Origin of the sequence: Fusobacterium sp. JB019 (assembly GCA_030673965.1) — a bacterium.
Classification (GTDB): domain Bacteria; phylum Fusobacteriota; class Fusobacteriia; order Fusobacteriales; family Fusobacteriaceae; genus Fusobacterium_B.
This window is the reverse complement of record JAUTCN010000006.1, coordinates 57,672-107,679: the sequence shown is the minus strand read 5'-3', so window position 1 is coordinate 107,679 and position 50,008 is coordinate 57,672. Positions and strand designations below refer to the sequence as shown.

47 protein-coding genes (1 of these 47 running past the window's edge) are annotated in these 50,008 nt (G+C 25.8%); 1 reads left to right on the top strand and 46 read right to left on the bottom strand.

Going from position 1 to position 50,008, the window contains the following annotated elements; all coding sequences use genetic code 11:
* The 44 genes from Q7K47_05600 to Q7K47_05385 form a co-directional block, all read right to left on the bottom strand.
* Positions 1–456: 3-hydroxyacyl-CoA dehydrogenase NAD-binding domain-containing protein (locus Q7K47_05600; protein ID MDP0506694.1), on the bottom strand; the 456-nt coding region annotated here is incomplete at its 3' end.
* 15 nt (positions 457–471) lie between these two features.
* Entirely contained in the window at positions 472–1,575 is a 1,104-nt protein-coding gene (locus Q7K47_05595) for a glycosyltransferase family 4 protein (GenBank protein MDP0506693.1), read from the bottom strand.
* Positions 1,575–2,780, bottom strand: coding sequence for a DegT/DnrJ/EryC1/StrS family aminotransferase (locus Q7K47_05590; GenBank protein ID MDP0506692.1), 1,206 nt, complete (start codon positions 2,778–2,780; stop codon positions 1,575–1,577). Before Q7K47_05590 ends, Q7K47_05595 begins: the two co-directional genes overlap by 1 nt.
* Entirely contained in the window at positions 2,781–3,413 is a 633-nt protein-coding gene (locus Q7K47_05585) for a sugar transferase (GenBank protein MDP0506691.1), read from the bottom strand.
* A gap of 9 nt (positions 3,414–3,422) precedes the next feature.
* Positions 3,423–5,252 carry a nucleoside-diphosphate sugar epimerase/dehydratase gene (locus Q7K47_05580; protein ID MDP0506690.1) on the bottom strand — a complete coding sequence of 610 codons (1,830 nt, stop codon included), beginning with the start codon at positions 5,250–5,252 and terminating at the stop codon, positions 3,423–3,425.
* A gap of 159 nt (positions 5,253–5,411) precedes the next feature.
* Positions 5,412–5,735 (bottom strand): hypothetical protein, encoded by a 324-nt coding sequence (locus Q7K47_05575; GenBank protein MDP0506689.1) that lies wholly within the window; start codon positions 5,733–5,735, stop codon positions 5,412–5,414.
* A gap of 19 nt (positions 5,736–5,754) precedes the next feature.
* On the bottom strand, positions 5,755–6,537 hold the full coding sequence (locus Q7K47_05570) for a hypothetical protein (protein ID MDP0506688.1): 783 nt from the start codon (positions 6,535–6,537) through the stop codon (positions 5,755–5,757).
* Position 6,538: 1 nt separating this feature from the next.
* Positions 6,539–7,618 carry an FtsX-like permease family protein gene (locus tag Q7K47_05565; protein ID MDP0506687.1) on the bottom strand — a complete coding sequence of 360 codons (1,080 nt, stop codon included), beginning with the start codon at positions 7,616–7,618 and terminating at the stop codon, positions 6,539–6,541.
* On the bottom strand, positions 7,619–8,902 hold the full coding sequence (locus Q7K47_05560; protein ID MDP0506686.1) for an efflux RND transporter periplasmic adaptor subunit: 1,284 nt from the start codon (positions 8,900–8,902) through the stop codon (positions 7,619–7,621).
* A gap of 15 nt (positions 8,903–8,917) precedes the next feature.
* Positions 8,918–10,165, bottom strand: a complete 1,248-nt coding sequence (locus tag Q7K47_05555) for a TolC family protein (GenBank protein ID MDP0506685.1) — start codon at positions 10,163–10,165, stop codon at positions 8,918–8,920.
* Positions 10,062–10,877 carry a CpsB/CapC family capsule biosynthesis tyrosine phosphatase gene (locus Q7K47_05550; GenBank protein MDP0506684.1) on the bottom strand — a complete coding sequence of 272 codons (816 nt, stop codon included), beginning with the start codon at positions 10,875–10,877 and terminating at the stop codon, positions 10,062–10,064. Before Q7K47_05550 ends, Q7K47_05555 begins: the two co-directional genes overlap by 104 nt.
* A complete protein-coding gene (locus tag Q7K47_05545) occupies positions 10,874–11,722 on the bottom strand; it encodes a CpsD/CapB family tyrosine-protein kinase (GenBank protein ID MDP0506683.1) in 849 nt (282 codons plus the stop codon). Before Q7K47_05545 ends, Q7K47_05550 begins: the two co-directional genes overlap by 4 nt.
* Positions 11,722–12,498, bottom strand: coding sequence for a Wzz/FepE/Etk N-terminal domain-containing protein (locus Q7K47_05540; protein MDP0506682.1), 777 nt, complete (start codon positions 12,496–12,498; stop codon positions 11,722–11,724). The genes Q7K47_05545 and Q7K47_05540 overlap by 1 nt, the downstream gene beginning before the upstream one ends.
* Positions 12,499–12,600: 102 nt before the next feature.
* Positions 12,601–13,617 carry a polysaccharide pyruvyl transferase family protein gene (locus tag Q7K47_05535; GenBank protein ID MDP0506681.1) on the bottom strand — a complete coding sequence of 339 codons (1,017 nt, stop codon included), beginning with the start codon at positions 13,615–13,617 and terminating at the stop codon, positions 12,601–12,603.
* 190 nt (positions 13,618–13,807) lie between these two features.
* Positions 13,808–14,983 (bottom strand): O-antigen ligase family protein, encoded by a 1,176-nt coding sequence (locus Q7K47_05530; protein ID MDP0506680.1) that lies wholly within the window; start codon positions 14,981–14,983, stop codon positions 13,808–13,810.
* On the bottom strand, positions 14,980–16,068 hold the full coding sequence (locus Q7K47_05525; protein MDP0506679.1) for a glycosyltransferase: 1,089 nt from the start codon (positions 16,066–16,068) through the stop codon (positions 14,980–14,982). The genes Q7K47_05530 and Q7K47_05525 overlap by 4 nt, the downstream gene beginning before the upstream one ends.
* Positions 16,069–16,072: 4 nt before the next feature.
* Positions 16,073–16,705, bottom strand: a complete 633-nt coding sequence (locus Q7K47_05520) for an acyltransferase (GenBank protein ID MDP0506678.1) — start codon at positions 16,703–16,705, stop codon at positions 16,073–16,075.
* Entirely contained in the window at positions 16,695–17,888 is a 1,194-nt protein-coding gene (locus Q7K47_05515) for a glycosyltransferase (GenBank protein ID MDP0506677.1), read from the bottom strand. The genes Q7K47_05520 and Q7K47_05515 overlap by 11 nt, the downstream gene beginning before the upstream one ends.
* An 11-nt stretch (positions 17,889–17,899) precedes the next feature.
* Entirely contained in the window at positions 17,900–18,757 is an 858-nt protein-coding gene (locus Q7K47_05510; protein ID MDP0506676.1) for a glycosyltransferase, read from the bottom strand.
* 12 nt (positions 18,758–18,769) lie between these two features.
* A complete protein-coding gene (locus tag Q7K47_05505; protein MDP0506675.1) occupies positions 18,770–20,449 on the bottom strand; it encodes a phospho-sugar mutase in 1,680 nt (559 codons plus the stop codon).
* 19 nt (positions 20,450–20,468) lie between these two features.
* On the bottom strand, positions 20,469–21,830 hold the full coding sequence (locus Q7K47_05500) for a mannose-1-phosphate guanylyltransferase/mannose-6-phosphate isomerase (GenBank protein MDP0506674.1): 1,362 nt from the start codon (positions 21,828–21,830) through the stop codon (positions 20,469–20,471).
* A gap of 25 nt (positions 21,831–21,855) precedes the next feature.
* On the bottom strand, positions 21,856–22,788 hold the full coding sequence (locus tag Q7K47_05495; GenBank protein MDP0506673.1) for a GDP-L-fucose synthase: 933 nt from the start codon (positions 22,786–22,788) through the stop codon (positions 21,856–21,858).
* Entirely contained in the window at positions 22,775–23,956 is a 1,182-nt protein-coding gene (locus tag Q7K47_05490) for a DegT/DnrJ/EryC1/StrS family aminotransferase (GenBank protein ID MDP0506672.1), read from the bottom strand. Before Q7K47_05490 ends, Q7K47_05495 begins: the two co-directional genes overlap by 14 nt.
* 9 nt (positions 23,957–23,965) lie before the next feature.
* Positions 23,966–25,054 carry a GDP-mannose 4,6-dehydratase gene (gmd, locus tag Q7K47_05485; protein ID MDP0506671.1) on the bottom strand — a complete coding sequence of 363 codons (1,089 nt, stop codon included), beginning with the start codon at positions 25,052–25,054 and terminating at the stop codon, positions 23,966–23,968.
* Positions 25,051–26,091: a glycosyltransferase family 10 gene (locus Q7K47_05480; protein MDP0506670.1), complete on the bottom strand. Its 1,041-nt coding sequence runs from the start codon at positions 26,089–26,091 to the stop codon at positions 25,051–25,053. Before Q7K47_05480 ends, gmd begins: the two co-directional genes overlap by 4 nt.
* A 39-nt stretch (positions 26,092–26,130) precedes the next feature.
* On the bottom strand, positions 26,131–27,183 hold the full coding sequence (locus Q7K47_05475) for a hypothetical protein (GenBank protein MDP0506669.1): 1,053 nt from the start codon (positions 27,181–27,183) through the stop codon (positions 26,131–26,133).
* Positions 27,184–27,198: 15 nt separating this feature from the next.
* Complete coding sequence (locus tag Q7K47_05470) at positions 27,199–28,053, bottom strand: glycosyltransferase (protein ID MDP0506668.1); 855 nt, start codon at positions 28,051–28,053, stop codon at positions 27,199–27,201.
* Positions 28,054–28,066: 13 nt separating this feature from the next.
* Entirely contained in the window at positions 28,067–29,098 is a 1,032-nt protein-coding gene (locus tag Q7K47_05465; protein MDP0506667.1) for a hypothetical protein, read from the bottom strand.
* 18 nt (positions 29,099–29,116) lie between these two features.
* Entirely contained in the window at positions 29,117–30,532 is a 1,416-nt protein-coding gene (locus Q7K47_05460; GenBank protein MDP0506666.1) for an MBOAT family O-acyltransferase, read from the bottom strand.
* A 14-nt stretch (positions 30,533–30,546) separates the two neighbouring features.
* Complete coding sequence (locus Q7K47_05455; protein ID MDP0506665.1) at positions 30,547–31,743, bottom strand: glycosyltransferase; 1,197 nt, start codon at positions 31,741–31,743, stop codon at positions 30,547–30,549.
* Between the two features lies 1 nt (position 31,744).
* Positions 31,745–32,830, bottom strand: coding sequence for a glycosyltransferase family 9 protein (locus tag Q7K47_05450; protein ID MDP0506664.1), 1,086 nt, complete (start codon positions 32,828–32,830; stop codon positions 31,745–31,747).
* Positions 32,811–33,518: a lipopolysaccharide core heptose(II) kinase RfaY gene (locus Q7K47_05445; protein MDP0506663.1), complete on the bottom strand. Its 708-nt coding sequence runs from the start codon at positions 33,516–33,518 to the stop codon at positions 32,811–32,813. Before Q7K47_05445 ends, Q7K47_05450 begins: the two co-directional genes overlap by 20 nt.
* A 20-nt stretch (positions 33,519–33,538) precedes the next feature.
* Positions 33,539–34,489: an NAD-dependent epimerase/dehydratase family protein gene (locus tag Q7K47_05440; GenBank protein ID MDP0506662.1), complete on the bottom strand. Its 951-nt coding sequence runs from the start codon at positions 34,487–34,489 to the stop codon at positions 33,539–33,541.
* 11 nt (positions 34,490–34,500) lie between these two features.
* The gene (locus Q7K47_05435; protein ID MDP0506661.1) at positions 34,501–36,237 is read right to left on the bottom strand and encodes a thiamine pyrophosphate-binding protein; all 1,737 of its coding nucleotides are present in this window, start codon (positions 36,235–36,237) and stop codon (positions 34,501–34,503) included.
* Positions 36,234–37,322, bottom strand: a complete 1,089-nt coding sequence (rfbG, locus tag Q7K47_05430; protein MDP0506660.1) for a CDP-glucose 4,6-dehydratase — start codon at positions 37,320–37,322, stop codon at positions 36,234–36,236. Before rfbG ends, Q7K47_05435 begins: the two co-directional genes overlap by 4 nt.
* Before the next feature lie 2 nt (positions 37,323–37,324).
* A complete protein-coding gene (gene rfbF / locus Q7K47_05425) occupies positions 37,325–38,101 on the bottom strand; it encodes a glucose-1-phosphate cytidylyltransferase (protein ID MDP0506659.1) in 777 nt (258 codons plus the stop codon).
* Between the two features lie 21 nt (positions 38,102–38,122).
* Entirely contained in the window at positions 38,123–39,463 is a 1,341-nt protein-coding gene (rfbH, locus tag Q7K47_05420) for a lipopolysaccharide biosynthesis protein RfbH (protein MDP0506658.1), read from the bottom strand.
* 14 nt (positions 39,464–39,477) lie between these two features.
* Positions 39,478–40,470 (bottom strand): glycosyltransferase, encoded by a 993-nt coding sequence (locus Q7K47_05415; protein MDP0506657.1) that lies wholly within the window; start codon positions 40,468–40,470, stop codon positions 39,478–39,480.
* Between the two features lie 10 nt (positions 40,471–40,480).
* The gene (locus Q7K47_05410) at positions 40,481–42,712 is read right to left on the bottom strand and encodes a putative 2-aminoethylphosphonate ABC transporter permease subunit (protein MDP0506656.1); all 2,232 of its coding nucleotides are present in this window, start codon (positions 42,710–42,712) and stop codon (positions 40,481–40,483) included.
* A 1-nt stretch (position 42,713) separates the two neighbouring features.
* Positions 42,714–43,676, bottom strand: coding sequence for an ATP-binding cassette domain-containing protein (locus Q7K47_05405; GenBank protein MDP0506655.1), 963 nt, complete (start codon positions 43,674–43,676; stop codon positions 42,714–42,716).
* A 2-nt stretch (positions 43,677–43,678) separates the two neighbouring features.
* Entirely contained in the window at positions 43,679–44,698 is a 1,020-nt protein-coding gene (locus tag Q7K47_05400; GenBank protein ID MDP0506654.1) for an extracellular solute-binding protein, read from the bottom strand.
* A gap of 4 nt (positions 44,699–44,702) precedes the next feature.
* Entirely contained in the window at positions 44,703–45,434 is a 732-nt protein-coding gene (locus tag Q7K47_05395) for a phosphocholine cytidylyltransferase family protein (protein MDP0506653.1), read from the bottom strand.
* A 2-nt stretch (positions 45,435–45,436) separates the two neighbouring features.
* Positions 45,437–46,231 carry a glycosyltransferase gene (locus tag Q7K47_05390; GenBank protein MDP0506652.1) on the bottom strand — a complete coding sequence of 265 codons (795 nt, stop codon included), beginning with the start codon at positions 46,229–46,231 and terminating at the stop codon, positions 45,437–45,439.
* A gap of 1 nt (position 46,232) precedes the next feature.
* The gene (locus tag Q7K47_05385; GenBank protein MDP0506651.1) at positions 46,233–46,967 is read right to left on the bottom strand and encodes a lipopolysaccharide kinase InaA family protein; all 735 of its coding nucleotides are present in this window, start codon (positions 46,965–46,967) and stop codon (positions 46,233–46,235) included.
* A 165-nt stretch (positions 46,968–47,132) separates the two neighbouring features.
* Here Q7K47_05385 and Q7K47_05380 point away from each other — a divergent pair, with 165 nt between their 5' ends.
* Complete coding sequence (locus tag Q7K47_05380) at positions 47,133–48,161, top strand: glycosyltransferase family 9 protein (GenBank protein ID MDP0506650.1); 1,029 nt, start codon at positions 47,133–47,135, stop codon at positions 48,159–48,161.
* A gap of 6 nt (positions 48,162–48,167) precedes the next feature.
* On the opposite strand, the gene Q7K47_05375 is transcribed toward Q7K47_05380, so the two are convergent.
* Both Q7K47_05375 and Q7K47_05370 read right to left on the bottom strand, forming a co-directional pair.
* A complete protein-coding gene (locus tag Q7K47_05375; GenBank protein ID MDP0506649.1) occupies positions 48,168–49,073 on the bottom strand; it encodes a DUF535 family protein in 906 nt (301 codons plus the stop codon).
* Positions 49,074–49,212: 139 nt separating this feature from the next.
* A protein-coding gene (locus tag Q7K47_05370; protein MDP0506648.1) for a hypothetical protein crosses the window boundary here: on the bottom strand, positions 49,213–50,008 show its 3' end. The gene runs 22,232 nt beyond the window's last position; the window shows 796 of its 23,028 coding nt (coding positions 22,233–23,028); the start codon falls outside the window, past its right edge — the gene reads right to left on this strand; its stop codon occupies positions 49,213–49,215.

Genomic DNA, 50,008 nt, shown 5'->3' with positions numbered 1-50,008 from the left:
TTCAGGATTTGATGCTACTTCCACTCTTACATCATTAACTAAAAAATCATTTATGAATTGCTCTACCTTATCATTTGTTCCCACTGGAACTGTAGATTTTACAACTACTAAACAATCTTTTTCTATATTTTCTGCAATTTGCCTTGCTACTGTTGCAATATATGAAAGATTAGCTGCCCCATTTGGTAATTCAGGTGTTCCTACTCCTATAAATATTGCATCAGCATTTTTATATGCTGACTTGTAGTCCGTTGTATAATGTAATCTTCCTTCTTTATAATTCTTTTGCATAAGTTCTTCTAGACCTGCTTCATAAATTGGAGAAACTCCACTTTCCATTAATTTAACTTTTTCTTCATCAATATCTACGCAAGTAACCTTATGTCCCATTTCAGCAAAACAAACTCCTGCCACAAGTCCAACATATCCAGTTCCTGCCACTGCTATTTTGTACATAGTGCCCACCTTTATTTATTTATTAATTAAATTTTTATATTTATTTATAATTATTTCTTCATCAAATTCTTTTTCAGCTTTATTTCTACTATTTTTTCCTAACCTAATTTTTTCTTTTTTAGATAATTTTATAAATTTTTCTAATTTTAACGCTAAATCTTCCACATTCTTTATTTTAACTAAAAATCCATTATAATTATTTTCAACAATATCTCTACATCCAACATTATCTGTTGTAATAATTGGTTTCCCCATTGAAGCTGCCTCTATAAGAGTTTTAGGAACCCCTTCTCTATAAAAAGAAGGCAATACTATACAATCCGAATTTCTTATCTCTTCTCTAACATCTTTTGAAACACCTAAATACTTGATATATCTTTTATTATTATCCAAATATTCTTTTTCTATAGCTTCTTCATTATCAACATTTAACGGACCTAAAAGTTGAAATTCAACATCTTTATATCCTTTTATTTTTAAAATTTTTGCAGCTTCTATATATTCCTTAATTCCTTTAGTCCAAATCATTCTAGAAATTAATAAAAAAACTATTTTTTCTAAATTCCTCTGTTTTTTAACAGGTTTAAACTTTTTCAAATTAACTCCTGAACCTGGAATTCTTTCAACTTCTTCTTTTTCTACTAATTTTGAATTTAAAAATAAATTCATATCATCTCGGTTTTGAAAAAAAATTTTAGTTGGATGTTTGAAAGCTAGTTTATATAAAAGCTCTACAATTTTTCTAGTTTTATTAGCTGACATAAAAACATTTCCTAACCCATTAACATTACTTATAGTTTTTATATTTAAAATTTTCGCTACAAAATTACCATAAATATTAGGTTTAATGCTATATAATAATGTATAATCAGGTTTTATTTCCCAATACAATCTAAATATTTCAAAACTTAATCTTAAATCATCAATTATATTTTTGCTACTCGATTTTATATTTAAGTTATGTTTATAAATCTTTAAATTATTTATCTTTTCATTTTCGTTATCAATCCCTGAAAGATGTACTTCATAACCTAATTCTATCATTTTTTTTATTATACCTAGCCTAAAATTGCATAAACTCCAAATATCATTTTCCATTAAAAGTATCTTTCTTTTCATTAAAATATTCCTTTAAAAATTTTTGCTATATATTTAATATCATCTTCTTTTAACATATTATGAAATGGCATGGATATTTCATTTATAGACATTGCATAAGAAATTGGATAATCTTCCATTTTATATCCTAAATTTTTATACGCTGTAAATAATGGCAATGGCTGATAATGAACATTTGTTGCTATTCCTTCTTCTGCTAATCCTATAATAATTTTATTTCTTTCTTCTAATGTTTTATTTACTAATCTCAAAGCATATATATGTTTTGAACTTTTTCTATCTTTTAAATCAAATTCAGGAAGAATTATTCCTTTTATATCTTTAAAATATTTTTTATACCATGAAACTATTTTTTCTTTTTTAACAAGTATTTCACTATCATATCTTTCTAATTGAGCTAATCCTATAGCTGCATTAATATCAGTCATATTACATTTGTAACCTGGAATAGCTATATCGTACTTCCAAGCCCCCGCTTTCATTTTTGATAATGCATCTTTATTTTGACCATGTAATGAAAGTAGCATAAACTGTTTATACATATCCCCATTATCTAAAGCTTTATTTTCTTTCCAAGTTAAAGCTCCGCCTTCTGCTGTAGTTAAATTTTTAACTGCATGAAATGAAAAACTTGAGAAATCTGCAACACTTCCTATTTTTGATCCTTTATAAGTGGCCCCAAAAGAATGTGCTGCGTCAGCTAAAATTAATATTCTTCCTAATTTTTCTTGTAAAGTTCCTTTTTTAGGATTAAATAATCCTTTTTTTTCTTCAACTATTTTGAAAATTTCATCATAATCAGCTGGCATACCACCTATATCAACTGGGATAATAGCTTTTGTTTTTTCTGTTATTGCTTCCTTTATTTTTTCTGAATCAATTAAAAAACTATCTGATTTTATATCTACTAAAACAGGAGTTGCTCCAACATGTAATATTACGCTTGCACTTGCTGTATATGTATAAGCTGAAGTTATTACTTCATCTCCTGGACCTATATCAAACAATCTTAATGTTAATTCCATAGCTGCTGTTGCTGAATTAAAACAAACTGCTTTTTCAGTTTCACAATACTCTGCTATTTTCTTTTCAAATAACTTTGTTTTAGGTCCTGTAGTTATCCATCCTGATTTTAAAGTATCCACAACTTCATCTATTTCTCTTTGTGTTATATCTGGTGGAGAAAATGTTATTGTTCTTTTCATTTAAATCAACTCCTTAAATTTAGTTTCTTCTTTTAAAATATTAATTCCAATTATTTTTAAAATTGTTATAATTATCAATTTAATATCAGATATTACTCCTATTTTTTTTAAATATCTTTTATTTAAATCTATTTTATAGGGCATAATTTTTTCTATATAAAATTTTTCTGGATCATCTACTTTTCCTAAAATTTCACTTTCTTCTGAGAATATTATTGAGGCATAATCTGTTATTCCTGCCCTTACTTTTAATATTTCTTTTTGTTTATCCGAGTACAGTTTGACATATCTAGGCACTTCCGGTCTTGGACCTACAAAACTCATATCACCTTTAAAAACATTCAAAAGCTGTGGTAATTCATCTATTTTAGTAACTCTTAATAGTTTTCCTATTTTTGTTATTCTTTTATCTGCTCCTATAGTTATTTGTTTACTTCCTTCTGTATTCTCTCTCATTGTTCTAAATTTATAAATTTCAAATAATTTTTCATTTTTAGTCACTCTTATTTGTTTAAATAATATTGGTCCCTTTGATGTTAGTTTAATAATTATTCCAACTAATACCATCAGAGGCAAGAAAAATATTATTCCTAAAAAAGAAACTATCACATCAAATAATCTTTTTAATAGCATATTACACTCCTAGTTATATTCAACTTCCTTATATGTTTTTACCATCTCATGCATTACTTCTTTTATCTTATCTTTACTTTCTAGCTCTATTACATCTTTGAATTTATCCAAATAATAAGATATCTCTATGTTATCTTCTGTCATCTTTGTTATAAATATCTTATCATTTTCTGTCTTTATAGCAGCAGCAGTATCATACAATAGTTCTTCGTATAATTTTTCTCCTGGACGAAGACCTATTACTTCTATTCCTACTTTTGCATTTGAAAGCTTTATCATATTTCTTGCTAGATCCATTATCCTTACAGGTTTACCCATATCAAGAATAAATAATTCTCCTCCAATACCTAGTCTTCCAGCTTCTATTACTAGTCTACTAGCTTCTGGTATTGTCATAAAATATCTTGTTATGTCCTTATGAGTTACTGTTAAGTTTTTACCCTCAGCTATTAAAGATTTAAATATTGGAATAACTGATCCATTACTTCCAAGTACATTTCCAAATCTTACAGCCATAAATTTTGTCTTACTTTCCTTATTTTTATTTTCAACTATTAGTTCACAAGCTCTTTTAGTAGCTCCCATTATATTTGTTGGATTAACTGCCTTATCTGTAGATATCATTACAAATTTTTCTACGCCTACCTCATCCACCACATCTACTAAATTCTTAGTTCCAAATATATTATTCTTTACAGCCTCTTCAGGGTTATGTTCCATTAAAGGCACATGCTTATGAGCTGCTGCATGAAATACAATATTTGGTTTATATTTATTAAATACTTCTCTTAGTTTTTTCTTGTCTCTTATACTACAAATCTCACTTTGTAAATCGATTCCTGGATAATGCCTTTGTATTTCAAGCTCAAGTAAATAAAGAGAATTTTCATTAAGATCTATATTAATAAGTTTTTTAGGCTTATATTTTGCAATCTGTCTTGAAAGCTCTGAACCAATACTTCCTCCACCACCAGTTACAATTATTGTTTTTCCTCCTAAGAAATTCTTTAATCCGCTATCATCAAAGGTCTGTTCCTCTCTTCCAAGTAAATCATATATATTAATATTTCTAACTTGATCTGCTAGAGGTTTATTATTTAATATATCTGATACATATGGAAGTATTTTAATCTCTAGATTATCAATATCTTTTATCTTATCATAGATAGAATTAATTTCATCTGTTTTCATTGAAGGGATAGCAAGTATAAAAGTTTCAATATTAAGCTCTTTTATTACTTTCTTAGCCTCATCACCATTTCCAAAAACATCTATTCCATTTATAAGGATTGAATCTTTTTTAGGATCATCATCTAAAAAACCACATATCTTATATGGAAAACGTTTATTTAATCTACTTTCACGAAGTAAAGCAAGTCCTGCTTCTCCAGCTCCATAAATCAATGCTTTTTTCTTGTCTAATTTTTCACTTATCTTTTTTTCTATTTTCTTAGAATATCTTTCTTTTCTCTGTATTCTAAAGAAAAACCTAGCTAAAAGTTGAAAACTCGTTGCAAAGACAAACAATAAAAATACAAATTTTAACTGTGTATTCCTACTGAATAATAAAAAAATCGCAGTAATAGATGCTGAAATTATATTTATTGTTACCAAGGACAATACATCCCTGGTATCTGTATAACTCCAGCTTACTGCGATATCATTTTCTATTGAGGCTATAAAAAACCCTATTACCAAATACATGAAAACTATTGTCTTATTTCCCTCGTGAAGTTTATCATAAAGAATAAAACTTGCAAGTATACCTGCAAGTAAAATAAAAAATATATCTAATAAAACTTTAATTATTGTTCTTCTATTTTTAAGTATTCTTCCCACAATGGTTCCTCCTATTTATAATACTTTTTATTTAATCACTATTCTTTATATATACAACTATTTAAATAAGTTGTCAAGTGTTTTGATGATAAAAATACTTTTCGGGCCAATAGTTACCTTGTTTTAGATTATTATTTGCTTCTTTTTGTTCTATTTAAATTATTTACGACCATAAGCTGCTGTTACTGTTCCATCAATTACGTCCATTGGTGGTATTACTGATGGATGTTCTTCACCAACTACTGGTTTATTTTTATCTGGAATCAAAGCATCTACAAAAGTTTCTGCTACTTTAGAAGAAGAATCACCTGAATCAGTTATTCCCAAAGTTACAGCTTCACTTGATTTCATAAGAGTTATCTCATGAGTTGCTATTTTTTCAACCTTTAATTGATCTCCAACCATCCCTAAAACTCTATATTCATCATTTGCAGCAAAGGAAACACTTGCTAAGACTGCAAATATCATTATTACTTTTTTCATAATTTTCCTCCCTTATAAATTAGAATTCAAAACATAAACATGCTGAAGCTATGAAAGAAACCCTATCTTCTTTTCTTTCCTTAGTTAAATCATAAGCCCCTGCAGTAAATGAAATAGGAAAATGTGGGAATGGTACAAACCCAACTCCTGCACTTACTATATCAGATGAATAATCTGCTATTAAACTGACTTGCGGCATTACATAAACAGTCCCTGAAACAAATGGATATATATGATCCTTTTTATCCCCTGACTCATTTACTTTGGCAAAGTTATTATTTCCAGCTCCCACTGTAAATACCATTGGCAGTGTGTCATTTGGTACTAATTTTGTTACTGCTAAGTACATGCTAGGACTTTTATCATGATCATTATCGCTACCATGCCATAGATTAATTCCATCCATTCCAACAGCAACTCCTATTAACTTATCTCTAAAACTATGACCTGCTGAAATATTAAGAGCTCCTCTGTTAAAAGCTCCCCCTTCAACTGGATCAATACTTCCTATACCAACAGATATAGTTCCCCCTATTTTTTCACCACTATCTCCATAACCTACTCCAAAAGAAAGTCCTCCATCTGTATCATGTTTATCTGTTATTCCGGAAAGTGCTACAAATCCTCCTCCAGCACTTCCTGCAAGCCCAGATGGAACATTCATACTATAACTAGGTATAGAACATTCTTCACTAAAATCATTACATCTACATATTTCAAATTTTTTAGTTTCATCTCCAACAGCTAATGCCATTGTACTTAAAGCTACTAATCCTATCATTACCTTTTGGTATCTTTTCATATCAGTCCCCTTTCAAGATTTTAATTATGCTTTCACTATTTATTTTTCTAGTGGGATACACTCCCATGAATATCCCTATTCCTAGGGACAATAATAGACTAAGTGATATTTGAAACAAATTAAACACAGGATATATACTTATTAATTTTCCAATTACAAAGCTTCCTGTTATTCCTAAAAAAATCCCTACAAAACTACCTACTGAAGATATTATTACTGCTTCTAATATAAAAACCTTTGTGATATTTTTAATTCCCATTCCCATAGCTCTAAGTATTCCTATATGTTTACTTCTTGCCTTTATATTATTTCCTATTAGATTTAATATTCCAAAGGCTCCAAGGGCTAGAGATATAAATGCTATTATCCCTAAGGTTCTATTTACCATTTTTTTTATCTTTACTACTTTTTTATAAACTTCTGGAGTTTCAAGTAATCTTAAATTACTATATCCTCCCTTGCTAAGTTTTAATTTATTAATTAATCCTTGTGCATAATCTTCTGGATTCTCATCCTTGTCAAATGAAATTATCATGGAATCATATTTATATATATTAAATAATTCCTGAAATTTATTTTGGGATACTATTATTCTATAACCTTTTTTCATAAGTTCAAAGGGATTTTTTTCTTCATACAAATCTTTAACTATAAATTTTCTCTCAAAATTATTTATAGTTAATAGTAGCACGTCCCCTATATTCTTATCTTTGTACTGATTTTTATCAATAATTATTTCGTTATTTTTTAAGTTATTTAATCCTAAAGTTTTAAGAGCTTTTTTTGAATATCCAATGAAAATTACATCATCCACCCTCACTCTTGCACGGGGAAACATGGCGTACTCTACAAAGGGATAATTTTCTATCATATTCATATCTCTTCTTGATAGACTATCCCCACCTATTATTATTCTATTTTCACCAAGGGAAGAAAGATTATTATTAATTATCATTTCTCCTCCCCTAGATATGGAAAGAGTTATAATCAAAGCTGTAATTCCTGAAATTACAGCAAACAATGGAAAAATAACCTTTCTTCTATTTCCTAATATCATTTTTAGAGCTAACCAAAATTCCATCTACTTCACAACCTTTACTTTTTCTCCTGATTTTACTTTAAATGGATTTACTATAACTTCTGTTCCAACTGGTAAATCAAGAACTTCATAATTGTTTAAGCTTCTAGCACCAATCTTAACTTCTCTTTTCTTAGCTACTCCATTTTCCACAACAAAAACAAAATATCTTCCACTTTCTTCTAGTACAGAGAAATTATTTACAACTGGTACATCTTCCTTTGCTTTTTTAGAAATTTCAACATCTGCTACAAATCCAGGTTTTAAATTATTTTCACCAGTTATAGCAACCTCCACTGAAACTACCTTATTATTTCCCTTAGCACTTGATCTTGCTGCTGAAGAAACCTTATCCACATAACCAGTGTAAGTATTATCTCCCATAGAATCTCTTGTTATTATTCTAGCCGATTGCCCTTTTTCCAGAGTCTCTGCTTCATATGAAGGAATTTCTAATATTACTCTATTTTCTCCCTTAGCTGCTATTGCCACAAGTCTTTCACCTGGAGAGATTAAGCTTCCCTCTGCCACATCTACATTTATAATTATCCCTGAAACTGGAGCTTTTAAAGGATTTTTTAATTGTTCCTCTCTAATTTCCAAAGTTTCTCTTTGTAATTTTAATTTTGAAAGTTCTGATTTTATCTTACCCTCATCAATATTAAGCTGTCTTCTAAGACTTTCATAGCTTACTGTCATTAAATTATATTTTTGTTTATTTAAATCTAATTTTGTTTTTAGTTCTTCATATTCCATTAATTTTTGATTAGCTTCTATTGAAGAAACTCCGTCTTCAGCTAAAAGTTTTTCATATGTTTTTGCTTGTTTTTCAACTATTGGTAATTTTTTACTTTCATTTTTAATGCTTTCTTCCAAAGATTTTATTTCTAGCTGCTTATTATCAAGTTCTAATTTTAAAGTACCACCATTTAAATCAGCTATTCTAAGTTCAGCGTCTTCTATATCAAGGGCATTTATCTTTAATTGCTTTTCATTTTCAAGTAAGCTCTTATTTGAAAAGACCATTAAATCAGTTCCCTTTTCAACTTCTTCACCTTCTATTGCCATTACATTTTCAACAACTGCTGGCGCCTCTATATAGACTGGAACTAATTTTCCTGGAATAACAGTTCCACTATACATTCCTGCATCTGAAAGAGCTCCCACCCTTACATTTTCAACTTTTACTTCCTTTGTATTTAGAGGATCCACCTTTAAAATTAAACCTCCAGTTACTAAAACAATACCTGCAATTATTATGATCTTCTTTTTAGTTAAATTAAACATCTATGTATACCTGCCTTATTTATATATATTTTCAAATTCCATTGTTGCAATTACCAAGTTTCTAATCATTTCATAATACTGTGCTTGAGAATTTCTATAACTATTTACAGAATTCAAATAATCAAATGTAGTAATTAAACCATTTTCATATCTCATATTATCAATTTTTACATTTTCTTTTAAATAATCAGCTTCCTGCTTTGAAGCTAAGGCTCTTCCATAAAGGGCTTCTACCTTTCTTTCTCTACTATCTCTTTCTAGCTCTATCCCTCTCATATTATCCTCATACTCAAGTTTTGCCTTTTCATATGACCATCTTTTTTGACTTACACTATCCATTGTTCCACCCCAAGCAAATGTATAGCTAAATCCAACTTCAAGAGCGTATCTATCTTCCTTAGCTCTCTTTACTAAATGATCCCCCTCTTTATCCTTATACTGGAAAGTAGGTTTTAAATAGAATTTTGGATATAAATCTGATTTTGCTATATTTAAATCATATTTTGCAACATCCACTTTTAATTGTTCCTTTTCTCCTAAAGTAGTCATAGTTATTTCTTTTCCAAATCTTTGTTTTATGTCCCCTTTATTTTTCATAAATTCACGTAAATTAAATTCTACATTTTCATATTTAGTATCAAGAGGATAATTTAATATCTTACTTAATTCACCCATTGCTAATTTTTCAAGTCTTATATTTTCTAGTTTTAAACTTTTATTTCTTTGTAAATTTGCCTTAACTTTTAATAATTCAGATTTAGGTATTAATTTACCCCCAGCAAATAGTACTTCTAATCTTTTTCTTTGGCTTTCTAAAGCTTCTATTGTAGTGTTTGATATTTCAACTTGTCTTTTATAGTTTAATGCTTCAAAATATTTAGAAACTGCAAGTTCTTCCACAGCATTACCAACTAATACTTGATCTTTTTCAGAAATATTATATTCTGCAGCAGCTTTTTTGTATGAGTTTATATTTTTTCCCCCTACAAAAAGTGGAATATATGCATTAATCTCATTAGCTCCAAAACCTTCATCCTTAACTATATCCCATTCTTCCTCTGCAGATAGTCTTATTGGTGGCAATATCAAATTCTTAAATGCCTTATCCTTTGTTTTTTTTCTAATATTTTTCTCAAAATCTTGTATTTTGATTTGATTATTAGATGTCTTCGCCCTTTGTATTACATCTTCTACTGTTAATCCCATTGAATAACTTTCTAAACATATTGTGAAAAGCCCCATTAAAAGATAATACTTTTTCATTATTCTTCCTCTCCCTTCCAGTTTCTAAATTAATATTTTCATTCATTACTATTTTTCTTGGATTCTCTTTGGTTAGTTCAATATATCTTCTTTCACCAACTATTTTTTTAAGTTCTTCTAAATAATGAGATACATCATAGTTTCTATTTTCAACTCTATGAGCATCTGTTCCTACAACTTGTATATATCCTTCTTCTAATAAAAATTTAATTTTCTTACTCATATTTTTAACTATACTAAGATTCATTTGAAAAATCACTTTTTTTTCATATAACTTCATAAAATCATGAAATTTTATATATGGGTATCTTTCAACATGAGCAAGCACAGGAACATAACCCCTATCTATTAGATTATCTATTATTTTTATATATGCTTGATATATTAGAGGTCTTGAAAATTCTATAAGTATATATTTACTATTATTTATAGTATATACCTTATCTATAGCTTTCATTACCCCTTCTCTTAGATCAACTTCATTTCCCCTATACAGATTAATAGGAAGCTTTCTTTTGAAAACTTCCCTTTGTAATATATTAAATTTTTCTTCATACTTCTCATTCTCAAATTCTAAAACTTTATAGTGAGCTGTGCATACTATTCCTGTATACCCTAAACTTATAGCTTTTTCTATATGTTCTATTGATTCTTCCAAGCTTCTTGCTCCATCATCAACAGAAAACAATATGTGAGAATGAATATCTATCATTTTCTTCTTCCTTTCAAATCACCAGATATTTGATTTTTGTATTCTTTACTAAATCTATGTATGAATTGTTGAATTTTATTCATTTTTTTATATTTTCTCTTTATTATTTTACGTTTATTTTTCTTTTCTACTTCTTTTTCTTCACCACCATAATATTCCTTATAGTAATGGGAATAATTAGTATAATATCCATAATTTCCGTAAGATAAACCTGACTTGTCAACCTTGTTAACAACAAAACCGTAAACGTTTGCATTAGCATGGTCAAGCATATCTTTAGCAAATTGCAACTCTTTTTTTCCTACTTGGTCATATCCAACAACTAACACTACACCATCAACAAATTTTGATAATAATACTGAATCTGAAGCTACTGCTATTGGTGGATTATCAAGTACTATTGTATTATAATGAGGACTTAATGAATCTAATATTTCCTCTATTCTTTCTCCTAAAAATAATTCTGTTACACCTTGTTCAACATGTCTAGATGGTATTATATCTAAGTTAGGTAAGGCATCTCTTATAATTACATCTTCTACAGAAGCTTCCCTCATAAGAACTGATTCCATTCCTCTTTCAAATTTAACTCCAAAGCTCTCATGAGCTCTTGGTCTTCTAATATCACAATCTATAAGCAAGGCTTTTTTTCCTGATGTTGCCACACTTGCTGCGTAGTTAGAAGCTAAAAAAGATTTACCCTCGTTTGGAATAACACTTGTAAATATTATTTTTCTTCCCATTTTCTTTTCATTTAAAAAACTTAAATTTGTTCTTACTGCCCTTAAGGCTTCTACTACTTCTACTTCTTCATTCCCTTTAAAAAAAATCTTTCTTTTACCCATTAGTTTTCACCATCCGTATCTTCTTCATTTTTGTCACTGTTATCCTCAAATTTAGGAATCATTCCAAGCATAGGAGCCCCTAAAATACTTTCTATTTCTGAAGGTTTTCTAAGTTTTTTATGAATACTCTCTACTATAAAAGCAAGTCCCATTCCAAGCATCACACCTAATATAACAAAAGCTGCAAGTATAATTGCTCTTTTTTTAGGTAGTGCGTGAGTTGGTATTTCTGCTGGCTCTACAACCTTTACATTTCTAATATTCATAACTTCTACTACTTTGTTCATGAATTCCTTTGCAAATTCATTTGTTACAGATGCTGCTAACTGTGGGTCCCCATTTTTATAACTTAGCTTTATTATTTCAGTATCTGAAACTGGAGATATTGAAATTGCCCCTGCTAAATTTTCTGGAGTAGTTTCTAGGTCATATTTATTTATCACTCTTCTAAGTATACTCTTACTTTTTGCAACCTCTGAGTAAGTTATAACTAATTTTTGATTAAGAGATATATCACTATTATCTATTCCAACACTTGCCATTCCACTAGATACCATTAAAGTTGTTTCAGCTTGATATACTGAAGGTCTAGTTAGCGCAAAGAAAAAACCAATAATAATTACTGGTATTATCGTTAAAACAATAAGTTTCCATCTTCTTATCATTACAAATATTAAATCAACTAAATCAATCTCATCTTCTTCTGGATTATCATAATAACCTTCATAGGATTGATTATAACCATAATTCCTATTTATTTTTTTCCCTTTTTCCATTTGTTGAGCTCCTTAAAAATATTTTGTATAGCCCAATTTTAACACATCTTCTATGTTTTGAAAATAATTTATTTAATTTTATTTTATAATATTACATATATTTTAAAAAAATATTTTTTCAAAAATGTTATTAATTTCTTCTTTAACTTTATATTTCTTCTTTACTACCTCAATCTTTAATAATCTTTCAATTTCCTTATCTATTAAATCTAAATCATGAAAATCGTCAACATAAGAAATGTAGTTTAAATGAGATAACCATTTTATTGTTCCCATTGTTTTTGATATGGGTGATCCAAAAACAATTACAGGGGTATTAGTGATTACTGCAAATATCATTCCATGAAGTCTATCAGTTATTACAAGTTTATGATTACTTATTTCTTTTAATAAATTTAAACAAATTTCTTCTCTATTTTTAACATTAATTTTTCCTCTACTATCAACAACTGTGTTACTTACTTTAATACCTAATTTCTTAGATTTTAATATTGATTTTATTTTTTTTAAGATTCCAGCTGTAACTATTTTTTCTGGATCATTTCTCATAAGTAATATAGCCCCGTCTCTTTCATCTGACAATTCTTTTATATAAGCATCTTCTAAATAAAAAGCAATATCTGGAGCTAATAATATCTTATTATTAATAAAATTTTCTTTCCCTATTTTAAAACTTTCCTTTTCTCTAGTTATTATAGTTAAATCTTCAGCCTTACCATATATTTTTTTACTAATATTTTCTTCTTTTTTAGATAGAAAATTTATAGTTTGAGGCATGATAATTATCTTATTATTTTTATATTCATCTATCACTTCTCTTCTTGATACTTCTTCATTTAGCCAAATATCTCCTAAATTTCCTCCTCCACAAAGTATTAAAGTGTCCTTTCCAGTGATTATATTTTTTATTATATCTTTATTTCTTTCATATGACTTTCTTGTTATTTCTATTATTATTTTATCCTTGTACTTTTCTTTAAGTAATTTAAGAGTAGCCACAGCAATCAGTTGATCTCCTAGATTACCGTGATCTGGGGACAACATAAATATTATTTTTTTTTCATCTTGATATTTTTTAAGTCTAGATAATCTAATTTTTTCTCTTATATTTTTTAGCATATTTCCCCTCCTTAATTTATATGTACATTTTCTTTAAAGTTACCACCTATATTTACAAAAGTCAAATACATTTTTTATACTTTTATTTTTTTGAAATATAATTATACAAAATTCTAAAAAAACTAACCCTTTAATTTTAAAGAAACAAAAAAAGAGACCAATAATTTTTTTCTTATTAGTCTCTTAACTATTATTTATTAATTCCTTCTCTCTTTAATATTCCTATTAATATTATTGTAAACAATAATTGGTATACTTTTCCAAAATAAAATATAGGTTCTGCCAATCCATATAATAACATATATATTAATACAGCTATAGGAATAATATGTTTTAAATCTCCACTTTTAATATATTTTTTTATTAATTTAATAAATATAGAGCCTATAAAAATCATATAAGATATTAAATTTAAAACCCCTTGAGTTGCAAAAGTTTCAATATATACATTATGAAAACTAGATACTTTTTCAACTTTTGTTTTTCTTAAATTATCCCTATTGTATTCTTTAAATCCAACACCAGTTAATGGCTTTTCTATTCCTTGTCTTAACCCTTCTTTAAATATTGTGTATCTGTTATCTTCTTTTATTTTCTTTATACTAGAAATCTTAGATAATCTTTCCAAACCATTAATATGACTGCTATACTCTACTAATCCAAAAACTAAAGATAAAATTAAAGAAAAATATATTAACCCTTTTTTACCATATTTAATAATTAAAAGTATTCCTATAGTAAGAGGAATCATAAGCATTGCATTTCTTGATTTAGTAAAATAGATTAATACTAAAGTTATCCCTGTATAAAAAGTATAAGCTAGTTTTAAATACCATTTTTTATATATAAATATAGATATTACACCTATGAAAAAATATATTCCTATTTCTCCTGCATATATTGTAGTATATGTTCTCCCAGAAATTCGATATACTGATAGTTGTGAACTGTGTAAATATATATCTTCTAAACCTCTATACAGACTCCCTAAAGAAAAAAAACTTATTAAAGGAAAAATATAATTATTATAATTTTCTTTTATATCTATATTAATACATAAAAGTAAAAATATAACTGAATATAACCCCATCCCAAGATAAGCATTGATCCTATCTGGAATAATTTCATTTGTTAAAAAACTTCTTGTTAATAAAACAAAATATATTATTCCGCTTATATATAACCATTTATTTTCTATAATTTTTTGTCCTTTGTTTTTATAAATAAAAAACAAAGACGATATCATTAAAATAATTGAAAAAATATATTTGGTATCTCCCCCTCTTCTCATTAAGAAAAATAAATATAAAAATCCTATTAAGTTTATAATTTTTTCTTTGTTAATTTTTTTTATAATTAAATTCATTCTAATACTTCCTTTATTTTATCTACTATTTTTTCTTCTCCAAATCTTTTCAAAGATTTTCTTATTAAATTATTATCATATTTTTTTTCTCTTATTAAGTTTAATTTATCTAATAACTCTTTTCCATCTCCAACTTTAAAAAGTTCTCCTATTTCACCCTTTAATAATATTTCACTAGGCCCATATTCACAATCTGATGAAATAACTTTTGTTCCTGTATAAAGAGCTTCTACTAAAACAAGTCCAAATCCTTCTCCTTTACTTGATAATATAAACGCTCTCGCTTTTTTCATATAAATATATGGATTCTCTTTTTCTCCTAAAAATATTACTTTATTTGAAAGCTTTAAATCTTTTACTTTATTTTCTAATAACTTTTTATCTTCCCCATCCCCTATTATATAAAGCTTTTCTTCTCCAAGATAATTTTTAAAAGTTCTTATTAAAGTTGTCACATCTTTTTCTTTTTCATTTAATCTACAAACGGTTAAAAAATATTTGTCATTTAATAATTTTTCATTTCTTTTTTCATTTAACATCTTATCCATTTTTCTAAAATCAATAAGATTATAAATCATAAATACTTTTTTATTTTTAAAAAATTCATTTCTATTTATTTCTTTATACATACCATTAGTTATTACTATAATTTTATTATAATAATTTATTTTTTTTTCAATCTTTTTTTTTATTCTCAAATCTTTGTAATTAGAGTGCAGCCAAATAATCTTATCTATTTTTTTTTCTTTTTTTATATACTTATAAAAATCACCATCTAAAAAATCTATAACTGAATCTATATTTTTTATAAATCTATTAAATCTTCTTTTTTTTAAAAATGAACTTTTTAAATTATTAATAAAATTTTTATTTTCTTTAATTTTTTTATTTTCTTCAAAAGTTAGTAGGTAATGATAATTAACTATTCCTTTAATTTCGTTAAAAAAATAGCTATTACTTTTAACTTTATTTAATAAATATATTTCATATTTTTTAGTTTTGTGCAATGCTTTAATTATATCTACCAATAATTTTTCTGCTCCACCCATTTCTAAAGAATCTATACAAAAACCTATTTTTTTCATTTCGTTACCCCTCTATTACAGACTCTCTGTTCCAATATACACCTTTTCTAATTACTTTAGCTGGACTTCCTATAGCTATTGAATTTTTTTCTATTTTTCCGCTAACTACACTACTTGTCCCTATTACTGATCCTTTACCTATTTTACTACCTTTTAATATCATTGTTCTTGAAGCTATCCAAACATTATCTTCTATCAAAACTTCTTTTCCAATGTTTATTCTTTGATTATTTTCTTTATCATATATTTTATGAGAATCAGTATTTCTAATTTCTATGTCATATGAAAGCATACAATTTTTACCTATTTTTATATCATATGGCTCTAAAGATACTATTTGAGTTGTTGAACACCCTGTACCTTCTCCTATTTGTATCAATCCATTATTATTTTCCATAATAATAGTCAAATTATTCAAATCACATCCATCTTCTATTATTACTTTATTTTCTACTCCTTTTATCCAAATATTACTCTTATTTATTCTTGAGCCTTTTTTTAAAATCAACTCATTTTTTTCCCCTGAAATTTTTATTTTTGAACTTTTAACTAATCCTTCATTTTTAAAATTATTTTTACCTCTTATCTTAACAAAACTTCTTTTTAATAAATATTTCCATTGAATTTTATACTTCATCTTCTAACCTCTTTATCTTTTTTATAAGCCTAGAATATTTGAAATTTTCTTTATATTTATCAGTCTTTATTCCAATATTAGCTAAATTAATTTCTTTATTAATAATTTTTATCATCTTATTTTTCAAGTCAGCTTTAGAAGCAATATCAAATATAGATCCTATTTTTTCATTATTAGTTATATCCTTTACTGCACAAGTGTTTGATGTTAATATATAATTATTAAAAGCCATTGCTTCCACCATAACTATTCCAAAACTTTCCCAACGAGATGGTAAAACAAAAACTTTAGACTTATTGTAATACTCATCTAATTCTTTTTTATTTAAAATAGCCCCAGTAAATACTATATTAGTCTTTTTCTCTGGGTTTTTAACATAGAATTCTTTTATTTTGATTCTAAAATTTTCTTCTATTGGCCCAACTAAATAAAATTTCCAATCTTTTAAATCTATTTCTCCTAGCACTTCCAATAAAAATTCTGTATTTTTTTCAAATGTCCCTAGTCTTCCAACAGTTAAAAATATATTTTCTTTTTCAGTATAAGATTTAACTTTGAAAGTACAATCTATATATAAATCATCATATCCATTAGGCAAGTATATAGATTTTCCCTTAGTCGAAATACCCGCATAAAAATCTTTCATATAGTTATATCCCTCTAGGCTTTCATAACTAATTAAGTCTATATTTTTTAATAATTTTTTTCTTTTTTTATATTCTTTCAATTGCCTCTTTTTTCTAAAAAATTCTCTTAAATTTTGAGGCTTCATTGTTAGTTCCGTAAGTTCTTTTTCATATATTATAGTATTAAAATCAGCTTTGACATATATTTTACCATTTGGATTAAATTTTTTATAGAAAAAAGCATTCCAATAACTACATTTAGTTACATGAAAGAGCATAAGTATATCTATAGTTTTGGCATTTTTACAAATATAAAAATACAAAGGAATTCTTTTAAAAAAAATTACCCAAGGAGCAAAGTTTTTTATATATTTAAACCACCTTTTTATTTTTATTATTTTTACGCCTCTTATTTCATCAGAAAGATCATTTTTTAAATTACAAGTTACAATTTCACTATCCCAATTTAAAATATTTTTAGAATAAATTGGAATCATTCCACTATCTTTTCCTATCCATGAATATTCAAATTCTTCGCATATATGTACAAGTTTCATAACTTTACCTCTTAATTTATTTTCTTTATAAAAATTCTATCGTAATTTAATGAATTATTTAACCCAAACTTACAAAAAAATTGTTTTCTTTTAAAAATTTCTTTTTTTCTTTCATAATAATAATCTTCATTTAAACTCTTTTTTTTACTTCTATCCATTTTATGGTAAAGATGTAATTGAATTAATTCTGTTCTAAACTCTTTTCCTAAAATTTTTGAAACAGTTAATCTATTTCCAAAATCATCATCTTCATAACCCCAACCTTGGTAATTTTCATCATAACCGTTTACCTTAATATAATCTTCTTTGAATATAGAATAACTCATCCCCGCTAATCTTATTCCTCTTTTAGATAAATAAAATTTTTTTAAAATTCTTCTCTTCTTATCTATTTTATATTGGTCTTTCATATCCTGTATGTATCTTTGATTTACTAATTTAATTATATTTTCATAAGCACCTTGTTTTTCTAATTCTTTTAAAATTTCTTCTTTTTCTTCAAAAATTGTATTTTGAGCCCTTCCTAATAAAAATTGACCTTTTTTAGATTCTTTTACCATTTTTTCCACATAATTTTCTGGAAATATTAAATCTTGATCACAAAATATTAATAATTCTCCTTCTGAATTTTTAACAGCATTATTCAATGCTCTTGCTTTTCTAAATCCAATATCCTTCTGATAAATATATTTTATTTTAAATTTAGCCTTTCCTACTAAATCTCCAATATAACCCTCTATTTTTTCACTAGATCCATCATCAGTTATAATTAACTCATCTGGAACAATTGTTTGTCTTAACAAGCATAAAAAGCCTGCTCTTAAATGTTCTAACCTATTATAAACCGGTATTATAACACTAACTTTCATATTTAATTTCCTTTAATAATTTATATTTAAAATTTTATTATTCAACTCTTTTAATTTATTTTCTGCTTCTTCTTTTGTCTTCCCATTAACCCCATAATAATACTTTATCTTTGGTTCTGTTCCTGAAGGTCTTATAGTTATATAAGTATTATCTTCTAATATTATTTGAATTACATTTGACATAGGTAAATCTGAAGGTAGGCTATAATCTTTTATTTTTTTTACTTTTATATTATTTATTTCTTTTGGAGGATTATCTCTTAGATTTTTCATTATATTTTCTATTTCTTCTAATCCTTCTTTTCCTTCTTTTTTTATAGCTGTTAAGCTTTCCATATAATATCCATATTTTTTATATAATTCATCTAGTTTATCTTCTAAACTTAATCCTAAAAAATTATAATAAGCTGCCATTTCTCCTATTAACATAGCTGATATTATACCATCTTTATCTCTAGCATGAGTTCCTATTAAATAACCATAAGATTCTTCAAATCCAAACAGAAATTCTCCTTCTATTTTCCCTTCTTCAAATTCTCTTATTTTTTCTCCAATATATTTAAATCCTGTAAGAGTTCTTATGACACCTACATTTTTATCCTTTGCAACTATATCTAACATTGGAGTTGAAACTATTGTTGAAATAACTTTTGCATTTTTTGGTATATCTTTTTTATTTTCTAAAATATAGTTCATAAGTAATAGTCCCACTTGATTTCCATTTGGATATATCCATTCCCCTGACTCTGATTTAATTGCTATCCCAACCCTATCTGCATCAGGATCATTTGCCATTACTATATTAGCTTTCTTGTCTTCTGCTAACTCTATCCCAAGTTTAAATACTTTTGAATCTTCTGGATTAGCGTAAGCACAAGTTGTAAACTCTCCATCTGGCATTTCTTGAGAAGGTACTGTGTAAATATTTTCAAAACCACATTCTAATAATATTCTTTGTACCCCTACTCTTCCAGTTCCGTGAAGTGGAGTATAAACTATCTTATAATTTTCTTTTCCTGGTATATCTTTATTTATAACTTGTTTTTTTATTTCTTCAATATATTTATCATCTATTTTTTCATCTATATAATTTAACAAACTTTTATCAAGAATTTCTTTCTTAGATATTTTTTTTACATTTGATAAATCATTTATTTTATTTACTTCTTCTACTATTCCACTAGCTTGTGGATCAACTATTTGTCCTCCATCTTCCCAATAAATTTTATAACCATTATATTCAACTGGATTATGAGAAGCTGTAATAACTATTCCAGCCATACATCCTAGCTCTCTTACTGCAAAGGATAGTTCTGGAGTTGATCTAAGAGACTTAAATAAAAAAGATTTAATTCCGTTTGCTCCTAATACTAGCGCAGTTTCAAGGGCGTATTCTTTACTTCCTATTCTACAATCATAGGCTATTGCTACTCCCTTTTTTTTCGCAGAATTTTCATCAACTTTTAACATGTAATTAGCTAATCCTTGAGTTGCTCTTCCTATCATATATTTATTTATACGATTAGTTCCTACTCCCCGAACTCCTCTCATACCACCTGTTCCAAATTCTAGATTTTTATAGAATCTATCCTCTATTTCTTTTTCATCTGTAAGTTCTAATAGTTCTTGCTTATCCTTTTCATCTATCCAAGCAGAATTTATCCAATTTTCAAATCTCTCATCTATTTTCATATTGCCCCCAAAGAATTTATTAATTTCTTTTGAAATCATCTTCTAATCTTACTATATCATCTTCCCCTGTATATTCACCAACTTGAGCTTCTATAATTACAACAGGTATTTTCCCTTCATTAGCTAATCTATGAACTTCTCCCATTTTTATATATGTACTTTCATTTGGTCTAATTAATTTTATTTCATTTCCAACTGTAACTGTTGCAGTTCCTGATACTACTATCCAATGCTCATTTCTATGAAAATGCTTTTGTAAACTTAATCTCTTTCCTGGCTTAACTTCTATTCTTTTTACTTTATATCCTGGAGTATCTACTAGTACTTCATAAGTTCCCCATGGTCTATGAGCTTTTAAATGAATATCTGGTAGAGTTGAATCTTCTTTTTTAAGCTTCATTACTCTTTCTTTTATCTTTTGACTAGATCCTTTTTTACTAATTAATAGAGCGTCTTTAGTATCCACAACTATCAAATCTTTAACATCTATTAATTCAGTATGCTTTCCTACTAATACAAAATTATTATCCTCATCATTTTCTAATTTTTCAGATAGAGAATCAAAACTTCCAACATCTGACCATTTAATATTTGAAGGGATAACTTTTACTATTTTAGATTTTTCCATAACTGCGTAATCTATACTATCTGATGGAATATTCTCCATATCTTCTTTTTTTATTCTTATTTGTGATTTTTCTATTTTACCTTTATTATCATAGGCTAATTTACTCATTTCATATATATCAGGTGAATATTTTTTTAATTCTTCTAAAAAAACTCCTGCCTTAAAACAAAACATTCCACTATTCCAATAATAATTTCCTGATTCTAAATATTTTTTAGCTGTATCATAGTCTGGTTTTTCATGAAAAGCTTGAACATTTAAATATTCTAAATTTTCTCTATTTTTAACTCCTTCTATATACCCAAAACCTGTTTCTGGAAATTCTGGAGTTATACCAAAGGTAACTAAATTATTCTCTCCTGCTAGCTTTTCTGCTAATCTTACAACTTTCCCGTATTCTTTTTCATCTTCTATTAAATGATCTGAAGGAGTTATTAATACTATCTCATTTGGATCTAAATCAAAACAAGCAAGAGCTATTGCTGGAGCTGTATTTCTTCCAACTGGTTCTAGTAAAAATCTAGAATTTTTCAAATCATAAGATTTATCTTCTTCTAATTGATCAATAGCAAGAAAATATTGCTCTATATTTGATATTATAAAACTGCCATCACATAATTTATTATTTCTTTCCATTGTTAATTGAAATAGAGATTTATCATCAAATAACTTTACAAATTGTTTTGGCATTAAAGTTCTACTAACTGGCCATAATCTTGTCCCATTTCCTCCACATAAAATAATATTTTTCATACTTTTCCTTTCTTCAATCTGTATTTTATTTATTTTTATTATCCAAATACCACTTATATGTTTTTTCTATTCCTTCTTTTAGTTCTGTCTTATATTTCCAGCCTGCGCCTTCTAATCTTGATACATCAACTAATTTTCTTGGAGTTCCATCTGGTTTTGATAAATCATGTACTATTTCTCCTGTAAAGCCAACAACTTCTTTTATTGTTTGAGCAAGTTCATTTATTTCAATATCTTTTCCAGTTCCTATATTTATAAAAGCATCTTCAGAATAATTTTCCATTAAAAAAACTAAAGCTTCTGATAAATCATCAATATACATAAGTTCTCTTTTTATAGTTCCAGTTCCCCAGATTGTTACTTTCTCATCATTATTTAGTTTAGCTTCATGGAATCTTCTTATCATACCTGGAACCACATGAGATGTTTCTAAATCAAAATTATCATTTGGACCATATATATTAGTAGGCATTACTGAAATATAATCACACCCATACTCTTTTCTATAATATTCACATAACTTTAATCCTGAAATTTTAGCAAGAGCATAAGCCTCATTTGTTGGTTCTAATTCACCTGTTAAAAGAGATTCTTCTTTTATTGGCTGTTTTGCAAATTTAGGATATATACAAGAGCTGCCTAAAAACATTAACTTTTTAACTTGGTATTTATAACATGCTGATATTACATTATTTTGTATTTCTAAATTATTTAATAAAAATTCAACAGGATATTTTTTGTTAGCTTGAATTCCTCCAACTTTAGCTGCTCCTAAAAATACATATTCAGGTTTTTCTTTTTCAAAAAAATTAAATACTAATTTTTTATCTTGTAAGTCTAATTCTGAATGTGTCTTATAAATTAAATTTGTATAGCCCTTTTTTTTCAACTCCTCTAAAATACCATTTCCTACTAAACCTCTATGTCCAGCAATATATATTTTACTATCTTTCTTCATTTTTATCTACAAACTCCTTTATAGCATCTATTAAATAATCTACACATTCTTTATTTTCTTTAGAATGATTTCCTACAAAAAAACCATTTTCATGAATTTCATTTGCATTATTTAATTCTTCAAAAATCTCATAGTCTAAATACTCTATAGCTTTGTTTCTTGTGAAATTTCCCGCAACTATTGGTCTAACTTCTATTCCTTTTTCTCTAAATATTTTAACAATTTCATTTCTTTTTCCTTTTAAATTTCCTTCTAAAATCATAGCAAAACCAAACCAAGAACTGTTTCCAATTTCTTTTTGAATTCTAATTCCATCAAACTGATCTATTTTTTCTTTAAAGTATCTAGCATTATTTTGTCTTTGATTTATTATCTCATCTAATTTTTTTAATTGCTCTCTTCCTATAGCTGCTTCCATTTCTAAAGGTCTTAAATTATAACCTGGCATTATAAAATTAAAACTTTCATAAAATTCATCCTCTTTTTTAGAATAAATTTTACTGCCTTCAGGTATATTTCTTGTCCAACCATGAGCTCTTATAGCAAGTAAATAATGATACATCTCTTCATCATCAGTTACTGTTACTCCACCTTCCATTGTACATAAATGATGTGAATAAAAAGTGGAATAAGTTCCCATAAGACCAATTGTTCCTAATTTTTTATCTTTATAGTCTGCCCCCATAGCTTCACAATTATCTTCTAATAATATTATGTCTTTTTCCTTACAAATTTTTATAATTTCAGAATAATCATTAGAATTTCCTAATAGATTCACTGCAAAAATAACCTTTGTCTTATCTGTTATTGCTCTTTTTAGGGATTCTATACTTATATTTAATGTATTCTTATCTATATCTACAAATTTTAATTTTAAATTATGTTGAGATAAAGGAAAATATGTTGTACTCCAAGAAACAGCAGGAACTATCACTTCATCTCCTGCTTTAATTTTTTTTGAATAAACTAAAGCTGCTATTGCTAATAAATTTGCTGAAGAACCTGAATTTGACATAACTGAGTATTTAGAACCAAATTTTTTAGAAAATTCTTTTTCATATTCTTCAACTTCTTTTCCCATTGTATATCTATTTGACTTTATTACTCTATTTATAGCTTCTAATTCTTTTATATTCCATGTATCGTCTGATAATAAATATTTATTCATAATTCCCCCTTAATTTTTAATTGCTTTAGCTTTTATAATATGATCTTTTTCTACAAAATCCATATCATGATTTACCATTATTTTTACTAGCTCTTCAAATGAAGTTCTTCTTGGATTCCATCCTAAAACTGTTCTTGCCTTTGTTGGATCTCCTAATAACGTTTCAACTTCAGAAGGTCTAAAATATTTAGGATCTACTTCAATTAATACTTTTCCTGTTTTCTTATCTATTCCCTTTTCATTTATTCCTTCACCAACAAATTCTATTTCTATTCCAGCTTCTTTAAAAGCTAGGTTACAAAAATCTCTCACTGAATATTGTTCTCCTGTTGCTATTACAAAATCTTCTGGTTTATCTTGTTGAAGCATTAGCCACATACATTCAACATAATCTTTTGCATATCCCCAGTCTCTTAAAGCATTAAGATTTCCTAAATATAGTTTTTTCTGATAACCTTTAGCTATTCTAGCAACTGCAAGAGTTATTTTTCTAGTAACAAAAGTTTCTCCTCTTCTTTCTGATTCATGATTAAATAATATACCATTTACAGCAAACATATTATATGCATCTCTATAGTTTTTGATTATCCAGTATCCATATTGTTTAGCTACTGCATATGGTGATGTTGGATAAAATGGAGTTGTTTCCTTTTGTGGTACTTCTTGAACTCTTCCAAATAGTTCTGAAGTTGACGCTTGATATATTTTACATGTTTTTTCCATTCCTAAGAATCTGACTGCTTCTAATATTCTAAGTACACCAACAGCATCTGAATCTGCAGTAAATTCTGGAACTTCAAAAGATACTTGAACATGAGATTGAGCTGCTAAATTATATATTTCATTAGGTTTTATTTCTTTTATTAATCTTGTAAGTGACATAGAATCTGTCATATCACCATAATGTAGTTTTACTCTTCTTTCTTTATGCATATCTTCTATTAAATCTTCTATATATAAATGCTCTATTCTTCCTGTATTAAAAGTTGAAGCTCTTCTTATTATGCCGTGTACTTCATACCCTTTATCTAAAAGAAATTCAGCTAAATATGAACCATCTTGCCCTGTTATCCCTGTTATTAATGCTATTTTTTTCATTTAATCAATCCTTTCAAATATACTTTCCATAAATTTATTGTTTTTTTTCTATTTTCACTCGATTTAAAATGATTTTCTATCTTTTTTAAAACTATTAAAAGATTTCCAATTCTTTTGTTTTTAGAAAAAATTTTTTCTAATTCGTTAATAAAATAATCTTCTTTAAAATATTTTGCTTTATCTGATTTTAACCATTTTTGAATATTCTTCCTATATTCTTCCCACTCTTCTTTTTTCATGTTTTTTAAATAATTATATAATTCTTCTTGAGTTTTAAAATCGAAATAATTTATATAACAATTTTTAGGAATATAATTCTCATTTCCTCCTGAATACACTGGAACTATCCCTGTAACAAAACAATCAAATATTTTTTCAGTTATATATCCTCTCCCATTCATATTCTCTAATGATAATGCAAATTTAAATTTTCTATAAATTGAACTTTTTTTATCAACTATTCCTTTATAATTTTTATATTTTTCATTTTCCCATCCGATACCGTATAATTCAAAATCTTTTGGTTTATTTTCATAATATTTTATTGTCTTAATTCTTTCTGAATATAATTCTTTTGAATTTTTAGAATGTTTATTACCAGAAATATTTACTAATAATTTAAGCTCATTAAAATCTAAATGTTTGATATTTAAATCTTTGAAATTATACATGTAATTCATTTTAAAAATCCTGTCGTTATCTATTATATCTTCATTCCAAACCATTATATAATCATAATATCTTAAATATTTTCTTATTTTTTCCCTAGAGTGATTCCTATCTACTATTTCTGGTTCAAAAGCTAAATAAATATTTATCGAATTTCTGTATTTATATATTTCATCTATTACAAACCCCCAATGAATAACAAAATCTGGTTTTTCATTAGAATTTTCTTCTAATATAATATAATTTTTTTCTAATTTTTTAAAAACATGATAAAAAGGATTATCTACTTCTGAATTTGTTGAAGATTCCTTTTGCAAAACTGTTTTTAAAGAAATCCCTTCATTAGGAATTATTTTTATTTTTTTCATGTTTAATTATCTCCTCTTTTATTTAAATATAAACATCTATTAAAATATTTCAATATTTTGATTTAAGTCAATTTTAGGGAAATCATAACAATACTCCTTTAATTCTTTTTCTATTACATCTATCTCTTTTTTATAATTTGAATATCTGTTAAATAATTGAGTATTATTTATTGAAATTTTAACATCTAAATATTTATTTTTCATTTTATGATTTTTTTCTTTAAAATTTAGAAATTCTTTTATCTCAGATGTAGTTTCTTCATATTTATAAATTAAATCCTCAAACCTAATCTTTTTTACATCTTTGTTTTCTTCTATTTCTTTCCTTCTATTATTTTTATAAAACTCAATAAATTTTAATGGATTTAATGGAACAAAACTATCTTTCCATATTTCAGCATTTAAAATATAAATATCTCTTGGATCTCTATCTACAACAATTATTTTAGAATTTTCAAAATAATCATTTTTATTCTCTATTGCTGCTACAGGAAAAAAATGATCAAATAAAATATTTTCTTCTTTATTTTTTTTATATAAATAACCAAATAAGTCATTTATATATTTTTTTTGAGCTATTTTATAGACATTATTATCTTTAGGAAAGTATATCTTATCTTTCCCATATTTAAAATCATCTATCTTTGTTTTTCTTTTAAAAAATAAATATTTTAGTATATTCTTTTTTATTTTTGGTAAAGTTTTCATGTCCCATTTTTTATATTCTATTCTTTTATCTACTAGATTATACTGGCTATATCCTTCTTGATAACCATCCGTTATTTCTTCAATAAATTTTCTTGTTCTTTTTAAAAAATACCCGTCCCATAATTTATTGGAGTCTAAAGGTTCTCCATATAATCCAAATCTTGATAAACATTTTGATAATCTTAAAAATCTAGATATAGATATTCCTAATAAATATGTTGAGTAGTTATTATTAAATTTATAATTTAATTCATCTAAACCTCCATTATTAACTAAAACATGAACTTCAGAATCTATGTAATTTACATCTTCAAATTCTTTAATATAATCAATTAAAGCACTTGATCCTGTACCATGATAACCTGTTACACTTATAATCCTCATTTTTCCTCCTATATATTATAATATATTTATTTTAACTTTATCTTTATCTAGCATATTGTCATACCCATATTTGCAATAATAATCCTTATTTTTAAAAATCTCTTCTTTTCTTTTGTAATAATAATCTTCATTTAGACTATGCTTCTTTGTTGGATCAAAGTAATGGTATAAATGAAGTTGAATATAATCCGTTATTAATTCTTTTCCTTTAATCCCTTTTACTCCTAGTCTATTACCAAAATCATCATCTTCATATCCCCATCCTTGATAACGTTCATCATAACCATTTACTTTTATATAATTTTCTTTAGTAAGAGCGTAAGACATTCCTACTAATCTTATTCCTCTTTTATTCAATTTAATTTTATTCATTATTCTTCTTAATTTATCTTTTTTTAAAGTTTCTTTAACACTTTCTAAATATTCTCTTGGCATTAAATCTTCTATTTCTTTATATGAATACTCTTTTTCTAAAATTTTTAAAGTTCTTATTTTTTCTTCTTCAGACATAGAACATGGTCTTCCCATAATAAAATTCTTATCAGTCATACTATTTTTTATTTTTTCTAAATAATCTTCTGAAAAAATAAGATCTTGATCACAAAATACAAGAATATCTCCTTCAGAATTTCTAACCCCATTATTTAAAGCTCTTGTTTTTCTAAATCCTTTATCTTCTTGATAAATATGCTTTATTTTAAATTTAGCTTTAGGTATTAAATCATTTATATACTCTTCTACCTTTTCACTTGAACCATCATCTGTTATTATTAGTTCATAAGGATTTATTTTCTGATTTAAAAGACAAATAAATAGAGCTCTTAAATGTTCTAATCTATTATATACAGGTACTATTACACTAATCTTCATAATTATCTCCAATCTATAAACCTAATTTTTTATATTTTTCTTTACTTTTTTCTAAATTTTCTTTAAATTTATTAATTTTTATATTATAATTTTCACTATTTACTAGCCCTTTTTTTATTCTAATATTTTCAATTATTTCTTCGCTTTTTTTAGGATTTATATGCAAAATATCTTTATAATTTTCATCGTCTACTATTTCTAAATTATTTTGAAATTCATATAATTCAATATTAGGATATTCTTTTATTTTTTTAGCTACATATTTTTTAAATTCTAGTATATCATTTAATTTGTTATATTTATCTGCATAATACCACCACAACATAGTATAAGGAACGAAATATATTTTATATTCTATACTTTTATTTTTTTCAGCTAACCTTAAAAAATTATCAAAATTAAAACACATATTTTTAGAATTATAATCAAGTATTCTTATTCCCTCTTTATCTGCTTTTGAAGTTTCATAGACATGCTTTGAATTGTATTCTCCATTATCAGTATGATAATTATATTTTTCTATCCAGTTTATATCCTGTTTTTTCTTTAAAGCCCTTCTAAATCCACTAAGTCCTTTATTCAAAGTTTCAACATTTAAAAGATACTTCATCTTAAGTAATTTATCTTCATTATACAAATAATCTGGAATTCTACTTCTAAAAGTTCCTGGATCCCAAACATAACTAAACATATCCATTCCATAAATAACTAGTTTTACATCATTATGTTTAAAAGCTAATTTTAGTAAAGCTTCCTGTTCTGTTTGTGTAGAACCTGACATACTTAAATTTACAGCTGAGCTTACTCCAAATTTTTCTTCTATATCTTTTTTTAAAACATTTTGAGAAGTAGAAGTCCCTATCACTAAAGAATCAAATTTGTAATTTCTAGCTATCCCTGGATTTACTTTTCTTTGTTCTCCTCTCATATAAGGATTTATCCTGAATTGTTGAAAAGGATCTAATAAATAATTTATAGTTATTATTATTCCTAGTGCTATTCCTATCAGTAAAATTAATTTCAAAAATCTATTTTTATAGTTCATTATATCTCCTCAATATTATTAAAAATTAAAATATAAAAATTTAGATACTTTATCTAAAAATAATATCCCTACAACAAAATAAATAGACATTTCATACAATCTAAATTTATTTATTTTCTTAGATTTTATTCTTTCTAAAGAGTTTGGAGCTATAAATACTAATATTAATACTATTAATACTATTTTAACTAACATACTCATGTGAAAAAAACCAGCACTATAGTTTTCAAAATTTTCTGTTAATCCCTTTGAAAAAGTTGAAAAATCAAACATTGATTTTATAATCACCATTGCTTTAGTTAAATTTTCAGATCTAAAAAATACCCATAAAATATTCACTATATTAAATGTAAAGAAAATCCCAATAAATTTATTAAATTTAATATCCTTTTCATCTAAAATTTTGTCAATAATTATTGCTATTCCATGAAGTATTCCCCAAATTATAAAAGTCCACCCTGCACCATGCCATATCCCACTAACTAAAAAAACTATTCCTAAATTAATTAATGTTCTCTTATGACCTTTTCGATTTCCTCCAAGAGGAATATATAAATATCTTCCCAAAAATCTACCTAAAGTTACATGCCATCTTCTCCAAAATTCTTGAATATTTCTTGATTTATATGGTGAATTAAAATTTAATGGCAAAACAATATTAAAAGCTAAAGCAATTCCTATTGCCATATCACAATAACCACTAAAATCAAAATAAAGTTGTAATGTATAAGAAATACTTGATAACCAAGCTTCCGCCATAGTCAAAACTGTTAAATGATCAAATCCCGTTTCAGCAAAAGAAGATATTGAATCTGCTATAAAAGTCTTTTTTATAAGTCCTATTGAAAAAAAACAAAGTCCGTTATAAAGATTTTTATAATTTATTCTTTTATTATCTTTAGCTTCAAATTGAGGTAACATTTCATGAGATAAAACTATTGGTCCTGCAATTAATTGTGGAAAAAAGCTTACAAATAGAGCATAATCAATAAAATTATGTCTATAATCTTCTCTATAACTATCTATTAAATAAGAAATCTGTTGAAAAGTAAAAAAAGATATTCCCAAAGGAAGCATCAATTTTAATAATCTAAAATTACTTCTAAATAAAATATTTATATTACTTATAAAAAAATCATAATATTTAAAATATCCTATCATCAAGATATTAAAAACTATTCCAAATATAAAAAATAATTTTTTGTATTTTTTATTTAACATTAATTTTGAAACAGTATAGTTTACAATTATTGAACTTAATATTATGAGAACATAGCTTTTATGAAAAAATCCATAGAAATAAAAAGAAGCAACTATTAGCCAAACCTTAGCTAATCTATTATTATTTTTTATTTTTATTTTATTTAAAATAAAATAACCTAAAAAAGTAATTGGAAAAAAAGCAAAAATAAATATATATGAATTAAACAACATTAGTATACTCCTTTTTAAATTTCATCTATAATTTTTTCATATTCTGTTATAACGATATCACTTCTAAATTCAACTATTCTATCTTTTAATTTTTCCTCATATTGTTTTCTTTTATCATCATCAGTTAGCAATAAATATAATTCTTCTCCTAACTTTTTGTAATCTCCAACTTCAAAAAGCATACCTACCTTACCATACTTTAAAACTTCAGATGGTCCTACTGGACATTTAGAAGAAATTGCAACTTTTCCGCATATCATTGCTTCTATTAACACTACTGCTAACCCCTCAAATTTTGAACTATGAACAAATAAGTGAGAATTTTTCATCCATATATAAGGATTAATTTTTAAGCCTAAAAGTTTAATTTGATTTTCTAATCCAACTGTATTAATAATATCTTGAATTTTATCTCTATCAGTTCCATCTCCTACAATATATAGTTTTTCTTTAATTCCTTTCTTATAAGCTTCTTTATAACCAAGTATTAAAGTTTTGTAGTCCTTTGATACTAAATCTAATCTAGATACCGCAACTATATAATCTTGAGATATTAACTCTTGTTCTTCTTCTGTTAATTTAGAATTATCCCTAGCTAAATCTAAAATTCTTTTAAAATTAAAAGGATTATAGACTCTTTTAACTTTATTTTTTAAATAAGGATAAATGTTTTCAGTTTCTTTTTTCATTTCATCACATATTGTAACTACCGCATCATATTTATTTAAATTTTTCCCAAATCTTTTTATCTTAGATTCTTTTTTTAATAATTTTGGAATAGAAGAATGAACCCAAACAATTTTTTTTTCAACATCTAATTTATCAACATATCTTCTAGCTCCCCAATCATAATCTAGAAAAACATCTATTTTCCCTATTTTTGTTTTTATATTATCTATAATTTCTTTTGTGTTTTTTAAAACTACTTTATGTTCTCTCATCATATTAATGTTATACATTAATTTATGATATAGAGAGTCTTTTCTTTTTCTATGATAATCTGTTTTCCCTATTAATTCCTGTGACTTTAAAAAATAAATAGGAATATCTTTTGGAACTTGATTTAAAAATATATTATTTTTTCCACTATCATCTTCTATAATCAAGTAAATATTATATTTTTCTTTAGATATATTATTTAATATTTCCATCAAGACTCTTTCTATCCCTCCCATACGAAGGCTTCCACTTCTTATTATTAAATTTTTCATATTACCCCTTTAATAGCTTTTTTATCTTATTTATATCAACTTTATTTATATCTATTTCTTGACCTTTTTTTACATTCTCTTCTACAAATATAACTTTAGCCTTTTTAGAATTAGGCCCCCAAAGAATAGAATTTTTATCAGGCTTTTCTTTTCTATATACTCCTAATATATCTTTATCGTAAGCTACACCTATATGAACTATGGAAGTATCTGGAGTTACTATTAGATTAGCTTTTCCTATAACACTTGCTACTTCTAATATCCCTTTTAAATTAGGAATTAAAACTCTTTCACCTAACTTTACTTTTATATATTCCAATTCTTCTATATGATCTTTTGTACCAATTAATACTAAATTTTCTTTTCTTTTCTCTAATATAGTTTTACTAATTTCTAAAGATTTTTCTGCATTAAAACTTCTATGTTTGCTAGCAGCATAAGGATTAAAAACTATATACTCTCCCTTTATAACTTCTGCTACCTTTTTGTCTTCTTCAGATAACCAAATATCATAGGATAAATCTGCATTATATATCCCTAATTTTTCTAATATGTCATTATATAACTTTGAAATATGAAAATTATAATCTACTTTTTTTAAAGAAGTATCAAAAAGATTCCAATTTTCTTTATTAATTCCCATATTAAATTTAGCTTTACATAAATTTATAAACATCATTTGGTTTACTTTCAAGTTTTCTGAAAAATCTATTAATAGATCATACTTATCTTCTGATATTTTTTTAGATAATTTTTTAATATCAGGTCTTTTCTTTGAATAATTATATATCACATCTATATTCTTATTATTTTTTATTATTTCTGTTGCCCCACCTCTAGAAACAACTCCTATTTTAATATCAGGATATTTCTTTTTTATCTCTCTAAATAAAAGAGTATTTATAACCATATCCCCTATTTTTCCATCATATCTTAAAAATAAAATTGATTTTATATCTTCTTTTTCTATTATATTATTTTCTGATATTTTTTTATCCGTATTCTTTTTATCCCAAATATATTTCCCTAAAGCAAGCCTTTTAGGTCTCATATAATCTTGAAATTTTCTATTCAATTCCCTGAACATCTTTTTCTCCACCATTCCTTTTACTTTTTACCTTAAAAGCTAACCAATACCAAATATCTTTATTATACCAATTTTGTCTTCCTAAAGTACCATATGTACTATATTCTAAAGTTAATTTATCATAATTACTTCTATATTCTCCTAAAAAATATCTCTTACACTGACTATCTATTAGTTTAATTTCTTTTCCTGTATCTATAATATTAGCTGGATTAAAATCCCCATGATAAATTTTCTTCTCATGAAGCTTTTCTCCTAATTTTATCCATTTTTCTATCTCTTCTTTTTTATAACCTTTTCTTTTTTTCTCAAAAAAACATTCTGTTACAAAATAAGAATCAACTATCATACTATTTTTTCTTTTTACTATAGCTATGTAAGGCTTTGCAAAAATATCTATACCCTGGTTTATTAGCTTATTTGTATTTACAAGCGTCGACAAAGCTTCACCTTTTTTTAAAACAGTCATAACTTTTCTTTGAATTTTTCTATGCTCATTTCTAGGAGATTTTAAAATATAATTTTCATCATTATATTCTATTTTTACAACATAATTTCTGTCTGTTATCTTTAATTTTTTAACTATTTTAATATCTTTATCTATTATATTTTCACCTAATTTTTTAAATTTCTCATCATAAAAATATAATTTATAGTCTTTATAAAAACTTTCTTTCAAATTTCTCATAACTTTCCTTTTTTTAGACCTTATTTAATATTATATAATTTTTTATTTTCCGCAAACCATTCACAAGCCTTTTTTATTTGGCTATCAAAATCTAATTTTATTTCCAATTTTAACCATTTCTTAGTTTTTGACATATCTGAAACCCAAATATTTGAATCTGATTTTCTTGCTTCTAAAGCTCCAAATTTCAATTTACTATTTGATTTAGTATATTCTAACACTTTTTTAGCACAATATTCCACAGAATGTTGTTCCCCAAACCCTAAATTAAAAATTTCACCCTTTATATTTATATTTTCATTTATTATTTTTTCATATACTTTTATAACTTGATCTATATATATAAAATCTCTAACCGCTTTAGGATTCCCTAATTCAATTGTTTTATTCTCTAACGCATTCAATATTAAATCTGGAAAAAGTCTGCCTGTTCCCTCATAGTCCCCAAATGGAGAAAAAAGTCTTATTGTTCCTATATTTTTATTATCTCTATTTGCTATATAATTACAATAAAGAGTTGCACTTAATTTACTTATCCCATAAATATTTATTGGCTCACATATTTCATTCTCTTCCATTGGATGGCTTTTTTTTCCATATTCTGATGAACTTCCTGTATTTAAAAATATTTTATAATCTATATTATTACATGCCTCTAATAAATTTATTGTTCCTTGAAAATTAGCAGCTATAATTTTTTCATCATCATTTTCAAATGGTCTTCCTCCATAAATTGCTAAATGAATTATATAATCTGGCTTAATTTCAGTTATTACTTTTTTTAATTTTTCTTTTTCTAACAAGTCAACTTTATAATTTTTAACATCTCCTAAAATAGGTTTTATTCTCCACAAATTAGAATTTTTTCTTGTTATAATATTTACTTCATAACTTTTATTTTTCAAAAAAGCTCTTACTAAATTAGCTCCTACAAATCCTGTAGCTCCTGTTATTAATATCTTATTCTTCATTTTATCTCCATTTATTTCTTAAATTTTAATTTTTTTAATTCTTCTTCGCTTAATTTAGGACTAGTATTTTCTATAGAACAATCATACTCTAGCTTAGGATAAACCCGAGTTTCTCCCTCTAAAATTACTTCAATTATTGCATTTTTAATTTTAAAAATTTTGTCTAAATAAATGTTATCAAACATATTTTTTTTATCTAATTTAAAATATTTCAAATTATAAGATTTAGCCATATTTTCTAAATTTGGAACATAATATCCACCAGAATTAGTTGTTCCTGCAGTTACATTTTGAAAATATAGTTCTTGAAATTGAGTAATCATTCCTAATGCATTATTATTTAAAACTATTACTTTTACTGGAAGATTATACTGAGATATAAGCATTAAAGACTGAGTTGACATATGAAATCCGCCATCCCCCATTATTGCAAAGACATCATTTCCTTTATTTGCAAAAGCTGCTCCTACTGCTGCTGGAAGAGAATATCCCATAGGAGCTAACCCACCACTTGTGTACCATTTCTGATCTTTTTTTATTTTTAAATATTGTGCTGCCCACATTTGATTTTGACCTATATCAGCAGTAATTATATCTCCTTCTTTTGAATATTTATTTACTAAATCTATTATTTCATACGGCATTTTATTTTCAACGTTCTTTTCAATTTCTTTTGCTTGACTATAGTTTTCTTTTAAATTTTTCAAATAATTTTTCCAGCTTTCTGAAATTTTAAAATCACAAATATTATCATTTAAATAATTTAAATAATCTTTAGCTCTGATTTTTAAATTTATTTTATTTTTTAATCTACTATATTTCATCTCTTTTTCATCAATATCTACATGAATTATTTTTTTATTTTCTGAAAATTTCTCTAAAAAATTTCCAGTTTGTCTCAAATCTAACCTACTCCCTAATGTCAACAAACAGTCTGAATTGTACACGGCTATATTTGCACATCTATTTCCATAACTTCCAATTAAACCCATATGTTCATTTTCTAATTCAGAAAAACATCCTTTCCCTAATAAAGAGTTTACTACAGGAATTCCTGTTTTTTTTACAAACTCTTCTAACAATTCTTTTGCATTTTCAGATATAAAACCTCCCCCAATTAATAATATAGGCGCTTTTGAATTTTTTACTATATCCAAAGTTTTTTCCAACATATCTAAGTTATCTAATATCTTATCTTTACTTTCAATTTCTATTTTTTTAATTAATTCTATATTTGCTCTTTGAATATTTAATGGTATATCCAAAAGAACAGGACCTTTTCTTCCTGTTGTTGCTATTTCATATGCCTTTTCTAACTCTTCTACTAATTTTTCTGAATTATCTATTAATTTTGCATATTTTGTTATTGGTTTTACTATTGAGATAATATCTGTTTCTTGAAAACCTTGTTGTTTAATTGGTTTATTATATTTATAATCGTAAGTATTTACTTGTCCAGTTATATATATTACTGGAATAGAATCAAAATAAGCATTTGCAATTCCTGTCATCATATTAGTAGCTCCAGGCCCACTAGTTGATATTGCTACACCTATATTTTGAGTTTCTCTTGCATATCCTTCTGCTGCTATTGCAGCACTCTGCTCATGATAAGTTTGAACAAATTTTACATTTTTATTTTTATGAATAGAATCTACTAGATGGGTAATCATTCCTCCAATATATCCAAAAACTATTTCTACTTTTTTTTCTTCAAAAAATTTAACTATATAATCTGATGCTTTCATTTCTTATCTCCTATTCTAGAAAATTCTTCTATTTGTTTTATACAAAAATCATATATATTATTTTCTTTATAATTTTTATACCAATCAACTGTTAGTCTAATGCTATCATCTATAGTTAATGTTGGTTTCCAGTTTAATTTAAATCTTGATTTTGTTATATCAAGTAATAATAAATTAGCTTCATGGACATTCTTTTTATCTGAAATATCTTTTAAATTACCTTGCCCATAATATTTTATTATTTTTTCCCCTATTTCCCAAACATTCACAATAGAATCCAGAGTTGGACCAAAATTCCAACCTTCACAATATTTTATTGGGTCTTCTAACATTTTTTGCCCAAGTAATAAATACCCACTTAAAGGTTCCAATACATGTTCCCAAGGTCTTATTGCTTTTGGACTTCTTATCTCTATATCTTTTTTTTCTTCAATAGCTCTTATACAATCTGGTATTATTCTATCCTTTGCCCAGTCTCCACCACCAATAACATTTCCTGCTCTAACACTTGCTATTGATTTTTTATGGTTATTATAATCTTTTGGATTCATAAAAGAATTTCTCCAAGAAGATATTGCTATTTCACAAGCTCCTTTTGAAGAAGAATATGGATCATATCCTCCAAAAGCCTCATTTTCTCTATAACCCCAAATTTGTTCTTTATTATCATAACATTTATCTGTTGTTATCATTATCCCTACTTTAGTCTCTTCACACTTTCTTATTTCTTCTAGTATATTTATAGTTCCCATAACATTAACCTCATAAGTTTCTACAGGAATATTATAGGATAATCTTACTAAAGGTTGAGCAGCTAAATGAAATACTATTTCAGGTTTATATTCATTAAAAACCTTATTTAAATGTTTTTTATCTCTAACATCTCCTCTTATATCAATAATCTTATCTGAAATTTTAGACAAAACAAAATTATCTTTTTCACTATATGGATCAAGTGCATAACCTATTACTTTTGCACCTAGTTCATTTAGCCATATGCTAAGCCAAGAACCTTTAAAACCAGTATGCCCTGTAACTAGAACTCTCTTTCCCTTATATATATTTTTAAAATTTTTCATATTCATCACTATTCCCAAACTTTCCAAGGAGCATTATTTTCATCCCACATTTTATTAAGTTCCTTATTGTCTCTTAAAATATCCATAGGCTTCCAAAATCCAGTGTGTTTAAATGAATTCATTTTCCCATCCTTTGCTATATTTTCTAAAGGAGATCTCTCAAATATACAAGTGTCATCATCTGGAATATAATTAAATATTTCTGGCTCACACACAAAATATCCAGCATTAACCCAACTTCCATCTCCTGCTGGTTTTTCTGTAAATGATTTTACACTTCCATCTTCAGATATATTTAAAGAACCAAATTTACCTTGAGGTTTATAAGCTGTAACTGTTAATGCTTTTTCTGATTTTTCATGAAACTTTATAGAATCTTCTATATTTAAATCAATTACTCCATCTCCATATGTTAACAAAAAAGTTTCATTTCCTATATATTTTTGAATTCTTTTTATTCTTCCACCAGTCATTGTATCAAGGCCTGTATCTACAAGTGTTACTTTCCAATTTTCAGCATGAGAATTATGAACCTCCATACTGTTATTTTTCAAATCAAAAGTCACATCACTCATATGTAAAAAATAATTAGCAAAAAATTCTTTAATTACATACCCCTTATATCCACAACAAATAACAAATTCATTAATCCCATAATGAGAATAACTCTTCATTATATGCCATAATATTGGTTTTCCTCCTATTTCTACCATTGGTTTTGGAATTAAATTTGTAGCTTCACTTAATCTTGTACCATATCCCCCTGCAAGTATTACAGCTTTCATATTTTCACCCCTTAGTTTTCCTTATTTTAAAATATACTCTCTAATTTTTTCTATCATAAAGTTTAACATCTCATCTGTCATCCCTGGATAAACACCTATCCACAAAGTATTATTCATTATAAAGTCTGTATTTTTTAGTTCTCCAACAACTCTATATCCCTCTTGTTTTTCTCTCATTTCATCAAAAGCAGGATGTTTTATTAAATTTCCAGCAAATAAATTTCTAGTTTGAATCTTATTTGCTTCTAAAAATTTAGCAAGTTCTATTCTTGATTTTCCACTATCTTCTTTTACTGAAATAAGGAATCCAAACCAACTTGGATTAGAATTTTTTTCAAGAGTAGGTAATATTAGTTTATCTTCTAATCCTTTTAAACCTTCATGCAATTTCTTCCAATTTTCTCTTCTCTTTTCAACTATGTAAGGTAGCTTTTCTAGTTGAGCTACTCCTATAGATGCTTGCATATCTGTAACTTTTAAATTATATCCAAAATGTGAATATACATACTTATGATCATAACCTAGAGGAAGTTCCCCATATTGTTTTGTAAATCTACATCCACAAGTATTATCAACTCCACTTTCACACCAACAATCTCTTCCCCAATCTCTAAAAGAATTTATCAATCTATGAAGTAATTGGTTATCAGTATAAACTGCTCCCCCTTCTCCCATTGTCATATGATGAGGTGGATAGAAACTTGAAGTTCCAATATCTCCTATTGTTCCTGTTTTTTTCCATTCTCCGTCTATAAAATATTCTGAACCAAGAGCATCGCAGTTATCTTCCACTAGCCATAGATTATGTTTATCACAAAATTCTTTTACTCCTTGAAGGTTAAAAGGATTTCCTAAACTATGAGCAATCATTACTGCCTTTGTTTTTTCACTTAAAGCTTTTTCCAACATATTTACATCAATATTATATTCTGGAACTGTTACATCTACAAATACTGGTATAGCACCATATTGTATTACAGGAGTTACTGTTGTTGGAAATCCTGCTGCAACTGTTATAACTTCATCTCCTCTTTTTATTCTTCTTTCTCCTAATTCATTAGCAGTTAATGCCATAAATGCAAGAAGATTCGCTGAAGATCCTGAATTTGTTAAAGAAGTAAATTTAACATTCATATATTTTGAAAACTTATTTTCAAACTCTTTTACCCAATGCCCCGAAGTAAGCCAAAATTCTAAAGAAGAATCAACTAAATTAACCATTTCTTTTTCATCAAAATATCTTCCTCCATAGTTAACATAAGTATCTCCACCAATAAATTCTTTTTTTTCTCCGTATTTTATTTCATAATATTCCTTAGTTTTTTCAAGTATTTCTTGTCTTAAATTTTCTAATTTTTTCATTTTACTCTCCTATTTTAATTTTCTAAATATTCTGTTTTTATTTTATTTCTAATATTCCAAAATTGTATTACTCTCGTTTTTCTCAATAAAAAAGCAATTATTAAATCTTGTCTTGTGTATTCTAATTTTTTCATAATTTGTTTTTTTTCTTCCTTGTTTAATTTTTTCTTTTTATAAATTCTCCAAAGTAAATCATATTTCGAAAGCTTATACTGAACTTTATATTTATTCTCTAATTTCTTTAAAATTTTATAATCACTAAGTATTACGCCTATTATTGTAGATTTTTTTAAACTATCATTATCTTCTAACCTATATATTGCTATTGGATTATTTTTAATATATAATCCTTTATACTTACTTATATATCTTACCCAAAATTCATAATCTATACTTGGAAGATAATCATTATTAAACCCTCCTATATCAATAGCACAACTTTTCCTAAATGCTGTTGATACTGGTGCTAAAATTTGAGGACCGCATAAAAATCTTTCTAACTTTATCTTTTCAACAGTTTGTTTTCCATTTGTTGGATTTTTTATCTTATTATTAATAAAATCTTTTGTTATATGTTGAAAATGAATTAAATCGCATTCATACTTATCTTTTATTTTTTTTATCTCATTCAAAGCATTATTAAGCATGATATCATCGTCATGAATCATAATTATCCATTCTGCCGTAGACAATTCTATACATCTATTCCAATTCCCTGTAGCTCCTATATTTTTTTTGTTTTTATAATAAAAAATTTTTCTATTCTTATATGATTTTATTATTTTTAAAACTTCTAAATTTTTAAAATCATCATTATTATCAACAATTATAATTTCATAATCAACATCTATATTTTGTTTTAAAACACTTTCTAATGTTTCTTGCAATAATTTTTTTCTATTATATGTTGGTATAACTACAGAAAATATAGGTTTTTTCTTATTTTTCACTTCTCCACACATAAGTACTGACTCTATATTTTTATATTTTTCAAAATTATTTAGCATATAATTCCTTTCAATCTTTTATTTTTTTAATACATTTCACTCTTCTACTAGGGCTCATCTCATCAGACCAGTTAGCATTTGGAATATTATAGTTATGTCCATATATCTCAATTAATCTTTTTATAGAATTCCTTGGAATCCTTGTATTGACACCCATAAAATTAACTTCCCTTAATGTTGTATCTGATAAAACATTATAAACAATCTCATCTTTATTTTTACTTGGTGAGTAACAAATAACTTTATTATTATTCCTTTCAAATAAAAATATTTCTATTTCTATTTCTTTAAAAATATATTTTAAATACTTTAGCTTTCCATCTAAACTTAAAGAGTCTATTCTTTTAAATTTATTTTTTTCAAGTTCTATTATAAAATTAGGGTTTAATTCTTCTTGCATTATTCCAATATTAAAGTTAACATCATAATCTATAAAATTATTCTCTCTTATTTTACCAAGTAAAGTTCCAAATTCTAGCCAATATTTAACATTATTTTCACTTGAAATTTCATTTAAAACAATTAAAATTTCTTTTCCTATTTCTAAAAGTTTTTCTCCCTTAATTTCTTTTTCCATTTTATCTTTTCTTTTTTTATAATAATTTCTTCTACGAATATATTTAATTAATACATCAAAAGAAACTTTAAATATAATATTTGTTATAACTATCATAACAGCTATTGCTGCTGCTATTCCAATATCACCAGAATCGTTTTTATAAATCATCATTATAGAAACTAATCTTGTTTTAGATGTATATAAAAATATTACAGCAGATATAGTTATCATAGAATTTATAAAATAATAGGAAAAACTTTCTAATATTGAATCTAAAGATAACGGTATAATTACTTTAAAAATAGTTCTAAACCACGATACTCCCATAATATTTGAAATTGTTTCATACTCATTATCTAATTTTTTTAATCTAGATGTTATTGTAAGAAAAGGCGTTGAGAAAAAATGAACTATATTAGCTATCATTATTATCCCAAAGCTTCCATATAAAAAATTTAGTAAATTATCTTGACTATTAAAAAAGAAAATATAAGCTAAACCAATTGTTAATCCTGGCAAAGCATTAGGTATTATTGAAAGAAAATATCCTAATTTTCTTATAGACTTAAAGTTTTTTTCTCTTTCAACTAAATAAGCTGTAAAAAAACAAATAATCGTTCCAAATAATGCTGACAAAAAAGAAACGTAAATAGAGTTATTAAATATTAACCAAATACTTTCTCCCATTACACTAAATGAATAAGAATTTAAAGAAATACTCATATCATAAGGCCATTGTGTTACTAAAGAAGCTATAATTACAACTCCAAATAGTATTAATATGAATAAACTTATTAATACTGTATAACTACTAAAAAATAAATCTCTTATTTTATTCTCATTAATCCTATATTTACTTGCATTTGAATCAACTATGGAAGATTTAGTTTTTATTAAAACATCAATAATAAATGTTAAAAGGGCTGGAATAATTAAAATAATTCCAATCGTAGCTCCCATAGAAAAATTTTGTTGTCCTATTACTTGTTTAAAAATATCAGTTGAAAGAACATTAAAATTTCCACCAATTACTTTAGGAGCTCCAAAGTCAGAAAAACTTAATGTAAAACCTGCAAATAAACAAGACATTAACGAATACTTAATATTTGGAAGCGTTATAGTAAAAAACTGTTTAATTTTACCTATCCCCATAATATTAGCAACTTCATATTTCCTATAATCTTCTGAATCAAAGGCAAGAAGAAGCATAAAAAATAAAACAGGGAAAACAAATATTATTTCTGCTATAACTATTCCTAAAAATCCATATATAGGTAAGCTGATCCCTAACTTTTTAGTTATTATTCCTTGTCTTCCAAAAAGATAAATAAGAGAAATACCATGTGTCATAGTAGGCATAAAAAGAGGCAATAATGCAATACTTTTAAAAATTAATTTACCTTTTAGATTTGTTCTATTTATACTATAAGAAAACAAAAACGCTAAAACAACCGCAATTAGCGTAACTGTTATTGACACTTTTAAACTATTTGTAATCGATGAAAATGTAACTGGATTTTTTAAATACTCTATAAAATTATTTATTCCTATAAATTTCCCGTTATCATTTTTAAAAGCTTTTATAAATAAAGTCATTAAAGGTAAAAGAACAGAACAACTAAAAAATATTATTATTCCGCATGAACAAAACAATTTAAAAAATTTATTTTTAAAATTATTCATATTAAATCAAATCCTTTTTAGGCAAAGTGATATATAATTTATCTTCTAATTTTAGATTTAATTTCTCTTTTTCTTTTGGTGGAATATCTATTAATACTTCCTCTTCAAATAAACTAGTCGTTAATCTATAAAAAGAACCTCTAAATTCAATATTCCTTAATACAGACTCATAATTAGTTTGCTTTTTTTCTAAAGAAAACTTAATATTTTCAGGTCTTATGGCAAAAACATCCTCACCTTTTGTAATAAAATTTATTTTTCCTATAAAGTCTGCAACAAAAATATCTTTAGGATTATTATATATCTTTTCTGGAACATCAAATTGAACTATTTCCCCACCATTAATAACAGCTATCCTATCTCCCATTGTAAGAGCTTCTTCCTGATCATGAGTAACCATAATAGTAGTTATCCCAAGTTTCTTTTGTATATCTTTAATTTCTTTTCTTAAATTTTCTCTTACTTTTGCATCAAGTGCAGATAATGGTTCATCAAGAAGTAGTATCTTTGGTTCTAAAGCTATTGCTCTTGCAAGAGAAACTCTTTGTTGTTGTCCACCACTCATTTCATCAGGATATTTAGCTGAAGTTTCTAAAAGTCCTACTAAATCCAATATTTTATTTATTTTTTCATATCTTTCTTTTCTATCTTTTATCTTTTTTCGTAATCCATACTCGATATTCTCAAAAACTGTCATATTAGGAAACAAAGCATAACTTTGAAAAACCATACTTAGATTTCTTTTTCCTGGAGCTAAATCATTAATTTTCTCTCCATTAACATAAATTATACCTGAGTTTAATTTTTCAAGTCCTGCAATAATTCTTAAAAGAGTTGTTTTCCCGCAACCAGAAGGCCCAAGAAAACAAATAAACTCACCTTTCTTAATTTTTAAATTAATTCCTTTTAAAACATCTATCTTTCCATATCTCTTTCTAATATCTTTTAATTCTAAATAATTCATGGCTATTCACCTTTTCCATATCTTTTTTCCCATTCTTTAAGAATTCTATCTCTATTTTCAGCAGCCCATTTAAAATCTATTTTTGCTAACTTTTCTTCAAAATCAACAGGATATCCATCAAGTTTTGTATGAACTCCTTTATATGAAACTAATCCTATATTTTTGGAATATTCCTCCATCATTTTTTTTGAAATTGCCCATTTAATAAATTCTATTGCCTCTGGTTTTATATTTTGTTTATTAACTAATGCAATTCCTTCCATATCCCAACCGTAACCTTCATCTGGTAATACTGTTATTATAGAATGATTCATTTTACCAAGTCTAAAACTTTCACTATCCATTCCTATTCCTATTAATTGTTCACCTTGCATAGTCATTTTAACAGGAGCACTACCTGAATGAGTATACTGATTTATATTTTTATTAAGAGCATCCATATATTCCCAAGCTTGTTTTTCTCCCATTGTAGCTATCCATCCTAAAATTGTTAAATACCCAGTTCCAGATGATGCTGGATTTGGCATCACTATTTCTTTATTAAATTTAGAATTTAATAATTCTTTATAAGATTCAGGAACCTTAATATTTCTTTTTTCAATTTCATACTTATTGATTGTTAATGCTGAAGTCCAAGCAGTCATTCCAACCCAATAAGGTTTTAAATTTATTTTGTCTATAAATTTAGAATCTATATTTTCAAGTAATTTAGAATCTATTTCATACAAACTTTTATTATTAGCTAATTGAATTAAATTGATACTTGCCATCCCCCATAATATATCTGCTTGAGGATTCTTTCCTTCTGCAATTAATTTAGCTGCAATTGCTCCTTGTGAATCTCTTACTATATTTAACTCTATATCTGGAAAATCTTTCTTAAATATTTCTACATAGTTTCCTAAGTATTCTTCCTCTAATCCAGAATAAACTGTTAAACTTTTTTTAACTTCTTTTTTACCACAAGCCCCTAAAATTAAAACAAAAGATGCTAATAAAATAATTTTTATAATTTTTTTCATATTATTAATATTCTCCTTTTTCTACAAGTTTTGGATAAATCTTTTTCATTACTCTCTTTAATTGATATTCATTATCTATCTCTGACCATAAAATTCCATTTCCTTTTTCATAGGATATTTTTCTTGTTTTAGCAATTTCAGCTAAACAACTTTCATAGGCTAATTTACTATTATTTAATTTTTCATAAGTTTCAAACATTTTCATAAATAAAGAATTTGAAAGCTTTTGTAACCCTGTCATTTCGCCATATTCTCCACTAATTTCATTTAGATTAGAAGTAAGTTTTCCTATACTATCATTATTTATTTCAAAATAATAATCATCTGACATTTGTTTATCCTCTGTTAATAATATAGCATCCTTTTTTTTAGAATTAATTAAAATTTCAATAGCTTTTCTTTCATAAATTAAATCTCCTTCTAAAAGTAGAATTTCATCTTCATCTTTTATTAAATCTTTTGTAACATAGAAGCTTCCCATACTACTAGTGTTTGAATAATCACTATTTTCAATAATTTCAATACCGTCATATTTTTCACTTAAAATTTCAAAAAATTCTTTCAAATGCCCTGTTACTAAAATAATTCTTTCAACACCAAAAAAATTTAAATTTTCAATAGATCTTTCTATTAACGGTTTCTCATTTATTTGTAAAAAAGGTTTCGGAAATTCTCCTTTAGTAATATCATTTAATCTAGTTCCCATTCCTGCTACAAGTATTACTGCTGTTTTCATAACTACCTCCAATATTTATTAATCCCATTTTTTGTATAATATTCATTATTTTTTAAAGTTTTTCTAAATATTTCCCATCCATCAGGACCTTTAAATCCATAATTTCTTTTATGCCATAAATGATATTGTAACACTGTATTTTTAAGACCTATATATTTTGCATTAACAGCTTCAAATCTCCATTGCAAATCACTATCCTCTCCTATACCTGGAGACTCAAAATCTTCATTAAACCCATTTATTCTTAAAATTATATCTTTAGTAAAGCCCATATTCGATCCAAGAAGTCTTAATTTTCTTTTCTTTAACTTGGTTGCTACCGGTAAATACACACATTCTGTCCATGCTTTACTATAGGGATGTCTTAATTTTCCTATTGTTATTTTATAATCCCCTTTATTTTCAAGAATCTTTTCACTTAATTCTTTGCTCATTTCACATCTTCTTCCAAATATAACTTCATAACCTTTTTTAAAATACCTATAATAATTCTCTAAATATTTTTTATGAACTATGCAATCCCCATCTACAACTAATATATACTTACCTTTAGATTGTTTAAGAGCTTCATTTAAAATCTTACACTTTCTAAAACCTTTATCCTCTTGAAAAACATGTTCTATAGGAAAATTAAACTCTTTTCTCCACTCTTTTAATTTTTCTAACATTTCTTGTTTTTCGCAATCCTCAGCTATGATAACTTCAAATTTTTTAAATGTTTGAGTTCCAAGTGATTTTAACACACAATACAAATAATCATATTTATTGTATGTTGAAATTATAACTGATATCTCCATTTTACCCCCTATTAATCTTTGCTTTATACACTAGTTTTCCCTGTTTTCCTTCTATTTTTTTAGAACTAATTCCAAATTTTTCAGCTATTACTTTTTTCATTGCAAATACGTCATCCCAAACAAAAGGTTTTTCAATATAATCTTCATCTAGACCTCTTAATTTCCTCGTATCTTTTATAGTTTCCTTCAACTTTGTTTCTCTTTCTGTAGATAAACTATAGGCAAAATCTATTATCTTTACTTTTTTTGCATCTCCATTTTTAAAATATATATTAGAAGGATTAATGTCCCTATGAATAATTTTAGCATCATGTAATATATCTATAACCCTACTTAATTCATCTATTATATATTCTTTTGTTTTTTTAGTTATAACATTTACTTCTTTTAAAGTTTTTCCCTTAACATATTCTGAAACTACTATCCCTGCATCTCCTAACTTTTTATAACAAAAATATTTTATAAAATATTTTTCTTGAAATTTCTTACTTTCTTTTAGCTGATTATAAGCATTCCATTCATTTTGTGGAATATTATAATCGTCCATATATTTTATAAAAACTCTATTTCCTTCATAATTTCCTAAAAAATAAAAAACTCCCTCATGTCTCCATTCCATGGTTTTGTATAACCTAAGATTAGTTATCCCCTCTTCATTTAATAATATCTTAATTTCTTCAAAATTATTAATTAAAAAATAAAAAACTCTTCTTAATCTTTTTAATATTTTTTTCACTTAAATCTCCACCCCATTATTTCTAGCAATTCATTATATTATATCATAATTTTTCAATAAATTTTATCCTTCTAATGATATTTTTCAAAAAACTTTAAGCTTTTTATTTTTTTTATGTTATTATATAGTTAATGTTTTTAATTACTTTTTATTAGGAGAATGCTTATGAAAATTTTAGTCGTTAGATTTAAGCAAATTGGAGACTCTATTTTAGCTTCAGCCATTTGTAACTCTTTGAAGGAAACTTTTCCAGATTCTAAAATAGATTATGTTTTATACGAACATGTATCTCCTTTATTTAAACATCACAAATATATTGACAATTCTATAACTATTACAAATGAGGAACGAAAAAATCCTTTTAAATATTTATTCAAAGTTTTTAAAATAACTAGAAAAAAATATGATATTGTTATCGATGTTATGTCTACACCAAAAAGTGAACTTTTTACATTATTTTCTCTTAAGGCTAAATATAGGATTGGTAGATTAAAAAAATATAGAGGTTATACTTATACTGATAAGATAGAAGAACCTAAAAATGCAAAGGATAAAGTAGATAAGTTCTTAGCTATGTTAAAACCTCTTGAAAGAGATTTTAATGTTAAATATGACTCTAGTTATAGTATTAGTGTAACAGATAAAGAAAAATCATATATGAAAGAAAAAATGATTGCTGCTGGGCTTGACTTCTCTAAACCTATTTTTGCCTGTGCAATAAATTCTAGAGTCCCTAGAAAAGTTTACCCTATAGATAATATGATACAGGTAATAAGTCATTTAATTGATAAACTTAATATTCAAATTATCTTTTATTATTCACCTGCTGAAAAAAACTTTGCAAAGGAAACTCATAGAAAACTAAATAATAGTAAAAATATATTTTCAAATATTGAAACTTCTTCAATAAGAGAACTTGCAATGCTTTTATCAAACTGTGACTTATTTTTTGGTAATGAGGGTGGTCCTAGACATTTAGCACAAGCTTTGGATATTCCTAGTTTTGCTATTTTCTCTCCAGAATCATCAAAAAAAGAATGGCTAGCCAACAAAAACGAAAGACATAGCGGTGTTGAACCTCAAGATTTCAAAATTCAAGAAAATATGACTAGAGATGAAATTTATAGGTTAATTACTCCAGAATATATAGAAAATGAAGTAACTAAACTTTATAATAAATTTGTAAAAAAATAAGAGAAATTATTCTCTTATTTTTTTATTTATGTTTTTTTCTAATTCTTGCAAAAGAAAATATTTTTTTCTTACTTGATTTCTTTTTTTACTAGGAACATCCTCTATTTTTTTTCTATGTATCGCATCTGGCAATTTCCAAATTTCTCCTTCTCTTTTACTTTCTAAAGATTCCCAGAATCCATCATAGTTAGCTAAAATAACTCTTTTTCTATTATACCTTCTAGCTTTATAAACATGACTCCCATTCCCAACTGCATATTTATCAAAATTAAAGCCTAAACTTTTATCTAGAAAATATAAACTTTCAACCAATAGTTTTTTAGGGAAAATACCATATAAATTTTTACTATTTTCTTTTATAACTTCTTTATCTATATCTCTTTTTGCTCCTTGCATTCCCCCTATAAAAATTATATTCTTATTCTTTATATTTAAGATACTAAAAGTAATAGTTCCTAGTTTTATTTTATCTGGAGAAAATATTGTAATACTTACCTCTCCTTCCTTATCAAAGCTGGTATAAACATTAAATCTAACTATATATTTTCTTCCATCTTTTCCTTCTATTTCTCCTATATTTATATATCCCTTTGTATATAGTTCTTCTTGTAAGCCAAGAGATAAATTTTCATCTATTAGTTTATATGTATTTATTATCCCTTTAACTTTCATAGAAATATCCGAATTCAAATACAAATAAGGCCTATGAATTTTACTTATTAATATTGGATAATCATATATTTTCTTTCTTAAATAATTATGATTAACTATAAAATTATTCAATTTATAAGTATATGGAAAAGTAAGTATCCCTCTTAATAAATATTTTAATCTTTTTTTCTTATTATTTAATTGTGCCTTTAATTCTCCTCTTTTTAAAATTTCTAAACTTAAATCAATTTCTTTTATCATTTTTTTACCTCTTGTATAATTTTTATAAAATTATACAGGAAATTTATTTCAACTTTCTTTCTATTTTCTTATTTTTTTCTTAATTTTTATATAAAAATAGCTCTAATTTGAAATTAACCAAACTAGAGCTACTATTATTTTATTTATCTTCTTTGTATTTTACTCCAAAGTTAAATTTAGTCATTACATGATTTATTCTTCTTAATAATGGATTTTTAGTTGTAAACTTGCTTCCTCTTGGTAAAGTTATTGGATCAACTTTTAATATATAGTTGTTTCCTCTTATACTTTCTAGTGGAATATTTTCAATATGGTATCTTCCATATTTATCTGTTGTTACTACTAACCCACTTACAGTTGAAATTTTTACTCCTGGTATTCCTTCCTCATAGATTCCTAAATTATATAGATTAATTTCTTCATAATATTTATTTTCTTTTCTTATTATTTTTCTATTAACCTTTAATTTTCCTCCTGATTCTCCCCTTGCAAAAACTCCCTTCTTAATTTCTTCTATTTTCTTATGCGAATTAAGATTAATTATCAAACTATTTTGAGAACTTATCTCAAGATTAGAAATTTTACTTGGATCTTTTATTTCTCTTCTTAAAGTTATTCTAGGAACTTTATTTATTCTTCTTGTTCTTCCTTGTAAGTTTCCTATTTTTCCTTTTTTACTTTCTAATTTTTCCCAAGTATCTTTTTCATTATCTTTAATAGTGAACTCATCTAAATTAATATAGTTTTCTTTATTTGTAATAGTTTTTATTTTTAAATCATATAAAGTTGCATCATCTTGCCATCCATCTCCGTCTCTGTCATGGAAGACTTTTCCTATAACTGTTGACATATCAAATAATCTATCTAGTAAAACTTCTACAACTGCTCTTGCAGTATTTGAAATTTCCTCCCTATCTGGTTTATGATCATTTTTA

What these genes read in the sequence shown, in the direction of transcription:
- Q7K47_05415 (MDP0506657.1), bottom strand. Translation starts at nt 40,470, where the DNA reads ATGCTAAATAATTTTGAAAAATATAAAAATATAGAGTCAGTACTTATG.
- Q7K47_05565 (MDP0506687.1), bottom strand. Translation starts at nt 7,618, where the DNA reads ATGGAATTTTGGTTAGCTCTAAAAATGATATTAGGAAATAGAAGAAAG.
- Q7K47_05435 (MDP0506661.1), bottom strand. Translation starts at nt 36,237, where the DNA reads ATGAAAGCATCAGATTATATAGTTAAATTTTTTGAAGAAAAAAAAGTA.
- Q7K47_05515 (MDP0506677.1), bottom strand. Translation starts at nt 17,888, where the DNA reads ATGAAACTTGTACATATATGCGAAGAATTTGAATATTCATGGATAGGA.
- Q7K47_05445 (MDP0506663.1), bottom strand. Translation starts at nt 33,518, where the DNA reads ATGAGAAATTTGAAAGAAAGTTTTTATAAAGACTATAAATTATATTTT.
- Q7K47_05550 (MDP0506684.1), bottom strand. Translation starts at nt 10,877, where the DNA reads ATGATAGATATTCATTCTCACATATTGTTTTCTGTTGATGATGGAGCA.
- Q7K47_05455 (MDP0506665.1), bottom strand. Translation starts at nt 31,743, where the DNA reads ATGAAAAATTTAATAATAAGAAGTGGAAGCCTTCGTATGGGAGGGATA.
- Q7K47_05520 (MDP0506678.1), bottom strand. Translation starts at nt 16,705, where the DNA reads ATGAAGTATAAAATTCAATGGAAATATTTATTAAAAAGAAGTTTTGTT.
- gmd (MDP0506671.1), bottom strand. Translation starts at nt 25,054, where the DNA reads ATGAAAAAAATAGCATTAATAACAGGGATAACAGGGCAAGATGGTTCA.
- rfbH (MDP0506658.1), bottom strand. Translation starts at nt 39,463, where the DNA reads ATGAAAAAATTAGAAAATTTAAGACAAGAAATACTTGAAAAAACTAAG.
- Q7K47_05390 (MDP0506652.1), bottom strand. Translation starts at nt 46,231, where the DNA reads ATGGAGATATCAGTTATAATTTCAACATACAATAAATATGATTATTTG.
- Q7K47_05480 (MDP0506670.1), bottom strand. Translation starts at nt 26,091, where the DNA reads ATGAAAAAAATAAAAATAATTCCTAATGAAGGGATTTCTTTAAAAACA.
- rfbG (MDP0506660.1), bottom strand. Translation starts at nt 37,322, where the DNA reads ATGAATATGAAAAATTTTAAAAATATATATAAGGGAAAGAGAGTTCTA.
- Q7K47_05575 (MDP0506689.1), bottom strand. Translation starts at nt 5,735, where the DNA reads ATGAAAAAAGTAATAATGATATTTGCAGTCTTAGCAAGTGTTTCCTTT.
- Q7K47_05590 (MDP0506692.1), bottom strand. Translation starts at nt 2,780, where the DNA reads ATGAAAAGAACAATAACATTTTCTCCACCAGATATAACACAAAGAGAA.
- Q7K47_05490 (MDP0506672.1), bottom strand. Translation starts at nt 23,956, where the DNA reads ATGAATAAATATTTATTATCAGACGATACATGGAATATAAAAGAATTA.
- Q7K47_05540 (MDP0506682.1), bottom strand. Translation starts at nt 12,498, where the DNA reads ATGGAAAAAGGGAAAAAAATAAATAGGAATTATGGTTATAATCAATCC.
- Q7K47_05530 (MDP0506680.1), bottom strand. Translation starts at nt 14,983, where the DNA reads ATGAATTTAATTATAAAAAAAATTAACAAAGAAAAAATTATAAACTTA.
- Q7K47_05410 (MDP0506656.1), bottom strand. Translation starts at nt 42,712, where the DNA reads ATGAATAATTTTAAAAATAAATTTTTTAAATTGTTTTGTTCATGCGGA.
- Q7K47_05400 (MDP0506654.1), bottom strand. Translation starts at nt 44,698, where the DNA reads ATGAAAAAAATTATAAAAATTATTTTATTAGCATCTTTTGTTTTAATT.
- Q7K47_05495 (MDP0506673.1), bottom strand. Translation starts at nt 22,788, where the DNA reads ATGAAGAAAGATAGTAAAATATATATTGCTGGACATAGAGGTTTAGTA.
- Q7K47_05570 (MDP0506688.1), bottom strand. Translation starts at nt 6,537, where the DNA reads ATGAAAAGATACCAAAAGGTAATGATAGGATTAGTAGCTTTAAGTACA.
- Q7K47_05535 (MDP0506681.1), bottom strand. Translation starts at nt 13,617, where the DNA reads ATGCTAAAAAATATAAGAGAAAAAATTAGATTATCTAGACTTAAAAAA.
- Q7K47_05465 (MDP0506667.1), bottom strand. Translation starts at nt 29,098, where the DNA reads ATGAACTATAAAAATAGATTTTTGAAATTAATTTTACTGATAGGAATA.
- Q7K47_05405 (MDP0506655.1), bottom strand. Translation starts at nt 43,676, where the DNA reads ATGAATTATTTAGAATTAAAAGATATTAGAAAGAGATATGGAAAGATA.
- Q7K47_05450 (MDP0506664.1), bottom strand. Translation starts at nt 32,830, where the DNA reads ATGTTCAGGGAATTGAATAGAAAATTTCAAGATTATATGAGACCTAAA.
- Q7K47_05375 (MDP0506649.1), bottom strand. Translation starts at nt 49,073, where the DNA reads ATGATAAAAGAAATTGATTTAAGTTTAGAAATTTTAAAAAGAGGAGAA.
- Q7K47_05510 (MDP0506676.1), bottom strand. Translation starts at nt 18,757, where the DNA reads ATGAAAGTTAGTGTTATAATACCGGTTTATAATAGGTTAGAACATTTA.
- Q7K47_05395 (MDP0506653.1), bottom strand. Translation starts at nt 45,434, where the DNA reads ATGAAAACAGCAGTAATACTTGTAGCAGGAATGGGAACTAGATTAAAT.
- Q7K47_05380 (MDP0506650.1), top strand. Translation starts at nt 47,133, where the DNA reads ATGAAAATTTTAGTCGTTAGATTTAAGCAAATTGGAGACTCTATTTTA.
- Q7K47_05595 (MDP0506693.1), bottom strand. Translation starts at nt 1,575, where the DNA reads ATGAAAAGAAAGATACTTTTAATGGAAAATGATATTTGGAGTTTATGC.
- Q7K47_05505 (MDP0506675.1), bottom strand. Translation starts at nt 20,449, where the DNA reads ATGAAAATAGATGAGAGATTTGAAAATTGGATAAATTCTGCTTGGATA.
- Q7K47_05560 (MDP0506686.1), bottom strand. Translation starts at nt 8,902, where the DNA reads ATGTTTAATTTAACTAAAAAGAAGATCATAATAATTGCAGGTATTGTT.
- Q7K47_05585 (MDP0506691.1), bottom strand. Translation starts at nt 3,413, where the DNA reads ATGCTATTAAAAAGATTATTTGATGTGATAGTTTCTTTTTTAGGAATA.
- Q7K47_05475 (MDP0506669.1), bottom strand. Translation starts at nt 27,183, where the DNA reads ATGAGGATTATAAGTGTAACAGGTTATCATGGTACAGGATCAAGTGCT.
- Q7K47_05440 (MDP0506662.1), bottom strand. Translation starts at nt 34,489, where the DNA reads ATGAAGAATAAGATATTAATAACAGGAGCTACAGGATTTGTAGGAGCT.
- Q7K47_05555 (MDP0506685.1), bottom strand. Translation starts at nt 10,165, where the DNA reads ATGAAAAAGTATTATCTTTTAATGGGGCTTTTCACAATATGTTTAGAA.
- Q7K47_05545 (MDP0506683.1), bottom strand. Translation starts at nt 11,722, where the DNA reads ATGGGTAAAAGAAAGATTTTTTTTAAAGGGAATGAAGAAGTAGAAGTA.
- Q7K47_05470 (MDP0506668.1), bottom strand. Translation starts at nt 28,053, where the DNA reads ATGAAGATTAGTGTAATAGTACCTGTATATAATAGATTAGAACATTTA.
- Q7K47_05500 (MDP0506674.1), bottom strand. Translation starts at nt 21,830, where the DNA reads ATGAAAAATATTATTTTATGTGGAGGAAATGGGACAAGATTATGGCCA.
- Q7K47_05460 (MDP0506666.1), bottom strand. Translation starts at nt 30,532, where the DNA reads ATGTTGTTTAATTCATATATATTTATTTTTGCTTTTTTTCCAATTACT.
- rfbF (MDP0506659.1), bottom strand. Translation starts at nt 38,101, where the DNA reads ATGAAAGCTGTAATACTTGCAGGGGGATATGGTACAAGATTAAGTGAA.
- Q7K47_05525 (MDP0506679.1), bottom strand. Translation starts at nt 16,068, where the DNA reads ATGAAAAAAATAGGTTTTTGTATAGATTCTTTAGAAATGGGTGGAGCA.